The 43,979-nt window shown below is 43.4% G+C and carries 30 protein-coding genes and 2 pseudogenes; 28 read left to right on the top strand and 4 right to left on the bottom strand.

Annotation, left to right across the window (positions count from 1 at the left end; genetic code table 11):
* The 7 genes and pseudogenes from ODU55_RS06810 to ODU55_RS06780 all read left to right on the top strand — a co-directional run.
* Positions 1–722 (top strand): transposase (locus ODU55_RS06810; protein WP_398582355.1); only part of this gene is annotated, 722 nt, incomplete at its 5' end.
* Positions 723–1,434: 712 nt separating this feature from the next.
* Positions 1,435–1,674: pseudogene (locus ODU55_RS06805) on the top strand (accessory Sec-dependent serine-rich glycoprotein adhesin); the annotation flags it as partial.
* A gap of 5,421 nt (positions 1,675–7,095) precedes the next feature.
* Positions 7,096–9,657: pseudogene (locus ODU55_RS06800) on the top strand (hypothetical protein); the annotation flags it as partial.
* A gap of 1,263 nt (positions 9,658–10,920) precedes the next feature.
* Positions 10,921–11,088 carry an LPXTG cell wall anchor domain-containing protein gene (locus ODU55_RS06795; RefSeq protein WP_161944843.1) on the top strand — a complete coding sequence of 56 codons (168 nt, stop codon included), beginning with the start codon at positions 10,921–10,923 and terminating at the stop codon, positions 11,086–11,088.
* Positions 11,089–11,312: 224 nt separating this feature from the next.
* On the top strand, positions 11,313–13,211 hold the full coding sequence (locus tag ODU55_RS06790) for an ABC-F family ATP-binding cassette domain-containing protein (protein ID WP_398582354.1): 1,899 nt from the start codon (positions 11,313–11,315) through the stop codon (positions 13,209–13,211).
* A gap of 490 nt (positions 13,212–13,701) precedes the next feature.
* Positions 13,702–14,178, top strand: coding sequence for a DUF3955 domain-containing protein (locus ODU55_RS06785; RefSeq protein WP_398582353.1), 477 nt, complete (start codon positions 13,702–13,704; stop codon positions 14,176–14,178).
* 1 nt (position 14,179) lies between these two features.
* The gene (locus ODU55_RS06780) at positions 14,180–15,007 is read left to right on the top strand and encodes a putative RNA methyltransferase (protein WP_398582352.1); all 828 of its coding nucleotides are present in this window, start codon (positions 14,180–14,182) and stop codon (positions 15,005–15,007) included.
* A gap of 139 nt (positions 15,008–15,146) precedes the next feature.
* Here ODU55_RS06780 and gatD read toward each other — a convergent pair whose 3' ends face one another.
* Entirely contained in the window at positions 15,147–15,935 is a 789-nt protein-coding gene (gatD, locus tag ODU55_RS06775; RefSeq protein WP_398582351.1) for a lipid II isoglutaminyl synthase subunit GatD, read from the bottom strand.
* Positions 15,935–17,278, bottom strand: coding sequence for a lipid II isoglutaminyl synthase subunit MurT (gene murT, locus ODU55_RS06770; RefSeq protein WP_398582350.1), 1,344 nt, complete (start codon positions 17,276–17,278; stop codon positions 15,935–15,937). Before murT ends, gatD begins: the two co-directional genes overlap by 1 nt.
* Before the next feature lie 180 nt (positions 17,279–17,458).
* On the opposite strand from murT, the gene cdaA reads away from it, so the two are divergent.
* From cdaA to ODU55_RS06715, 11 genes are all read left to right on the top strand, one after another.
* Positions 17,459–18,313 carry a diadenylate cyclase CdaA gene (cdaA, locus tag ODU55_RS06765; RefSeq protein ID WP_398582349.1) on the top strand — a complete coding sequence of 285 codons (855 nt, stop codon included), beginning with the start codon at positions 17,459–17,461 and terminating at the stop codon, positions 18,311–18,313.
* Entirely contained in the window at positions 18,303–19,007 is a 705-nt protein-coding gene (locus tag ODU55_RS06760) for a YbbR-like domain-containing protein (protein WP_024399761.1), read from the top strand. Before cdaA ends, ODU55_RS06760 begins: the two co-directional genes overlap by 11 nt.
* Positions 19,008–19,019: 12 nt before the next feature.
* Positions 19,020–20,372: a phosphoglucosamine mutase gene (gene glmM / locus ODU55_RS06755; RefSeq protein ID WP_398582348.1), complete on the top strand. Its 1,353-nt coding sequence runs from the start codon at positions 19,020–19,022 to the stop codon at positions 20,370–20,372.
* A gap of 48 nt (positions 20,373–20,420) precedes the next feature.
* Positions 20,421–21,965: an ABC-F family ATP-binding cassette domain-containing protein gene (locus tag ODU55_RS06750; protein ID WP_009910410.1), complete on the top strand. Its 1,545-nt coding sequence runs from the start codon at positions 20,421–20,423 to the stop codon at positions 21,963–21,965.
* A gap of 162 nt (positions 21,966–22,127) precedes the next feature.
* Positions 22,128–23,333 (top strand): serine/threonine transporter SstT, encoded by a 1,206-nt coding sequence (sstT, locus tag ODU55_RS06745; protein WP_398582347.1) that lies wholly within the window; start codon positions 22,128–22,130, stop codon positions 23,331–23,333.
* 313 nt (positions 23,334–23,646) lie between these two features.
* Positions 23,647–25,047: a dipeptidase PepV gene (gene pepV / locus ODU55_RS06740; RefSeq protein ID WP_398582346.1), complete on the top strand. Its 1,401-nt coding sequence runs from the start codon at positions 23,647–23,649 to the stop codon at positions 25,045–25,047.
* A gap of 40 nt (positions 25,048–25,087) precedes the next feature.
* Positions 25,088–25,546 carry a GNAT family N-acetyltransferase gene (locus ODU55_RS06735; RefSeq protein ID WP_398582345.1) on the top strand — a complete coding sequence of 153 codons (459 nt, stop codon included), beginning with the start codon at positions 25,088–25,090 and terminating at the stop codon, positions 25,544–25,546.
* Positions 25,533–26,111 (top strand): uracil-DNA glycosylase family protein, encoded by a 579-nt coding sequence (locus ODU55_RS06730; RefSeq protein ID WP_398582344.1) that lies wholly within the window; start codon positions 25,533–25,535, stop codon positions 26,109–26,111. The genes ODU55_RS06735 and ODU55_RS06730 overlap by 14 nt, the downstream gene beginning before the upstream one ends.
* Positions 26,112–26,182: 71 nt before the next feature.
* Entirely contained in the window at positions 26,183–26,968 is a 786-nt protein-coding gene (locus ODU55_RS06725; protein WP_398582343.1) for a TPM domain-containing protein, read from the top strand.
* A gap of 15 nt (positions 26,969–26,983) precedes the next feature.
* A complete protein-coding gene (locus tag ODU55_RS06720) occupies positions 26,984–27,565 on the top strand; it encodes a LemA family protein (protein WP_398582342.1) in 582 nt (193 codons plus the stop codon).
* A gap of 11 nt (positions 27,566–27,576) precedes the next feature.
* Entirely contained in the window at positions 27,577–29,046 is a 1,470-nt protein-coding gene (locus ODU55_RS06715; RefSeq protein WP_024406895.1) for a flotillin family protein, read from the top strand.
* 501 nt (positions 29,047–29,547) lie between these two features.
* Here the strand turns inward: ODU55_RS06715 and ODU55_RS06710 are convergent.
* Positions 29,548–30,624, bottom strand: a complete 1,077-nt coding sequence (locus ODU55_RS06710) for a hypothetical protein (RefSeq protein ID WP_398582341.1) — start codon at positions 30,622–30,624, stop codon at positions 29,548–29,550.
* Between the two features lie 206 nt (positions 30,625–30,830).
* Positions 30,831–32,204 carry a tRNA uridine-5-carboxymethylaminomethyl(34) synthesis GTPase MnmE gene (mnmE, locus tag ODU55_RS06705; protein WP_024410302.1) on the bottom strand — a complete coding sequence of 458 codons (1,374 nt, stop codon included), beginning with the start codon at positions 32,202–32,204 and terminating at the stop codon, positions 30,831–30,833.
* 339 nt (positions 32,205–32,543) lie between these two features.
* Here mnmE and ODU55_RS06700 point away from each other — a divergent pair, with 339 nt between their 5' ends.
* The 10 genes from ODU55_RS06700 to ODU55_RS06655 all read left to right on the top strand — a co-directional run.
* Positions 32,544–34,478, top strand: coding sequence for a DNA methyltransferase (locus ODU55_RS06700; protein WP_398582340.1), 1,935 nt, complete (start codon positions 32,544–32,546; stop codon positions 34,476–34,478).
* Between the two features lie 3 nt (positions 34,479–34,481).
* Positions 34,482–37,118, top strand: coding sequence for a DEAD/DEAH box helicase family protein (locus ODU55_RS06695; protein WP_398582339.1), 2,637 nt, complete (start codon positions 34,482–34,484; stop codon positions 37,116–37,118).
* A gap of 14 nt (positions 37,119–37,132) precedes the next feature.
* On the top strand, positions 37,133–39,175 hold the full coding sequence (locus tag ODU55_RS06690) for a hypothetical protein (protein ID WP_398582338.1): 2,043 nt from the start codon (positions 37,133–37,135) through the stop codon (positions 39,173–39,175).
* Complete coding sequence (locus tag ODU55_RS06685) at positions 39,156–39,449, top strand: hypothetical protein (protein ID WP_029186752.1); 294 nt, start codon at positions 39,156–39,158, stop codon at positions 39,447–39,449. The genes ODU55_RS06690 and ODU55_RS06685 overlap by 20 nt, the downstream gene beginning before the upstream one ends.
* Positions 39,450–39,572: 123 nt before the next feature.
* The gene (rpiA, locus tag ODU55_RS06680) at positions 39,573–40,247 is read left to right on the top strand and encodes a ribose-5-phosphate isomerase RpiA (protein WP_398582337.1); all 675 of its coding nucleotides are present in this window, start codon (positions 39,573–39,575) and stop codon (positions 40,245–40,247) included.
* 327 nt (positions 40,248–40,574) lie between these two features.
* Complete coding sequence (locus tag ODU55_RS06675) at positions 40,575–41,786, top strand: phosphopentomutase (protein ID WP_398582336.1); 1,212 nt, start codon at positions 40,575–40,577, stop codon at positions 41,784–41,786.
* On the top strand, positions 41,786–42,142 hold the full coding sequence (locus ODU55_RS06670; protein ID WP_398582335.1) for an arsenate reductase family protein: 357 nt from the start codon (positions 41,786–41,788) through the stop codon (positions 42,140–42,142). The genes ODU55_RS06675 and ODU55_RS06670 overlap by 1 nt, the downstream gene beginning before the upstream one ends.
* Positions 42,143–42,153: 11 nt before the next feature.
* The gene (locus ODU55_RS06665; protein ID WP_099777167.1) at positions 42,154–42,963 is read left to right on the top strand and encodes a purine-nucleoside phosphorylase; all 810 of its coding nucleotides are present in this window, start codon (positions 42,154–42,156) and stop codon (positions 42,961–42,963) included.
* Between the two features lie 32 nt (positions 42,964–42,995).
* Entirely contained in the window at positions 42,996–43,709 is a 714-nt protein-coding gene (gene deoD / locus ODU55_RS06660) for a purine-nucleoside phosphorylase (RefSeq protein WP_014638302.1), read from the top strand.
* Positions 43,710–43,899: 190 nt separating this feature from the next.
* The coding region (locus ODU55_RS06655; RefSeq protein ID WP_226314317.1) for an IS630 transposase-related protein at positions 43,900–43,979 on the top strand (80 nt) is incomplete at its 3' end.

The raw sequence follows: 43,979 nt of genomic DNA, 5'->3' as shown, positions 1-43,979 counted from the left end.
AATATATCCGCATGAGAACAGACCACAAAGTGGCTCTGAAGAAAATCAAACAACAAATTCTTGCCTTCTGTCTCCGACATGATTTTCGCTATACCGAGGGAAGCAGTAATTGGACACAGAAACATGTTCGCTGGCTCCGTTCCCTAAATCCTGATGGACTTTATGCAGAGATTTTGACAGAATATCTATTGACCTATGAGAAATTAGTAGATCAAATAGAACGGTATGATGCACGAATTGAGCAACTGGCTCAAAGCGACAGTTATCAAGAGAAGGTCTCACGGCTTTCTTGCTTTATTGGCATTAAAACACTAACTGCTCTTTCCATTGTGACAGAAATCGGTGATTTTAATCGCTTTGCGACAGCTCAACAGTTTACTTCTTATCTTGGGCTGACTCCTAGCGAAAACTCTAGTGGCGACAAGGAGAGAAGAGGTGCTATTACCAAAGCTGGTAATAGCCATGTAAGACGACTTCTGATAGAAGCTGCACAATCATTGGCTAAGGGGACTGTTGGGTATAAATCCAAAGAATTGAAAAGGAGACAAAATGGAAACCGAGTGGAGGTAATTGCTTATGCGGATAAGGCTAATGAACGCTTAAGAAGACGTTATCGCACACTTGTTCTAGGAAAAAATAAGAAACAAAACGTTGCTAAAACAGCTATTGCACGGGAATTATCTGGTTTTATCTGGGGGATGATGACAGGAAGAATAGCTTGAAGTTAGCACTTGTTTTTATGTACACTTTTGACAATTACGTTTTATCATCGCAGAGCGATGAGGAATCCCTATTTCTATCCAAAATCACTGGGTGAATTTGGACAGAAATAAGGATTAAAATCATGTTTGAATGGAGAGTATCTTGAAGGAGTTTAGGACTTCAAGGTTTGAGTCATCTACGAAATGACTAAGTGGCACAATTGTGATCCACGCTTATAGAGAGTAGGACTCGCGGCAGAACCATTGACCTGTAGGTAACCAATCCACGAATATCAGAGTGGCCAATGCCCGAAGCTAAGAACTAGGCTCTTTCTAGATACTTTTCATTTTTTATCAGTTCGATTGTTTTTTACTTGACAAAGGGCTTTACATATCAGTTATTCAGTATATCTTTTGAATTTTTAGGCTTGCTTCTGCGATAGATGTATACTGTTTTCCTTATTTCTTTATAGGAAGTAAGTCGTTATTCTGCTTGAAATAGACATTAGCATATTTGGTGGGAATTAATATTTTTTAGAAGAAATTCAAGAGGTGTTTGACTATAATATTTTTGTGATTGTGTATAAAAACAAGAAAAGTTGTTCTTATTGATATAGCTTTTTACTTATGGTAAAATAATAATTGATTTTTATTTCATCCATATACATATATATATATATATATGTATGTATATGCACGTGTGAAGAAAAAAGAATATTTCTAGGGAGTTTTCATGAACAAAAAACGATTTAATAAGCATTTTGATGAAATTGGACGTAGAAGTAGGGTCAAAATGCATAAATCGGGTAAGAACTGGGTCCGGACGGTCTTGTCCCAAATCAGTCTTTTACGCGTGATTAGAGGGAAGGGGCAGGCCAAGGTTACTTTGCCGATTATTGAAACAAATGAGGAGCTGAGAAGTTCTCGTCTGGCTTACTTACAGGCCTTGTTAGCCTCGGGGGCGGTCATATCTGGGACGACCCTTGCACTGAATACTTTTGCAGAAGAGCAAGTCGCTGTAGTGGAGCAACAGGTTGATAGCAAGGCAGACACCCTTGTTGATAAAGATATAGTGGTTGTTGAAAGCGTTTTAACAGAAGTGGTTTCGGAAGAAAGTATTACATCAACAACAGGTTCTGCCACGGCTAGTGAATCAGGGTCAGTGAGTGCCAGCACCTCGGGTTCTTTTAGCGCCAGCCAGTCTGCTTCAGTTAGTCTATCTAGCTCAGAGAGTGCTAGTTTGTCTGTTTCTGTTTCTGCATCAACCTCTGCGAGTGTCTCCGTTTCGACATCAGCGTCAGAATCTGCTTCAACCAGTGTGTCTATGTCTGTTTCTAGCAGCCTAGTAGAGGGAAAGACGAGTTCGATAGGAGTAGTAGGTTCAGAAAATAGTAGTGAACCATCAGGAAGTAAGGTGTCTGAGTCCAGTCTGGTTGCTGTTGAGAGTAGAGGCGCCCTTTCTTATGCGCCTTCAACTGATTTGCTTGCTCCAACGGATGCTTTGGCGCAGCCCGATAGTACTATCGTTGCTATGGCTACTGCAAGTTCGGAAGTTGCAACAGGGTTAGTAGCTACTAGTTTGAACAGTAGTTCGTCTAGCCAGTCTGAGACAGCCCAAATGGCTAATAGTTTGGATTATACAAACTTGGACAATGCCATTGCTAGTTTGCAACATGCCCTTTCTTATCCAGAGGTGGATGCTACGACAACGACTGCTACTAGATATAAGAGGTATGAAACAGCCCTAAAGGTTGCTAAAGCGGCTTTGGACGAATCGTTGACTCTAAGAGAAGATAGTTCTGCTAGTCAGGATAAGGTCGATACCATGGCCTTGATTGCAGGTCAGGCAGCGATCTCCTTGACTGGTCGTATCAATCAGATTCAGGCCGCATCAGGTATGCTGCGCGCATCCGAAGGAACCAGCACACGTGCAACAGATACGACTAGACCAGTTATCTTGTCAATGCCTTCTGATGTCATTCTGTTTAACAACGTAGCTATGACGAAAGAATTAGTAGTTGCGACGATACAGGAAAATACACCAATTTCATCTTGGTTGATGTACGGTATAGCTTACTATGGTGATAGTAACGGGGAAAGCTATCTACGAACGACAGATACCAATATGGATAGGACATTGGGACTGCAAGTTGTTGCTAGAGCAACCTCTCAAGCTAATATTTATGAGTTTGTTATCAAAGGAACACCTGTTTATAATGGAACGGTTAACGGTGCTACCTACTATACTCGCTGGCCATATATTCTAGATGGTGGTTCGGCATCGACTCGTCAAGCGCTCGCTAATCATCTAGCTGGAACGAAATATACAATCGTCGAAGTCTCAGATGGTAACCACTTCATTAATATGAATTGGAACGAGCAGGTAACAGATGCAATTATCCAGAATAAGACACGAGTAATTACTAAGTCAGGCCAGCCTTGGCAGGGACAAAACAGCTTAAATTCATTGACAATTACGGTTAATGGTACGAAGCCAGCAGTCAACCAGTCAGGCAACGTCAGTGTCTCCTTGGCAACTCCTCAAGGGTTGACTACCAATGCAAATATCTATATTAACTACCCACCAAAAATTGAAAATGCTGTATCACAGATTTTCGTCTTTAACAATACAGCAACAACAGCTGCGACTCGTATTGCTACTGTATCTGATACAGCAGGACAAACAGTTACTACAACCATTGCAAATAGTGGTGGCTTGACACCTGATGCAACAGGTACTGTGTCAGCTGGTCAAAGTTTCACGACAGGATTGGGATACTATACACGTACTCTGACGGCAACAGATAACTATAACAATAGTTCAACTCATTCATTTACGATCCGCTCCTTTAATGTAAGCGGTGGTAGCATCTCTGCAGAAGCAGGTACAAAAGTTACTGAAGAAGCAATTAAAAACCTGGTTAAGGGAACGGTTGAAACGGGAACTGGAAACACTTTGGATGGTTCTGGCTTGGATAATATCGCGAACTATGCGATTGTTTCAGGTTACGACCATGAGCCAACTGTCGGTACAAAAACAGTCCGTGTTCGTGCGACGTTGACAGGCGGTAACTACAAAGAAGTAGACGTTACGATTAACTATACTGATACTCAAGCCCCATCTGTTCAACTATCAAGCCAACAGATTTATGTCTTTAATGGTGAATCGGTCAAAATTCTAAATCCGTCCAATCCAACCGCTACGACCAATCCTGTTTCCACGAAGATTCAGTTAGCGACCGTAACAGATGCGACAGGAGTTGCGACAACAGCAAGTAGTAATGGTGATGTTCAGAATTCGTCGGGTAACAGCAATAGTAGAGGAATGGCTGTTACTGTCGAGGGAAGTTCTACTACTTCAAAAACGGTTTACCTAAGCGGAACACCAACTGTGGGAAATCTCCCAAACAATGGAGGACCTGCCTATGGCTGGTATGGAAACTTCTTGAAGATTGCTGATACAGCCAATCCAGCTAATACAACAACCTATAACTCAACAGATGCGAGATACCATTTGGTCATTCTTGGAACGTCCGTAGCGACAATTGCTGATCGTGATATTCAGTCACCAACTTTCACGCGTGTTACAGAACAAAACATTTTGGATGCTGTTTCAGTTAACTTTGGGAATGCTAATGATTACAACAATGCAAACCAAGCAAACATCCGTAAAGTTTTACTGTCCAATACAGATACGGGGACAGTAACAGCAGGTCAAAAGACAGCCGTTGTTCGTGTCTATACCTCTACAAATACCTATAAAGATGTGCCAGTCACTTTCACTTATCGTGACATGACGGCACCAACGGCAACTCTGACTGCGACCAGTCTCTACGCCTTCGAAGGGCAAGCCCTACGTGCACCAATCCAACTTGCGACCCTAGCTGATGCGCCAAATGGCTCAGGTTTAACAGGTGGTCAAGCTACGACTCAGATTGTGATGGCAAGTTCTACGACAGAAAACGGCAAGGGTCTAACCATCAATAGTTCTGGTCAAGTCAGCGGTACGCCAATAGCTGGTAGTCAAGGTTCATATACCAACCGAGTCCTTGTTCGGGATAATGCCGGAAATACAGGCTATTCGAATAGCTTTAAAATGTATGTCCTGCGGGTGAATCCTGTCACAGCAACCAGAGAGTATACTGGAAATAATAAGTTTACAACGGATGAAATTACCAATCTTATCAAGAATAAGATTGCAGCAGATAGCGGTATTAGCGTTGCTGATTTGTCTGCTCTGACCTACACCATTCCAGACCATACCTATGCGGTAGGTAGCCAGACCATTCAGGCGACGGTGAGAACGCCTGCTGGTGATACTAAGACGGTTCCAGTCACTCTGAATTATACTGATACGACCAATCCAACTATTACTAATCGTAAGGACGTTACCGTATTCATTGGTAAGCAGATTGAGATGGTTGGCAATAGCACCCTTATCCCAGTTACAGCGACAGATGTTTCAGGCGTTCGTTATAGCTTGAATAATGCTGGTTTTGGTGTCACAGTCAATCAAACGACAGGTCAATTGCAAGGAACTGCGACAGGCAGTCCAGGTTATAATACTCGTACTGTTACAGTTACGGATGGTCAGGGTCGAACGACCACTTCAGAAAATTTCAAGATTTATTTGATTGAAGCAACCACAACTACGGTGACGAGAGAGTACGGTCAGACGATTTCAGTAGATGAGATTAAAAATGCCATCACATTGAATCGTGGGACAAACGGTTCTCCAGTAACAGTCAATATGGAGTTGCTAAATGCCATTCCGCAAAACGCAAACGGTACTGTTCGTGTGCGTTTGACAACCAGTGAGGGTGTGACAACTATAGTTGATGTTCCAGTTGTTTATACAAATGAGCGACCAACTATTCAGGCAAGTAATCAGACGATTACCAAAAACCGAGAAGGCACTCCTACCATGTACGATGTGACAACAGGAGTAACGGTTCGTGATAGGGAAGATGATCGCTCTGCAAGCGATAGCCTGGTCACTCGTAAACGCTATGAAATTGTTAATGCCAATAATGTAGTTGTCAAAACAGTGGCAGAAGGTGCGGCAACCAATATTGATATTAGGGATTTACCAGCTGGTAATTATACAGTTAAGATTTATGCGACAGATAGCGGTGCTACCAATCCAGTTGAGGGTTCCTATATCTTGACAGTCAATGCAGATACGCAGGCACCAACTATTCTCACAACACAGAATGTATCTGTCTTCTCGGGACGATTGATTGAAATGGTTTCGGGACGGACTTTGAAACCTGTTACTGCTGAGGATCCTTCAGGTCTTACTTATCGTTTGACAGGGAATTCCACACTAAATCTTTCAGTTGATTCAGCAACTGGACAACTTCAGGGGACGACTAGTCCGACTGCAGCAACTGGTTTTTACACCTATAACGTGACAGTTACCGATAGTAGTGTCAATGCTAATTCGAGGGTGTCCCCCAATTTCCGCATTTATGTTATGGGGATTAATGTCACCCCTATCGAGCGTCAATACGGTCAAAGCGTGACCATTGATGATGTAAAAAATGCCGTATCCGTCAACCTAGCAGGATCTACTGTAACAGTTGAAGAAGTGGTCGAAGGAACGGTTCCGCAAGCAACAGGAGTAGCCAAACTGCGTTTAACAACCAGTGAGGGTGTGACAACTGTAGTTGATGTTCCGATTACTTATACAAACGAATCGCCAGTTGTGACAGTGCCAGGAGCTAAGACTATTCTCAAACAACCGACAGGTCAGCCAACTTCAATCAATTTGGCAGAAGGTGTTACTGTCAGCGATAGAGAAGACGACCGTTCACCTACAGATAACCTGACAACGACTGTTACTTATGAGATTTTGGATGGCAATGGTCGTTCGGTTATGACTGTTCCAGCTGGTTCTTCTACGACTGTAGATGTTGGCAATCTTCCGGCAGGGGATTATATGGTACGTATTTCAGCCCTTGACAGTGGCGGTACACAGACAGTAACAGGAAATTACTCTCTACGTCTCAATGACAATACTCCACCTGTCATTACTGCGACGGACCGAACGGTTGATCGTAGCGATGGAAGTCATATTGATCTTTCTACTGGCGTAACAATTCGGGATACTGAAGATAATGCCTCTGGTACAGCATTGACGGTTACCTATAAGGTTGTTGATTCCAAGGGAGCTACGGTCTATGAAGGCAGAAATCCTAATGTTGCATCCAGTCTATTACAGGCAGGAGACTACACTGTAACTGTTTCTGCTACGGATTCGCATGGAGCTAAGACAGAAAAATCCTATAAGTTGACAGTAACAGATCGTGTTTCTGTTTCTGAATCTGCAAGTTTATCAGCAAGTGTTTCCGCCTCAACATCGGCAAGCACAAGTGCTTCCGAGTCTGCATCATTGAGCGCATCGACCAGCGCAAGTACGTCCGCATCGACGTCAGCCAGCACGTCTGCATCAACAAGTGCAAGTACCTCCGCTTCAACCAGCGCAAGTACGTCTGCGTCAACCAGCGCAAGCACGTCAGCATCGACTAGCGCAAGTACCTCAGCTTCAACGTCCGCATCGACTAGCGCAAGTACAAGTGCGTCGACCAGCGCGAGCACGTCTGCTTCAACGAGCGCAAGTACGTCCGCATCGACCAGCGCAAGTACGTCTGCATCAACCAGTGCAAGTACGTCCGCGTCAACGAGCGCAAGTACATCAGCATCAACCAGTGCAAGTACATCCGCATCGACGTCTGCAAGCACCAGTGCATCAACCAGTGCAAGCACTTCCGCATCAACGAGCGCAAGTACATCAGCATCAACCAGTGCAAGTACATCCGCATCGACTAGCGCAAGTACGTCCGCTTCAACAAGTGCAAGTACATCCGCATCGACTAGTGCAAGTACATCCGCATCGACTAGCGCAAGTACGTCCGCGTCAACGAGCGCAAGTACATCAGCTTCAACAAGTGCCAGCACGTCCGCTTCAACAAGTGCAAGCACGTCTGCCTCAACCAGCGCAAGTACAAGTGCGTCGACCAGCGCAAGTACGTCCGCCTCAACAAGTGCCAGCACGTCTGCTTCAACCAGCGCAAGTACAAGTGCTTCAACCAGCGCAAGTACGTCTGCATCGACAAGTGCCAGCACGTCCGCTTCAATGAGTGCAAGTACATCCGCCTCGACAAGTGCAAGCACAAGTGCTTCAACGTCAGCCAGCACGTCAGCATCAACCAGCGCAAGTACATCTGCCTCAACGTCGGCAAGTACAAGTGCTTCAACATCGGCAAGTACCTCCGCCTCAACATCGGCAAGTACCTCCGCCTCAACGTCAGCAAGTACGTCCGCCTCAACATCGGCAAGTACTTCTGCCTCAACATCGGCCAGCACGTCAGCTTCAATGAGTGCAAGTACGTCCGCATCAACGTCGGCAAGTACTTCTGCCTCGACAAGTGCAAGCACAAGTGCTTCAACAAGTGCAAGCACGTCAGCCTCGACAAGTGCAAGTACGTCCGCATCAACGAGTGCAAGTACGTCCGCATCGACTAGCGCAAGTACTTCAGCATCAACGAGTGCAAGTACGTCCGCATCGACTAGCGCAAGTACGTCCGCGTCAACGAGCGCAAGTACTTCAGCTTCAATAAGTGCAAGCACGTCCGCCTCAACAAGTGCAAGTACGTCTGCTTCAACGTCGGCAAGTACCAGTGCCTCAACAAGTGCCAGCACGTCTGCCTCAACAAGTGCAAGTACCTCCGCCTCAACAAGTGCAAGCACGTCTGCCTCAACCAGCGCAAGTACTTCAGCGTCAACCAGCGCAAGTACCTCAGCTTTAACCAGCGCAAGCACGTCAGCTTCGACAAGCGCAAGTACGTCCGCCTCAACAAGTGCAAGTACGTCTGCATCGACAAGTGCAAGCACAAGTGCTTCAACGTCAGCAAGTACTTCAGCTTCAACGTCAGCAAGTACGTCCGCTTCAACATCGGCAAGTACTTCTGCCTCAACGAGTGCAAGTACATCAGCGTCAACCAGCGCAAGTACTTCAGCTTCAACGTCAGCAAGTACTTCAGCTTCAACGTCAGCAAGTACGTCCGCTTCAACATCGGCAAGTACAAGTGCCTCAACAAGTGCAAGTACGTCTGCTTCAACCAGCGCCAGCACGTCTACCTCAACGAGTGCAAGCATGTCCGCCTCAACGTCGGCAAGCACGTCTGCCTCAACGTCGGCAAGTACGTCCGCATCAACGAGTGCAAGCACGTCTGCATCGACAAGCGCAAGCACAAGTGCTTCAACGTCGGCAAGTACATCAGCTTCAACGAGTGCAAGCACGTCTGCGTCAACGTCAGCAAGTACTTCCGCCTCAACATCGGCAAGTACGTCCGCGTCAACCAGCGCAAGTACAAGTGCCTCAACAAGTGCAAGTACGTCAGCATCGACAAGCGCAAGTATAAGTGCCTCAACATCGGCAAGCATGTCTGCTTCAACTAGTGCAAGTACGTCTGCCTCAACATCGGCAAGTACGTCTGCTTCAACAAGTGCAAGTACGTCCGCGTCAACCAGCGCGAGCACATCTGCGTCAACGTCGGCAAGTACGTCTGCCTCAACAAGTGCAAGCACATCTGCTTCAACGTCAGCCAGCACGTCCGCATCAACGTCAGCAAGTACGTCCGCCTCGACAAGTGCAAGTACCTCCGCTTCAATATCGGCAAGTACAAGTGCCTCAACCAGCGCAAGTACGTCCGCATCAACGTCAGCCAGCACGTCTGCATCGACAAGTGCAAGTACGTCCGCATCAACGTCAGCCAGCACGTCTGCATCGACAAGCGCAAGTACAAGTGCCTCAACGTCAGCAAGTACGTCCGCATCAACGTCAGCCAGCACATCCGCTTCAACATCGGCAAGTACAAGTGCCTCAATAAGTGCAAGCACGTCCGCATCGACCAGCGCAAGTACCTCCGCATCAACGTCAGCAAGTACGTCCGCGTCAACCAGCGCAAGTACAAGTGCCTCAACGTCAGCCAGCACGTCCGCATCAACGTCAGCAAGTACGTCTGCATCGACAAGTGCAAGTACGTCCGCTTCGACGTCAGCAAGTACAAGTGCTTCAACATCGGCAAGTACGTCCGCATCAACCAGCGCAAGCACAAGTGCTTCAACGTCAGCAAGTACCTCCGCATCGACCAGCGCAAGTACGTCCGCATCAACCAGCGCCAGCACGTCTGCATCGACAAGTGCAAGTACGTCCGCATCAACCAGCGCAAGTACAAGTGCTTCAACATCGGCAAGTACAAGTGCTTCAACATCGGCAAGTACAAGTGCTTCAACATCGGCAAGTACGTCCGCCTCGACAAGCGCAAGCACAAGTGCCTCAACGTCAGCAAGTACCTCCGCATCAACGTCAGCAAGTACGTCCGCTTCAACATCGGCAAGTACAAGTGCTTCAACATCGGCAAGCACGTCTGCCTCAACGTCGGCAAGTACGTCCGCATCAACGAGTGCAAGCACGTCTGCATCGACAAGCGCAAGCACAAGTGCTTCAACGTCGGCAAGTACCTCCGCATCAACGAGTGCAAGTACGTCTGCCTCGACAAGTGCAAGTACAAGTGCTTCAACCAGCGCGAGCACATCTGCCTCAACGTCGGCAAGTACGTCCGCCTCAACCAGTGCAAGCACGTCCGCTTCAACCAGCGCAAGTACATCTGCTTCAATGAGTGCAAGTACCTCCGCATCGACAAGTGCAAGTACAAGTGCTTCAACCAGCGCCAGCACGTCTGCCTCAACGTCGGCAAGTACGTCTGCATCGACAAGCGCAAGCACAAGTGCTTCAACGTCGGCAAGTACAAGTGCTTCAACATCGGCAAGCACGTCTGCATCGACAAGTGCAAGCACAAGTGCTTCAACGTCAGCAAGTACGTCCGCATCGACTAGCGCAAGTACGTCCGCCTCAACCAGTGCAAGCACAAGTGCTTCAACGTCAGCAAGTACGTCAGCGTCAACCAGCGCAAGTACGTCTGCCTCGACCTCTGCAAGCACGTCTGCTTCAACGTCAGCAAGTACATCCGCCTCGACAAGTGCGTCAGAGATTTGGATTGTATCAAATGCTGGTGGTACTTCCATGGAATTACCAAAAATTGATATTCAATCGGTATCTGAATCCATAAGTACCTCTCAATCGTTGTCAGCAAGCATAAGTGTCTCAACTAGCGCAAGTACATCGGCGTCCACGTCAGCAAGTATGTCTGCGATGACATCTGAAACTGCAAAACCGGCAAAACGGAATGCAACGAAGTTACCTAACACAGGTGAGACACAGTCTGGAACAGCAGGTGTGTTGAGTGCATCGATGTTACTCGGAGCCTTTGCGCTTCTAGCTAAACGTCGCCGGAAGGATCAAGAAGACGATGAAATCTAGTACGATGTGTTGTTCTGTAGTTGGAACTAGGATGATTGAAATAAGGTAGGCAAATTTTAGTCAGGACCAACTTAAAAAGAACATACAAAAATAGCTCTATAATTCGCTAGTGGTTTCAACCATTGACGACATTATAGAGCTTTTTTGGGTAGAAGGATTGGCTATCTATATTTTTGGTGAATAGCAGGTGTCATGGTTCGGCTAATTTATGGTACAATATTGCTATGATTATTCTAAGCGGAAACAAGATTGAACGCTCATTTGCGGGCGAAGTTTTATTTAACAATATCAACATTCAAGTCGATGAACGGGATCGGATTGCCCTTGTCGGAAAAAATGGGGCTGGCAAGTCAACTCTTCTTAAAATCCTTGTCGGAGAAGAAGCAGCGACTAGCGGCGAGATTTCTACCAAGCGAGATTTATCGCTTTCTTATCTGGCACAGGATAGCCGTTTTGAGTCGGAAAATACTATCTACGATGAAATGCTCCATGTCTTTGACGACCTGCGGACGACGGAAAAACGCCTGCGGTCTATGGAAGAGCAAATGGGCAGTCTTTCTGGTAATGAACTTGACCAGCTGATGAAAACCTACGATAGTCTGTCAGAGGAATTTCGTCTGGCAGGTGGATTTAGCTATGAGGCGGATATTCGTGCCATTTTGAACGGTTTTAAGTTTGACCGGACCATGTGGGACATGAAAATCTCCGAACTCTCTGGCGGTCAAAATACTCGACTTGCTCTGGCAAAGATGCTTCTTGAAAGCCCAGAGTTATTGGTGCTGGACGAGCCGACCAACCACCTGGATATTGACACGATTGCTTGGCTGGAAAACTACCTAGTGCATTACAAGGGAGCCTTGATTATCGTCAGTCACGACCGCTATTTCTTGGACAAGGTAGCGACACTGACACTGGACCTGACCAAGCATTCCTTAGATCGTTATGTGGGCAATTATTCTCAGTTTGTCGAGCTCAAAGAGCAGAAGTTACAGACTGAGTTACAAAACTATGAAAAGCAGCAGAAGGAAATTGCTAAGTTAGAAGATTTTGTCCAGAAAAATATTGTCCGTGCTTCGACCACCAAGCGTGCTCAGGCTAGACGCAAGCAGTTGGAAAAGATGGAGCGACTGGACAAGCCAACAACTGGTCAGAAGTCTGCCAACATGACTTTCCAGTCGGACAAGACTTCTGGCAATATCGTCTTGACAGTGGAAAATGTTGCGGTGGGCTACGATGGAGAAATACTCTCTCAGCCCATTTCCATTGACCAAAGAAAGCTGGATGCCATTGCCATTGTCGGTCCGAATGGAATCGGAAAAACTACCCTGCTCAAATCCATCATCGGAGCTCTGCCATTTATAAAAGGGGAAACCAAGCTAGGAGCCAACGTGGAAGTGGGCTACTACGACCAGACCCAGTCGGCCCTGACGCCTTCCAACACCGTCTTGGAGGAGCTCTGGTCCGCCTTTCCAACCACGCCTGAAGTGGAAATCCGCAACCGTCTTGGAGCCTTCCTCTTCTCAGGCGATGATGTCAAAAAGTCCGTTTCCATGCTATCTGGTGGGGAAAAGGCCCGCCTGCTCCTTGCTAAGCTATCTATGGAAAATAACAACTTCCTCATCCTTGACGAGCCGACCAACCACCTGGACATCGACAGCAAGGAGGTTCTGGAAAATGCCCTTATCGACTTTGACGGCACCCTGCTCTTTGTCAGCCACGACCGTTATTTCATCAACCGCGTCGCCACCAAGGTCCTGGAAATCTCGGAAACTGGCTCCACGCTCTACTTGGGCGACTATGACTATTATCTGGAGAAAAAGGCAGAGCTGGAAGCAGAAGCCCAGCCTGACCAGCTAGAAAGTACCAGCCAATCAGCCGGAGCCATGGACTACCAAGCCCAAAAGGAAAACCAAAAAGAGCAACGCAAACTGGCCCGCCGCATCGAGCAAATCGAGGCAGAAATTGAGAACATCGAAAACCGCCTCAGCGAGCTCAACCAAGCCATGCTAGAAACCAACGACATCGGCCAGCTGACCGATTATCAAAAAGAAATCGACCAACTAACTGCCCAACAAGAAAGCCTCATGGAAGAATGGGAAGAATTATCTGAGCAGATGGGCTAGGTTGACAGCAAGTTGACAAGAGGCTCAAGCCCTTGATAGAACAAGCTTGCAAGCCAGTCTTGCGGAGTTAGCAAGACCACCTTTCGCTAAAAAAGTCCAGAGCAAGCCAGTCTTTCTTGGCAAACATCTACCGACAGGCTAAGATGAGTATAGAGATTAGCATCACTTCTCGAAGGTGGTGTCAACATCTCAGCGCAGTGGTTGATTGGGTTTAACAGTCCAGTGGACTGTTAAAGGTTGGAGATAAGATTTGCGAAGCAAATCTCAGCAATTCGTGTTGCACACTTCAAATCTGGCCTAACGAATGTTGCGAACTTTGTTCGCTTTATTCCCAACCTTAAACTGTCCCCCAGACAGTTTAAGCTGTGCGGGGGTGGGAGTGAAACAGTCTGGGGATAGACTGTTTCAGCTCAACAACTTAAAACGAAAAATTGTTGACGAACGCTTTTTCATTTTTCGAGTTCTGTCCCGCTCACCGAAAGGAGAAGAAATGAACTTTGGACAGCAAATCAAAGACTTACGTAAGAAGGAAGGCTTGACCCAGGAGCAGTTTGCCCTCAGACTCAATGTGACCAGGCAGGCTGTTTCAAACTGGGAAAATGACAAGAATCTACCTGATTTGGAGCTCTTGATTCTCATGTCCTCTGTCTTTTCGATCTCCTTAGATCACCTTATCTTAGGAGGAACTGACATGAACAACATGACAGAAAAACTTGTAAAAGACGGTCGTGAAGGCCGCCGTACCCAGATGCACCTGACCATTACCATTATTGGTAGTTTTCTCATGCTTCTCGGCTTCGTCTGCTTTGTCATCAAGGCCAACTCCGTCGAGTATGTCGATGCCAACGGTATCCTGCATGAAAATTTTTATCTCATTCCAGTCGGCTACTTGCTAGTTTTTACAGGAGTCCTTGCCACGCTCCTATCAGGACTAGCTCTACACCGCTTTAGAAAAGAAAATAAGTAAGATGACCAAACACCCACGTTTCCTAAATAGCGACCAATTTTTTGCCTGTCCCCATTGTGGGCAGGCCCTTGGTCTTGACCTCAACAGCCTCCGCTGTCCCAACCGCCACACCTTCGACATCGCCAAGCAGGGCTACGTCAATCTGGCACCCCAGGTCAAGCAGTCCGCCAACTACCACAAGTCTAGTTTTGAAAACCGCCAGGCCTTTTTAGAGGCGGGCTATTACGACCATCTCTATGCGGCTTTGGAGGGGAAAATAGCAGAGCTGGGCTTGCGGTCTGTCTTGGATATCGGTTGTGGGGAAGGCTTTTATTCCCGCAAATTATCCGAGAAAATGGACTTGGACATTCTTGCCTTTGATATTTCCAAGGATTCTATACTCCTAGCAGCGAAAACAGACAGTACCAAGTCGGTCAAATGGTTTGTCGGTGACTTAACCAAGTTGCCTATTCAAGACAAGACCATTGACGGCATCTTGGACATCTTTTCCCCAGCTAATTATCAGGAGTTTGCCAGAGTGCTGAAAGCTTGTGGGGCTATTCTCAAACTGGTCCCAGGTCCCAATCACCTCAAGGAGCTCCGCCATTTAGCCAAAGACCAACTCCGCAAGGAATCCTATGACAACAGTGAGATTGTGGATCATTTCAGGTCTTACCTGGGGCAGGTGGAGCAGGTGCTGGTCAGCAGGACCTTGCCGATTACAGCCGCCCATGCTCAAGTCTTGGCAGACATGACGCCCCTCTTTTTCCAAGTGGACCAGTCCAAGCTGGATTTGAGCCAGTTGACTGAGATTACAGTCGAGGGAGTGTTCTTGGTTGGAACGATATAAAAATGAAACCGCCTCTGGATTCAGAAGCGGTTTTGCTTTATTTCTCATACTCTTCGAAAATCAAAGTCAGACGTTGTTGACTTGATTTGATGAACTTCAGTTCTATCTGCACCTGCGTCGCCTAGTCTGATTCTGATTTTCATTGAGTATCAAATTCTGCCTTACTTTTTACATCGCCGTATTCTTCAGCGACTTCTTTGCTGAGGATGTCAGCGTAGCTGGCAAGTTGGATGTCTTGTCCGTATTTTTTACGGAGGGCAGTTGTGACCAAGCGGTAGGCTAGGTTGGCATTGCGGGACAGGATTGGTCCGTGGAAGTAGCTGCCGAAGGTATTTTTGTAGTGCAGGCCTTCGCCGCCGTCTTCCTTGTTGTTGCCATTACCATAGACAACCTTGCCCAGCGGTTTTTGGTTGTCAGCTAGGAAGGTACGGCCTTGGTGGTTTTCAAAACCATAGTAGGTTTCGTTGAATTCATCATTGTGAATTTTGATGTCACCGATGTAGCGGTTATTGGTCTGGTTGAGGGTGTAGTGGCCCATGATACCCAATCCATCAATCTTGCGGCCGCCAGCTTCTATGTAGTATTGACCGAGCAATTGGAAGCCACCACAGATAGCCAGCATGACACCGTCGTTTTCGATAAAGTCTGCTAGGCTGTCTTTTTTAGTTGGTAAATCCTTAGCCAGAATGGATTGTTCATAGTCCTGACCACCGCCGAAAAAGGCGATGTCGTAGAAATCCTTGTCAAATTCATCTGTCAGTGAGACGATGTCCACCTGAACATGAGCCCCCAGCTTTTCAGCCACATACTTGAGCATGAGGATATTGCCATTGTCACCGTAGGTATTCATCAAATCACCGTAGAGGTGAGCGATGTGGAGATCATAAGTGTAGTCTTTTTCAGGACTTTTTAATGACGTATAGACCATTATTTCATCTCCTTTCCAACGGCTTGGCGTTGAGCCAGCAAGTCACGGAATTCCAGCATCGCCGTATAGGTTGCGAGGATATAGGCATGCTGACTGCTAGATTGCTCAATCAAGGTCATGATGTCTTCTAGTTTTGGCGTTTCAGTAATCTGGTCCTCTGGATAGCCAGTCACACGGAGGCGACGGGCAATTTCAGACGAGCGAACACCGCCTGCAAAGACTTGTGGAATGTCCATTTGAGTGATTTGTTCAAAGTCGGCGTCCCAAATCCAGCTGGTATCAATTCCATCAGCGTAGTTGGCATTGAGAAGGACAGACAGGCTAAAATCGTAAGGAGCCAGTTTCATCATTTCAATAGCCTGGGTTGCACCGACAGGATTTTTAATCAAGACCAGAGTACAATCTTTATCGCCCAATTTAAAGGTTTCTTGGCGACCAAATACTGCCTTGGACTTGTCAAAACCTGCCTTGATTTTCTCAGGAGATACGCCGAAAAATTCTGCCACGCTGACAGCTGCTAGGGCATTGTAGATGTTGTAGAGGCCTCCGATGTTGATTTTGTAATCCTGACCGTCAATGGCAAAGGTAGAAGAAGTATTGGTGATTTCTTTCAAGTCTGTCAACTTATAGTCCAGCTCTGGTCGGCTAAAGCCACAGTTGGTACAGATGTAGCTGCCCAAGTTCGCATAGGTATTGAGCTTGTACTGGATAATCTGGTGGCAATGAGGACAGAGAACGCCTTCGGTATTGTAATGGGCCAGACGTGGCTCATGCTCTTCCGTCGCAAAACCGTAGTATTTTACTGGATTGATAACGTTCGTTGAGTTGAAAAGCGGGCTGTCACCGTTAGCGAGAATGGTCGCCTCTGGTGCCTTGGCAGCCCCGTCCAAAATCATCTGGTAGGTGGTATAAATCTCACCGTAGCGGTCCATTTGGTCGCGGAAAATATTGGTGAAGACAATCAGGCTAGGCTTGATAAAGTCGGTCACACGGACCAGGCTGGCCTCATCAATCTCCAGGACGGCAATCTTCTTGCCATTTTTATTTTTCTTGGCAGACAGGAAAGTAGCCGTAATGCCTGTAATCATATTGGCACCGCTGGTATTGGTCGTGATTTCGCCAAAGGCTTCTTGGAGGATGCCAACTGTCAGGGCGGTGGTCAGGGTCTTACCGTTAGTACCTGTCACAACAACGACTTCATAATCCTTAGCCAAACTATCTAAAATATGTTTATCGAATTTGAGGGCAATTTTTCCAGGCAGGGTAGTACCACGTCCTAGTTTTTTCAAAATGAACTGGGAACTTTTTCCTGCTAGAATACCCAAAGCTGTATTTATTTTCATGGGACTATTTTATCATAAAGGTCACTGATTTTCTAGAATGGAGTGTGTTGGAATGTGATATATTCCTGCAGTAAATCTGTAATATTTTTAACAGGAAGGTCACTATTTTCTAAAGAAAAGGGGAAAAATATGGTATAATGAGTACATTACTATGTATGAGTTAGAAAGTATGAGAATGATATGTTAAACCTAAACCAGTTACTGGATACAGGGTATTGGTCGAGTTTGATAGCCAGTCCTTGGACCGCACTGTTGCACCTAATTGATATTAGTATAGTTGTTTATTTGATTTATAATTTTAGTAAGGCCATTGCAGGTACTAAAATTATGACATTGATTCGAGGGGTTTTTCTCTTCATTATTGTCCAGATTATAGCTAGTTTATTCGGTCTGCAGACGATTGCTTGGCTGATTAATCAAGTAATCACGTATGGAGTTATTGCAGCAGTAGTTATTTTTGCACCAGAGTTGCGTGCCATGCTTGAAAAACTCGGCAGGACAACTCAAATTTTTGGGGCAAATACTGTGAGTGCAGAAGAAAAGCTGATTGTTGCTTTTCTCAAATCTGTTGCTTATATGTCTCCGCGTAAAATTGGTGCACTTGTGGCAGTAGAACAAGCCCAAACATTACAAGAATATAGAGCAACGGGGATTCCTCTCAATGCGGATATATCTCAGGAATTGTTAATAAATATTTTCATCCCGAATACACCGTTACACGATGGGGCCGTAATTGTCAAGGAAGACAAAGTAGCGGTTGCTTGTGCTTATTTGCCCCTGTCAGAGAGCGCAGGAATTTCAAAGGAATTTGGAACACGACATCGTGCAGCCATTGGCTTATCGGAGGTATCTGATGCGTTTGTATTTATTGTTTCTGAAGAAACTGGCAGTATCTCTATTGCACGAAACGGGATATTTAAACATGATTTGACTTTGGATGAGTTTGAAGTAGAGTTGCGAGCGACTTTTATTTCTGAAAATGTAGAGAAAAAGTCCATCTGGAAGCGATTAGGAGGTGGCAAACATGAACGATAAGTTTAAAGCTGTAGGTCACTTAGCCCTATCTATTTTTCTAGCATTGTTGCTCTTTTTCTATGCAACAACCACCAACTATAAAAATTCAGAATCAGCTGCACAGAACACGGAGTCAGAAACCTATGTTCACACACTGAACAATGTACCGATTGAGATTGAATATGATACAAACAAGTATTTTATTTCCGGATTTTCTTCGACGGTGGCAGTTGAATTAAGGGGCTCTAATCGTGTTCTCCTACAGAGAGAATCAGATGAGTCAACTCGGACTTTTCAAGTGACTGCGGATTTGAGAGAGTTGAGTGATGGGACACAAACTGTCAAGCTACAATTGACCAATTTGCCGGCAGGAGTGAGTGCGACACTGGCACCTGATGCGATTACCGTCAAGATTGGTAAAAAAGTTAGCAAGGCATTCCCAGTAGCAGGTCGAGTCTATAGTAATCAATTGGCAGAAGGTTACAGTCTGTCTAAGGTTTCAGTCAACGTAGATACCGTTAAAGTGACAACGGATGAAGAAACAATGGCTAAGATTGATCGGGTCGAAGCTGTTGCGATGGATGTGAGCAATCTGTCTGAGAATTATAGTGGCACAGCTAAATTACAGGCTGTAGACAGCGATGGCAATGTCTTGCCAGTTGTACTGTCTCAGACGGAAGCAAATATGCAAATTATACTTACAAAAACAAAATAAGAGGTTATGAAAATGGGTAAATATTTTGGGACAGATGGTGTCCGTGGAGAAGCAAACGTAGAATTAACGCCAGAATTAGCATTCAAATTGGGTCGTTTTGGTGGTTATGTCCTTAGCCAGCATGAGACGGATGTTCCTCGTGTCTTTGTGGCGCGTGACACACGTATCTCAGGTCAAATGTTAGAGGCTGCCTTGATTGCAGGACTTCTATCAGTAGGGATTCATGTGTATAAATTGGGAGTTTTGGCGACACCGGGTGTTGCCCACCTAGTCAAAACTGAAAAAGCAAGTGCAGGTGTCATGATTTCTGCAAGTCATAACCCAGCGCAAGATAACGGTATCAAATTCTTTGCAGGTGACGGCTTCAAGTTGGATGATGCTTTGGAAGCAGAGATTGAAGCTCTCTTGGATGCTGAAGAAGATACACTTCCTCGTCCATCTGCACATGGTTTGGGTGATGTGGTAGATTATCCAGAAGGCTTGCGTAAATACGAATCCTTCCTTGTTTCAACAGGTATTCAGCTAGAAGGTATGAAAGTTGCCTTGGATACTGCCAATGGCGCTGCCTCAACCTCTGCTCGTCAAATTTTTGCGGATTTGGGAGCTGATTTAACCGTTATGGCTGAACATCCAGACGGATTGAATATTAATGAAGGCGTTGGCTCAACTCATCCTGAAAAATTGCAAGAACTGGTCAAGGAAACAGGTAGTCAAATTGGACTTGCCTTTGACGGAGACAGTGACCGCTTGATTGCTGTCGATGAAAATGGTGACTTGGTTGATGGCGACCGTATCATGTATATCCTTGGTAAGTACTTGGCAGACAAGGGATTGCTGGCTAAGAACACAATTGTGACAACTGTTATGTCTAACCTTGGTTTCCATAAGGCTTTGGATCGTGAAGGTATTGAAAAAGCTGTGACCGCAGTTGGTGACCGTTATGTGGTTGAAGAAATGCGTAAAGGTGGCTACAATGTCGGTGGTGAGCAGTCAGGACATGTGATTCTGATGGATTATAATACCACAGGCGACGGCCAGTTGACCGCTGTGCAATTGACCAAAATCATGAAAGAAACTGGTAAGAAGTTGTCAGAATTGGCAGCAGAAGTGACCATTTACCCACAAAAATTGGTCAATATCCGTGTGGAAAACAGCATGAAAGACAAGGCTATGGAAGTACCTGCTATTGCAGCTATCATTGAAAAAATGGAAGCAGAAATGGCTGGTAATGGTCGCATCTTGGTTCGCCCAAGTGGTACTGAGCCCCTCTTGCGTGTCATGGCAGAAGCGCCGACTGACGCAGAGGTAGATTACTATGTCGATACCATCGCAGATGTGGTGCGTGCGGAAATTGGTTTGGATTAAGAAAAAGACAGAGACTGGAAGGATTTCCAGCCTCTTTTGTGAGGAAATATGAGTATTTTAGAAGTAAAGAATTTAAGTCATGGGTTTGGTGACCGCGCAATTTTTGAGAATGTCTCCTTCCGTCTCTTGAAAGGGGAACATATCGGACTTGTCGGTGCCAATGGTGAAGGGAAATCAACCTTCATGTCCATAGTGACAGGTCAATTGCAGCCAGATGAAGGTAAGGTTGAATGGTCACGTTATGTAACGGCAGGTTATTTAGATCAGCATGCTAAACTAGAAAAGGGTCAATCAGTCCGTGATGTCTTGCGGACAGCATTCGATGAACTTTTCAAGACAGAAGCTCGTATCAATGACATTTACATGTCTATGGCAGAAGAGGGTGCCGATATGGATGCCCTCATGGAAGAGGTTGGTGAGCTGCAAGACCGTCTGGAAAGCCGTGATTTCTATACGCTTGATGCCAAGATTGACGAAGTAGCGCGTGCGCTTGGTGTCATGGACTATGGCATGGACAAGGATGTGACGGAGTTATCGGGTGGCCAACGGACTAAAGTTCTTTTGGCAAAATTGCTCTTGGAAAAGCCTGACATCTTGCTTCTGGATGAGCCGACCAACTACTTGGATGCAGAGCATATTGACTGGCTCAAACGCTACTTGCAGAACTATGAAAATGCCTTTGTCTTGATTTCGCATGACATTCCTTTCTTGAATGATGTGATTAACATTGTCTACCATGTGGAAAATCAGCTCTTGACTCGCTACACAGGTGATTACTACCAATTCCAAGAAGTCCATGCTATGAAGCGGGCTCAGTTGGAGGCAGCCTATGAGCGCCAGCAGAAGGAAATTGCAGACTTGCAGGATTTCGTTAACCGTAATAAGGCCCGAGTTGCGACTCGAAACATGGCCATGTCTCGTCAGAAGAAATTGGACAAGATGGAGATTATTGAGCTTCAAGCAGAGAAGCCAAAGCCATCATTTGATTTCAAAATGGCTCGGACACCAAGTCGTTTTATCTTCCAAACGACTGATTTGGAAATTGGTTATGACCGTGTATTGACACGTAAACCGCTCAATTTGACCTTTGAACGCAACCAGAAGATTGCCATTGTCGGTGCCAACGGTATCGGTAAATCTACTCTTCTTAAAAGTTTGCTGGGGATTATTCCACCGCTGGGCGGTTCTGTGGAGCGTGGAGAGTATTTGGAACTAGGCTATTTTGAGCAAGAAGTAGCTGGTGGCAATCGTCAGACCCCGCTGGAAGCCGTTTGGGATGCCTTTCCAGCCCTTAACCAGGCAGAAGTGCGGGCTGCCTTGGCTCGTTGTGGTCTGACTTCCAAGCATATCGAAAGCCAAATTCAAGTTCTTTCAGGTGGTGAGCAGGCCAAAGTTCGTTTCTGTTTGCTTATGAACCGTGAAAACAATGTCTTAGTTCTCGACGAGCCGACTAACCATTTGGATGTGGATGCCAAGGATGAACTCAAACGTGCCCTTCAAGCCTATAAGGGCTCAATTCTCATGGTCTGCCACGAGCCTGATTTCTACGAGGGCTGGGTTGACGATGTATGGGATTTTAATGAATTGACATAAGGAAAGAAGCTACCGAAAGGTGGCTTTTTGGTTCAGTTTGCAAAGACGAAAATGTTATTGCATGCTTTTCAAATTTTCACTACCTGATACTCATTTTTTATTCTATTGACCAAGCCTCGTTTTTCTGCTAATATGGAAAAATGTTTGTTTGGAGGTAAATGAGTGAATAAAATAATATCTGTATGGAAAAAAATGAATTTAATCCGAAAAATTGGAATTGGTGTTGTTTTGGGAGTGTTACTAGGCTTAATTGCTCCAAAAATAACAGTCATTGCTCTCTTTGGTAGTCTATTTGTAGGAGCATTGAAAGCTATAGCTCCTCTTTTGGTTCTGACACTAGTTGCGCATGCTCTATCACAAGCTCCTGCTGGTCAAAAATCGAATATGAGGACAGTTATCTGCTTGTATCTATTTGGCACTTTTGCTGCGGCCTTCATTGCTGTAGGAGCAAGCTATTTATTCCCTATTAAACTGGTTCTCTCTACTACAACGACTACGGACATTACTCCTCCACAAGGGATTGCTGAAGTATTCCAAGATTTGTTATTGAAAATAGTCGACAATCCGATTAATGCTCTTGCAACGGCTAATTATATTGGTGTTTTGACATGGGCGGCAGTGTTTGGCTTGGCCTTTCGTCATGCAAGCAAGACAACCAAAGATTTATTGCAATCTGCTGCGGAAGTGACTTCTAAAGTTGTAGGCTGGGTTATTGGTCTGGCACCATTTGGTATTATGGGCTTGGTTTTCGATACCATTGCAAATAATGGTCTGACAGCTTTAAAAGACTATGGTTTACTGCTCTTACTCTTGGTTGGAAGCATGATTTTTGTCGCGCTTGTTGTCAATCCCTTGATTGCTTTTCTTGTAATGAAGAAAAATCCTTACCCGCTGGTATTTGAATGTCTTCGAGTTAGTGGGGTTACGGCATTTTTTACAAGAAGTTCAGCAGCTAATATCCCTGTCAACATGCAGCTCTGCAAACGTTTAGGAGTGGATCCAGATTCATACTCAGTATCCATTCCGCTCGGTGCCACAATTAATATGGCTGGCGCGGCTATTACGATTAATATTTTAACAATGGCAGCTGTTCATACACTTGGCATCAGTGTTGATTTCAGCTCAGCTCTTCTTTTATCCGTTGTTGCATCACTATCAGCAGCAGGAGCATCTGGGGTAGCAGGTGGCTCGCTTCTCCTCATCCCAGTAGCATGTAGTCTTTTTGGTATTCCAAATGAGTTAGCCATGCAAGTAGTTGGAGTCGGATTTGTGGTCGGAGTGATTCAGGACTCTTGTGAAACAGCCCTCAACTCATCAACCGATGTTTTGTTTACAGTTGTAGCAGAACGATCTGCTTGGAAAAAATAGAAAGAAGTTGGGAGACCAACTTTTTTCTTCGCTTTACTTCTGAAATCTCTTTCATTTTGTGATAAAATAGACTTACTTTAATCTAGTCTTTTGGTTTACTTTTATTACTAGCTTCAAAGGTTCGGGGAACCTTTGAAGGTCGGAGATGAAACAAACGAAGTTTGTGTCAACAGCCACAGGTATAACTGAAGTACGGCAAAACGAGTTCAAATAATGATGAAATTATTTGAAGTTGGAAATAGGGAAACGAAGTTTCCACTTGCGTCGACGTAATAAAAGATAAACCAAATGACGATACTGAAAAGGAGAACATATGACAATCAATTTTAGAGCAGAGTTTGACAAACGCAAAGATGAGTTTCTAGCGGACCTCTTTGACCTCCTCCGCATCAATTCTGAGCGTGACGACAGCCAGGCAGATGCCCAGCATCCATTTGGACCTGGTCCAGTGCGTGCCTTGGACAAGTTCCTGGAAATCGCTCAGCGTGATGGCTATCCAACCAAGAACGTTGACAACTACGCAGGTCACTTTGAATTTGGCGAGGGCGAAGAAGTCCTCGGTATCTTCGGTCACTTGGACGTGGTGCCAGCAGGAAGTGGTTGGAACACCGCCCCATACGAGCCGCAAATCATCGACGGCAAGCTCTTTGCCCGCGGATCCTCTGACGACAAGGGACCGACCATGGCTTGCTACTATGGCTTGAAAATCATCAAGGAGTTGGGCCTTCCGACCTCTAAAAAAGTTCGCTTCATCGTCGGTACCGACGAAGAGTCAGGCTGGGCGGACATGGATTACTACTTCGAGCACGTCGGCCTTCCCCTGCCAGATTTCGGATTTTCTCCAGATGCTGAGTTCCCGATTATCAACGGCGAAAAGGGCAATATCACAGCTTATCTTCATTTTACGGAGGAAAATAGCGGAGCTGCTAAACTGCATTCCTTCGCAGGCGGTTTGCGTGAGAACATGGTGCCTGAGTCTGCGACAGCTATTGTTTCTGGTGACCTGGCAGACCTAGACAGCAAGTTGGCAGACTTCGCAGCCACTTACGGCCTAAAAGCTGACGCGGAAAACCTTGAAAACGGTCAAGTTCAAGTCACCGTCATCGGAAAATCAGCCCACGGTTCAACCCCAGAAGAAGGTGTCAACGGAGCTACCTACTTGGCTAAATTCCTCAGCCAATTCGCCTTTGACGGAGCAGCCAAAGCCTATCTTGACTTGGCAGGCCAAGTCCTTCTAGAAGACCATGACGCTAAGAAACTCGGCGTAGCCATTTACGATGAGCAAATGGGTGCCCTTTCTATGAACGCTGGTGTCTTTAAGTTTGATGAAAACTCATCTGACAACACTATTGCCCTCAACTTCCGTTATCCAAAAAATACTAACCCTGAAGCTATCAAGGCTGATTTGGAAAAACTGGGTGTGGAAGCTGTCAGTTTGTCTGAGCATGGTCATACCCCGCACTACTGCCCAATCGATGACCCAATGGTTGCGACCCTCTTGTCTGTTTACGAAAAACACACAGGCTTGAAAGGTCACGAACAAGTAATCGGTGGTGGTACATTCGGACGCTTGCTCAAACGTGGTGTTGCCTACGGAGCCATGTTCCCAGGCGATGTCAACACCATGCACCAAGCTAACGAATTTATCGAAGTGGAGCAACTCTACCGTGCCGCTGCCATTTACGCAGAAGCTATCTATGAACTAATTAAGTAATACATGAAGACGGGTTTGCCCGTCTTTTTTAGGAGGAAATATGGAACTAAAAGAACTCACACTTGCAGATATAGAAATGGTCAAAAAGCTCTTTTTGTCTGTATTTAGTCAGGAGCCATGGAATGACGATTGGTCTGACGAGGAACAACTGGACCGCTATCTAGGCGATTTGCTGTCACACCCCAGAGCACTTTGCTTTGGATTGCTTGACCAAGGTAGCCTCATTGCCCTTTCTCTAGGGCACATTCGCTACTGGTATGAGGGGACCGAATACCGTATTGAAGAGCTCTGTATTGCTCGCAACTACCAAGGACGAGGAATTGGTAAGGACTTTCTAAAAAGAATTGAGGAGCAGCTGGTCGAGAGAAAGATTGTTCATATTCTCCTGCAAACAGAACGCACTCTTCCAGCCTTTTTCTTTTATAAAAAATGCGGTTTTCGTGCCTTAGAAGAAGATGTGACCATGGTCAAGAAAGTAGGACATCATGGAACTTGCTGATATTCGTCAGGCGATTATGGAGGATTTAACCAATCAAGCTTTTACGAATCAGGGAATAGTTCCGCTTTTCCAAGCACCGTCTACTGCAAAAATCCTCATTATTGGACAGGCGCCGGGATTAAAAACACAAGAAAAAGGTCGCCTCTTTGATGATACTAGTGGAGAGAATCTGCGGAAATGGTTGGGAGTAGATAGGGAATTCTTCTATGAATCTGGCTATTTTGCTATTCTTCCCATGGATTTCTATTATCCAGGAAAGGGGAAGTCTGGAGATTTGCCGCCTCGCAAGGATTTTGCGCCCAAATGGCACCCACTCATTATGAAGCAACTACCCCAGATTGAGCTGACCTTGTTGATTGGTAAGTATGCCCAGGACTATTATTTAGGAGAATCCCATAGGACTGTGACCGAGAGAGTGGAGAATGCAGGTGATTACCTACCCACCTATTTTCCCCTACCTCATCCATCGCCAAGGAACAATATCTGGCAAGCTAAACATCCTTGGTTTGTTGAACAGACTCTACCGTTACTGAAAAACAACATAAATATATTGTTGGGAAAATGATAATATGATATAATTGTATATATATACCTAATAAATTTTTCTTATCTTTGTTCATCGAAGGAGGTGTTCTGATGAGAAAATGGAAAAAAATTGTCATTGGCTGTTTCGCTATTCTAACGGTTTGCTTGCTATTTGCACCCACACTAGCTAGAGCAAATCAGATTCCAGACCGACCCACAGGTACAACGGTAGTGGATGAGACGCAGTTACTCTCGAGTGAAACCATCGCCAGCATTGACCAGCTCAATCAGACTTGGGCAGTTAGTGAGCAACAACTGCAGGTCGGGGTCTATGTGACTGAAAGTCTTTCAAGGGATATTGAAAGTCTGGCAAATGAAACCTTTCGTCACTGGCAGGTTGGCTTTGCAGGGACAGACAATGGTATCCTCTTGGTGATTGCCATAGCCGACAGGGAATTTCGGATAGAAACATCAGACAATGCTGCCACGGTGTTGACGGATGTGGAAGCCAAGGACATTCTGGAAAATGCCAGAGAATTTTTCCGCCAAGAAGACTATGACGGAGGAGTAACCTATATTGTCCAATCCATAGGAGATCGTTTCTACGGGACAAGTCTGGGTCAGGAACAACTGGCAGCTATGGAAGAAAGAACCAGTGCAGAAAGTGATAGTTTTGTCTGGTTAATGATTGTCATTCTCGTGATAATCATCTTTATGATTATTGATAAATCCAGCCGTGGTGGAGGTGGTCCAGGAAATCTTCTTTGGATGCTGGTGGATGACCGCCATCATTATCATGACAACCATTCCTCTCATTCTTCCTCTTCTTCATCATTCGGAGGAGGTGGCTGGTCTGGTGGCGGTGGTGGAGGCGGCGGAGCCTCGTCTGGTTGGTAAGAAAGGAACAAGTATATGAAAAAGAAATGGTTAATCATACTAATCCCGATTCTCGCTCTGCTATTTTTAGGAATAGGGGCAGTCGGTCAATACAATGGGCTGGTCGATAGCCATGCGGAAGTGGAAAATGCCCAGGCCAATGTGGATACCCAGCTCCAACGCAGATATGACCTGATTCCAAATGTGGTTGCGGCGGTCAAGGGAGCTATGGAACACGAAGAAGAAATATTTACTGCTATTGCAGATGCGCGTGCGAAAATTGGCTCCAGTCAAGCGGGAACTAGTGACTACAATCAGGCCCAAAGTCAGTTGGATTCGGCTGTTTCTCGCTTACTGATGGTGGCGGAAAATTATCCGCAACTGACAGCCAATCAACAGGTATCAGACCTGATTACCGAGCTGGAAGGGACTGAAAATCGGATACTGGTTGCCCGCAAGGATTATAATGCGGTGGCAACAGTCTACAATAAAAAAATCAAGCGATTTCCGACCTCCATCTATGCCAGCCTGTTTGGCTATGAAAAAGTCGAGCTTTTCCAAGCCAGCACAGATGCGGCAACAACCGTGCCAAGTGTGGATTTGAGTGATAAGGAATAAAGGAGATAAATATGGACTTTGGATTTGATATATTGGCAATTATGATACCAATTATTGTTGTTGTACTATTTGTTTTATTGTTTGTATGTGGTTATGTGTCTGCTAAGCCTAACGAAGCGATTGTCATTACCGGCTTGGGCAAACCTCGGACCTTAATTGGGCGTTCTGGTTTTATGATTCCCTTTATCGAAAAACGCTCCTATATCTCTATTGAGCAGTTTTCAACAGATGTGCAGACCACAGATTTTGTACCGACTCTTGATTTTATCAACGTAAAAGCTGATGCGGTCGTAAAAGTAAAGGTTGGGGTATCTGATGAATTGCTCAATGCGGCAGCTCAAAACTTCCTTAACTGGAAAACTGCAGATATTTCTGCCTCTATTCAAGATGTCTTGGAAGGAAATCTGCGTGAAATCATTGGTCAGATGGAACTGCGTGACATGGTTAATAACCGCCAGGCTTTTGCAGAAAAAGTCCAATCCAACGCGGCTCCTGACTTGGCTAAAATGGGGCTGGAAATCATCGCCTTCACGGTTCAATCCTTCACAGATGACAACGATGTCATTAAAAACCTGGGTATTGACAATATTGTGACCATCCAGAAGGATGCCGCAAATGCTCGTGCCAAAGCAGAGCGGGAACAAGCAGAAGTCCGTGCCCGTGAGGATAAGGCGGCTAATGATGCGCGTGTTGCTGCAGACTTAGAAATCGCCAAGAAACAGAATGAACTAGCTATTGAGCAAGCTAATCTAAAACGTCAGTCAGATGTCCAACTGGCACAGGCAAACGCAGCCTATGGCATTGAGGAGCAAGCTCAACGGAAAGAAATCGAGCGTGCAACTGCTGAAGCCAATATTGTCAAGCAACAAAAAGAAGCAGAAGTAAAAGCAGAGGAAGTTAAGGTCCGTGAACAAGAGCTCTCAGCTACTATCCGCAAACAGGCAGAGGCAGAAAAATATGCTCGCCAGCAAGCTGCAGAAGCAGATTTGATTGAACGTCAACGCAAGGCAGAAGCAGAACTCTACGAAACGCAGCGTGAAGCGGAAGCTCAAAAAGCGCGTGCAGAAGCTGCTAAGTATGCTGCGGAGCAAGAAGCGGCAGGTATTGAGGCCAAAGGACGTGCCGAAGCAGAAGCCATCCGTTTGAAACTCGAAGCAGAGGCAGAAGGTCTTAGCAAGAAAGCGGATGCCATGGCCAAGTTCAACGATGCAGCCGTGACAGAAATGGTGGTTAATGTTCTTCCAGAAATCGCCAAGAATATTGCAGCGCCACTTGGAAATGTTGATAAGATTACCATGTACGGCGAAGGGAATGCCTCAAAAATGGTGGGAGACCTGATGACGACCATGGACAAGACAACAGAAGGTCTAGGCCTCAATGTCCGTGATTTAATCAGTGCAACCCTAACTGGTCGTGCCATGTCAACAGGTTTACTGACTGCACAAGAAACAAAAGAAGCGGAAGAGGACAAAGAAAAATAATAAGCAGTTGGAAGAGATGGGTGACTGAGTAGGTTTACACCATCATTTCCATCGCATGATTGTCTTTAAAAATGAAAATGTTTAGAAACAGTAAAAAAAGTAAGTTGTTTATACAAAAAATAAATGAACTATTATCTGATTCAGAATTAAAGTTGAGCAAAGCATTGAAATTCCAGTTGTTGGAAGCAATGGAGTTGTGTGAAAAAGGTAGTAAGATTAGCTATCTTTCCTATAAAACTTATCCATAGGTATTGGAAGAACTAGCTTTGAATAGGATTCAATCGGATAAATTAAAGATGTTTAAGCGCTATTTAGAGCAAGAAAGGTGGAAATATTATTTTGGTTCTGCTTTGGGAATGGCGTTTACTTCGATTAGATAGTGGTTCTGAGGATTTGTAAGTACATTGATTGTGCTGTGCAACTTCGATAGAATATGAGAAAGTCCCAAGAAAGAGCAATCTTGGGACTTTTACAATCTTTATTGAGATTCGTTTTTGTTTATCAGTTATTTACCCACACCCCGCTGACATAATCCTCAGATAGAATGGTTTGACTTAAAACTTTTTTTGTTTGCCAGTCATAGATGAGTGCCTTACCAGCCAGAATCAATAATAATCTGTTACCGTCTAGTTGGCGGACATGGTCAATATAATAAGGACGAGGATTAAGCTCGTCTAGACGATGGTAGCTCTCTTGACCTGTTTGGGTATTATAAATGGTGAAAGAGATTGCGGATAGCCAATCGCTTTCGTGCTCAATGAATAATAGGTTATCTTCCTTGAGTGGTTGGATGCTTCCTGGTGCAGGCTGTGATAAGGTTATGGAGGAAAATGTACGTGTCTTTGTATTAAAGGTCAAAATATCATAGGAAGTCTCAATATCCTTGTAATCTAAAGCATGGTGGCTAGTGATTGGAAGATAGAGTGTATCCTTTGCAAGGAGTCCTTCATGAGTTACTAGATTTTTGTCATATTCGACTATATCTGATGTTGTAAAGCTTGTTTTATCGATGATATAGAGAACATTTTTTTGAGAATCTGATTGACCAGTGGTTATTTGATTGCCTTTTAAATAAATGAATGTATCATCTGCATAGACATATGGAAGTGGGAAAAAATCATCATCTAGTTTTAATTGATTTTTTAATTTGAACGTATTATCAAACTGCGATAAGGCATGGAAAGGACCTGCTGTATAAAAATGTTGTCCATCAGTTCCGCTGATGTAGGTAGCGTATTTGCTTGGCTTACGAAGAATTTCTCCTGTTTTGAAATCAATAGAAACCAAATTGTCATTGGTAAATTTCAGCTGGTCATTGGCAAAAACTAAAGATTGATTGTCTAGAATGTGGTTTTTTCCAGAGCCGAAATAGTTGTCCGAATTCATTTTTTGAGTGTGAATGAGCTTGGGCTGGTCATTAGATAATTGAAAGGCTTCGATTTTACCTGGATAAACGAGATAGAAGTCAGCATTTGAATCGAGTTCTACTTTGGCGTGCTGATAGGTTTCCAATTTCCAAGCGATAAAGGAAAAAATAAGGCAAAAAGCGGCAAGTAAAGCGATTATCATTTTTTTCATAGGGTAAGCCTCCTTTCTATCCATAGTATAGTTTATTTTTTAGAGAAGGACAAGTTTTAATCTGTTAATATACAAAAAGTGTGCAAAAACTGAACCTTTCATCTTCAATCACAATTTGAATCATTAAAAATAGCTTAGAATCACGGTTTCTTACGACGTAATTCTAAGCTATTTTCTATTTTTAAGACTTACTACTTAGCATCTTCTTATTTTCCAAGACAGAATTGGCTAAAGAGTTGGGTAATGAGTTCATCTGGAGCAGCATCACCTGTGATTTCTCCTAAAATCTGCCAACAGCGTGTCAGGTCAACCTGTAGCAAGTCTACTGGCATGCCCATTTCCAGACCGTCATTGACAGCTTGTAGGCTTTGGACGGCTTGCTCAATCAGGGAAATATGACGAGAATTGGAGAGGTAGGTGGCATCTTGCTCTACCAAACCTGCATTTTCAAAGAAGAGCTGGTTGATTTTTTCTTCGATTTGGTCGATGTTCTGGTTTTTCAAGACGGAAATGCGAATGACATCCTCAGGCAGTTGGTCTGCTTCAATCTGTTCTTCCAGGTCGGTCTTGTTGAGCAGGACGATACGGTTGGCCATATCGGAAATAGCTAGGAGATTGCGGTCTTGCTCGGTCAGGGGCTCGGATGCGTTGAGGACTAGCAGGATCAGGTCGGCCTCCTCAAGTGCTTTTTTAGACCGTTCCACACCGATTTTTTCAACGATGTCATCTGTTTCACGAATACCTGCTGTATCAATCAGCTTGAGGGGGACACCTTTGATGTTGACGTATTCTTCGATAACGTCGCGGGTTGTTCCTGCGATGTCTGTAACGATGGCTTTTTCCTCGCGGAGGAGGTTATTGAGCAGGCTGGATTTTCCCACATTTGGACGACCGATAATGGCGGTTGCGATGCCTTCACGCAGGATTTTTCCACGGCGGGCAGTGCGGAGGAGATTTTCCAAAAGGGCTTGGAACTGGAGGGTCTTTTCACGGACCAGCTCTGTCGTCGCTTCCTCGACGTCGTCGTACTCAGGGTAGTCGATGTTGACCTCGACCTGTGCCAGTGTGTTGAGAATCTCCTGACGGGTGTCGTTGATGAGCTGGGAAAGGGAGCCGTCAAGCTGGCGGACGGCATTGTGCATGGCCTTGTCGGTCTTGGCACGGATAACATCCATGACGGCCTCTGCCTGGGTCAAATCCACACGGCCGTTGAGAAAGGCACGCTTGGTAAACTCGCCTGGCTCAGCCATTCGAGCACCCTGGCGAATCAGGAGCTGGAGAATTTCGTTGGTAACGGCGATGCCTCCGTGGGTGTTAATCTCGATGACATCTTCGCGCGTGAAGGTCTTTGGAGAACGCATAGCTCCAATCATGACCTCGTCCAGCACTTGCCCTGTCGCAGGGTCAATAATGTGGCCGTAGTTGAGGCTGTGGCTGGGAACAGTCGCTAAATCCTTGCCCTTGAAAACCTTGCTAGCAATGGCAAAAGCATCCGTCCCAGACAGGCGGACAATCCCAATGGCCCCCTCACCGAGAGGAGTGGAAATGGCAGTTATTGTATCGAATTCTTTGGTGATCATAATAATGTGCTTTCTAACTAAAAAATCTTACTTATAAGTGTATCATGGAATGATAAAAAAAGCACAGATGAGGGATGGGGAGTGCAGAAATGTATTGAGAGGGCAATAAATATAGTAATTAATTTGAGAAGATAATTTGATAGAAATACAAAAAGTGTTGCTATTAATTTAGGTTGACTATGTTATAATAGAAACATAAAAATTTAAGAAAACCGAAGGGTATACCCTTCATTTATTATGAATATAATAAATGAAGGGTATACCCTTCATTTATTATGAATATAATAAATGAATCCTATCAGCCCTTTAGGAATTTTCAGCTGAAAGGTAGATCTAATAATGAAGCAAGAACTGGAGCAACTTTTGGCACAAAATGAAACTTTTATGGTGGAAGGTGTGCTCAATAAAAATAAACTGGCCGAGCTGGCGAGACAATACAATCCTGAACTCCTTAATATATTGATGAGTAATGGTAAAATTTCTAAGCATTTCTTTTCTACTCTAGATACTGGTGTTCTTATTTTCAAGAAAGACGTCTTTTTACAGTTTTTGAACAATAAGGAGTTTCTCCCCGACAGTTTTACCGCCTACAAGACTAAAATTGGTTTGGCGACTGGTGACAAGTATTTATCAGAAAATCAGGAAGTTGTCCTGAATTTTCCATACAAAGATTGTGTGCTAGAGGGTGGACAGACTAAGGATGATGCCAAACGTCAGGAGATTTTCTTTAACGAGACACTCACACCGACTGAAATCAATCGTCTTTTGGATGATAAGGTCTTGACCAACTTCAGGCGCTATGATGAAACTGGAGAGCATGAAGTAGAAGAACTCAGTGATACCGATAACCTCATCATCAAAGGTAATAACCTCATTGCCCTTCATAGCCTCAAGAAACGCTTTGCAGGGAAGGTCAAACTCATTTATATTGACCCGCCCTATAATACAGGTAGCGACTCTTTTGGATATAATGATAGTTTTAACAGAAGTACGTGGCTAACTTTTATGAAAAACCGTCTATCTATTGCCAAGGATTTACTAGAAAATGATGGAATACTGATTGTCCAAATTAGCTTCCATGAATTTCCATATCTCCGAGTAATGATGGATGAGCTTTTTGCTGAAGAAAATCATAAAATGGATGTTAATGTTCTCGTACGCCATCCGCAAAGAAGCTTAACAAGTGACAAAGAATTTAATGACGTTTTGGAATATGCGTTGATATATAGTAAATCTGAAAATTTCAAGTTACCAAAACAAAAAGTAGTTAAAACAATCGACGATTATCAATATGACTTTGATTTTCCTGAAATTCCTCATGACAGTTTTCAAGTTGGAGACAAAACTATAAATGTTTACTTACCTGATGACGTTACTATTGTTAGAGGTCAAGGTCATATTGGTGGTTTGAAATCAATGTCAATTCGAGGTAGTATTCGAGAAAAAAATTCTAGTGGGCGATTCTATGTTGCTCATCTAGAAAAATTAATTGCTAAGTATCCTGAAGGAACCATTTTTACTGTCCCAGATATGGGGGATGATGGACGAGATTTTAGAATTTTTGAACTTCCAAAAAATGGGAATAAAAATGGCTTTTACTATCCTGGAAAACCACTTGGAAGCGAATATACATTAAAGCCTTATCCTAACTTTGTGGATTTTGTTCAGCAATATAACTTAGTGAACTCTGAGGGCGATGTATCTTTTAGAAATGGAAAAAAACCAGAAGAATATATTAAATACTATATTGAAATGTTTACGGAGGATGGAGATATTGTCCTTGACTACCACCTTGGTTCAGGAACAACAGCAGCCGTCGCTCATAAGATGAAACGTCAATATATCGGGATCGAGCAGATGGATTATATTGAGACGGTTTCGGTGGAGCGACTGAAGAAGGTTATCGCTGGTGAACAAGGTGGTATCTCAAAAGATGTCAACTGGTCTGGCGGTGGTAGCTTTGTCTACGCTGAATTGAAAAACGATGCTCAAGATTTCAAAAATGCGATTTTTGAGGCGGCAACAACGGAAGAATTATTAGAACTGTTTGAGCTTGCGAAAAAATCTTCCTTCTTGTCCTACCGCATTGACCCTAAAAAATTGAAAAAGAATGAGTTTAGTCATCTTTCTTTGGCAGAACAAAAGCAAATCTTGTCTGAAATCATTGATAACAATAACCTCTATGTGAATTATTCTGATATTGATGATAGTGATTATCAGATTTCTGCTGAGGATAAGAAGCTCAATCACGCTTTCTACGGAAAGGAAAAGTAAGCCATGACATTCATTTACGAAACCTATGATACAGTCAGTCGGTCTGGCTTTAAGGATTTTCGGACAGATTTGCCAGATTACCTCACGAAAAATTTGAAGCACCCCTTACGACCTTATCAGCAGGAGGCTATCGGACGTTATCTTCACTACAAAACAGACAAAAATCGTCTCATTCCAGAGCAAGTTCTTTACAATATGGCAACTGGTTCTGGTAAAACGCTCTTGATGGCGACGATTATCTTGGAGAAGTACCAGCAAGGTGAGCGGAATTTTATTTTCTTTGTGAACAACGATAATATCCTGACGAAAACAAAGGATAACTTCTTAGAAAGTGCTTCTGGTAAGTATCTTTTTGCGGAAAAGATTGTCATGGACGGACAAATTGTGACCGTTCGTGAAGTGACAGACTTTTCAGATAGTCGTGATGATAGTATCAATATTGTTTTTACGACAATTCAAAAACTCCACCAAGACTTGAATACACCAAGAGAAAATCGTCTCTCTTATGAGCAGTTTAAGGACATTTCGGTAGTCATGCTGGCAGATGAAGCTCACCACTTGAATGCTGGTTTGAGTAAGTCGGAGAAAGATGACAATACCAGTTGGACTAGTACGATTGAAATGATTCAAAAGACCGCTAAAAAGTCCAGTATCTTTGAGTTTACTGCAACAATTGACCTGACCAATCCAACCTTAGCACAAAAGTACGAAAAGTCCTTACTTTTTAAGTATGATTTGAAAGAGTTTCGCTTAGATAAATATTCCAAAGATGTACTCTTTCACTTGGTGGATGGTGATGTCAATCATCGCATGCTTCAGGCAATCATCATCAGTCAGTACCGCAAGAAAATCGCTTTGAAAAACGGAATTATCTTAAAACCCTTGGTCATGTTTAAGTCGCAGAAAATTGCAGAAAGTCAAGAAAATTTGGATGCGTTTTTGGGGTTGCTAGACAACCTTTCTCCAGAAGATATTCAAGCACAGCGAGAGCTGGTCATTGAAATGGATGAAAAGTTCAGTATCCTGAAAAAGGCGTTTTCTTATTTCGAGACAGTTGGCATTTCAGATTCGGATTTGATAGCAGAGCTTCAAGAAGATTTTCGCAAAGAGCGCTTACTCTTAGTTGACGGTAAAAATAAGAACAAGGATAGCCTAAACCTCCTCAACACCTTGGAACAGCTAAGTAATGAAATCCGAGCGATTTTTGCCGTCGATATGCTAAATGAAGGCTGGGACGTTCTTAATCTTTTCGATATTGTACGCCTCTACGATACCCGTGATGGAAAAACAACGAAAAACGGATTTGTTCCTGGAAAAACGACCAACACAGAGAAACAGCTGATTGGTCGCGGTGCTCGTTATTTTCCATTTGTGATTGGTGATAATCTGGAAGAGAAGTATATTCGGAAGTTTGATGATAATGAAAATAAAGAGCTTCGTGTCATTGAGCAACTGCATTATCACTCTGCGAATAACCCTCGTTATATTTCAGAACTAAAGCAGGTTTTGCGTGAATCTGGGATTTTCGATGACCAAAATCTTGAGGAACGAGAACTTAAACTCAAGGAATCTTTCAAGAAGACGCGGACTTATACTGATGGTGTTGTTTGGATGAATAGGCGTCTCTCGTACGAACAACTTCTTGAACAGCGTCAAGGAAGTCTATTTGATACCAATTTTATTCCCAAATCGTTCGAGGTCAAACTCCCAACACATGGTGTGCGAGATATTGAAGCGTTTGATGAATCGATGTACATTTCAGAATCTTTAGAAGTACTTACTTTCAAATTTGGCAAAGTTATCGGTAAAAATATTGTTCGAACAGCTATCAATCGGAACAAAAAATTTACATTTGAAAATCTCAAAAATGCCTTTGTAGCACTTGGAAGTGTATCTGCCTTTATTGGTATGCTCGCAGATATTGATATTCGAGTTGAATCTCAATATCAAATGATGTCTGATTTGACGCCAGATGATAAACTTTATATCACGGAAAAACTTCTCCACCATATTGAAAAAGATTTGATTGCGACCGAGGAGCGCTTCTTCGGTTCAGAAAAATTCGAACAATACAAAATAAAGGACTTGTTTGAAGATAATATCTTGCGAAAATATACCATCAATCATCAAAGTCAGGCAGAGTTTGGTTTATCACAGAAAAATCCAGCTGAGACGCAATATTTTGAAGACTTAGACAATCTAAACTGGTACGCTTACGATGACAACTTCGGCACAAGTGAGGAAAAACTTCTCGTTCGCCTGATTAAAGATTTAATGGTTGAACTTGAAGAAAAATGGACGGATATTTACCTGCTTCGAAATGAAAAAGCTGTAAAGATTTATAGTTTTGACAAGGGGCAAGCCTTTGAACCAGACTTTCTCATGTTTGCTAACGACAAAAATACAGGAAATGTTTCTTGGCAGATTTTCATTGAACCGAAAGGAAGTCAGTTCTTGGATGCTGATAACACCTTCAAGAATAGCAAGGAAAGCTGGAAACAAGAGTTCTTGCGTCAGATTTCCGAGCGAGACGAGGTGAGAACACTGGTTGATGATGATCGCTATCGTATTGTCGGATTGCCGTTCTTTAATGAGGTGGTAAGCAAGGATGAGGTTAGGGAGGAGTTACGTAAATTGTAATGTAGGAGGATATTATGGTAAAAAGGATTGATTTTCATATTCATACAGTTCCAAGTATAAAAGATTCGTACTTTAACTTTTCGATTGAGTGGCTTAAAGCATATGTAGATAAGACAAAATTGGATGCTATTGCTATAACGAATCATGACTTATTCGATAAAAACAATTTTGAGGAAATTTCAGAATATCTACCTAATGTAAAAGTTTATCCAGGAATTGAACTTGCTTTGGATATAGGACATGTTAACATAGTTTTTCCTTGTGATTGCATTGATGTATTATCACAATTTTCTGAGTGGTTATCTAACATTCATCAAACCCAATCAGATAGTATAACAAGCGAACAGTTACGCGAACAATTGCCTTGTTGGGATCAAGGGATTTATATTTTTGAACTCGGAAAAAGTAAGGGAGTAAAAGAAATTCCCAATATTTTTAGCAACTTGGTGTGTGTTGGCGGTGTTCCTAATCAATTAAGATTTAATATTGCAAAAAATAACCCAGAGAGTTTAGTGCCCTGTTTATTCAGTGATGCACATGCAACAAATCAAGATTCAGATAATCGAAATGATATAGCTAAATTACAAAATAAGCAAACTTATTTACAGATTGATTCTTGCGAATTTGAAGATATAAAAAAATGTTTGAGAGATAAGAGTAAAGTTAGCATAAATAAAGAAAATTTAAAAGATGTTGTCGACATTGATGGTGTAAATATATCATCTGGACTTAATTTGGTAGTTGGAAAACGAGGAACTGGAAAGACTTATTTTCTCAATAAAATAAAGGAATTTAGTGATGATGAATACTACGAAATAAAGCAATTTGAAACCGCTAAAGCTGATGAGTATATTGAGAAGCAAAGAAAAGACCAAGGTTCGATTGAATTTTCAAAATGGCAGGAAAAATATACAAATGAATTCTCGAAAATTAAATCATATTTGCAAGATACCTATACGGAAACTGATGATATTGAAAATTTTTTGGTAGATGTTAAAAGATTTGCTACTGAAATGGCAAGAAGTAAATCTAGCCAAAAATATTTGTTATTTCAAGAAACAGAATTTGAACTGTCTAATATTAATTACATAAGAAGTGCGCTTACAAATATTAAAGAGGTAATTGAGAATGAAGAAATCTGGAACCTCCTAAACAAAAACTCTCAGAAGAAAAGTGACTTTATTGAAGTTTATTCAGAACTTAGGGATATTTACCTAAAATATAGAAAGGATAATGAACTTAAGCAAAAAATAAATGAGATAATGAAGGATGTAAAATCTACAGTTACAGCTAGAACTGGAATTTCGAATGTTCAGGAATGCAGTATTAATAATATTATCCATAAGCTGCAACTAGAGAAAAAAATTGATAGCTTTTTAAATCAAATCATAGTTGAGACTCCGCTTAAAAATGAGCGTCTGCATGGTTATCAAATATGTGTAAATCTTATTCCATACAAGAATGCTAGTCAGTTTCAGAAAGAAATTGGAACGCAAGAGGCTGTAAATAATGATTTAATAAAAGTCTATAGAGAAAAGGATTTTATAACGTTTTTAAAAAGGTTGAAACAGAAAAAATTCTATAATGAAGCTAACTTTGCTGAATATTTACTTCAAAAAGAAGTTAAACTTCTTGACTCCGAAGGAGTACCGGCTTCAGGTGGTCAAGCTGTAGGCTTTGCTCTGATGTTAAGATTAAATGAAGCTAAAAATAAACCAATTATTCTAATTGATGAGCCAGAATCATCATTAGATAATGCTTATATAAAAAACGAGTTGAATAAAGAATTGAAGCAACTTGCAAGAAATAGTATGGTTGTTGTTATTACACATAATTCTACGTTGGGTACATTATTAGAACCAGATTATTTGATAATCACTTCAAAAGATAATAGCGGAAATTACTCTATCATGTCAGGGGAGTTTAGTTCCAGTAAAATCAAAGATTCAATAAATGGTACTGAGGAAAAAAGTTACGAAAAATTTATTGAAGCAATGGAATCCGGAATGGATTCTTATACTAAGAAAGGAGAAATATATGCAAATCTTAACGAATGATTCGGGATGTTATTTTATAATTAACGAGAGGAAGGTCAGACCTGAAGCTCTTTCTAAGAATGACCTATTGGATTTGTTTAATGCCATTTATCAGATAGAAGATATTACCACTCTTCAAATTCCAGAAGATACTGAAATTGAGAATATCAAAAATCCAGTAGAAAAAGAAATTGTCATTCAAATTATTCAAAAAGTAAAAGAGTTTGTTGATAATCTTGACCAGATAAAACATGATATTGACTCCTCTTTCCCAAGTCTTATGATTGAAAAATAATTTCAGCATTAGTCACTATGCCACATATTGTAGTCTTTGCCGTCTGAAGTTGGAGTTGTTATTTTGAACAGCTGTCTTAGCTGTGGTATAATTATTTCATGAATGACTTCAAAGGAGAGAAAGATGACAAACCTAAAAGAGCAGGTTGGGATTAAGGCGGCGGAATTTGTGGCTGACGGGATGATTGTTGGGCTGGGAACTGGTTCGACGGCATACTATTTCGTGCAGGAGATTGGCCGCCGGGTTGCAGAAGAAGGGCTACAGATCACAGGCGTAACGACCTCTCATGCTACGGCAGAACATGCTGCGTCCCTTGGGATTCCCCTAAAAAATATCGACGAAGTCGAATATGTGGACTTGACGGTGGATGGAGCAGATGAGGTTGATGGAGACTTCAATGGGATTAAAGGCGGTGGTGCAGCGCTTCTCATGGAGAAAGTGGTCGCAGTCAATAGTAAGGACTGCATCTGGATTGTCGATGAGTCTAAGGTGGTAGATACCCTAGGTGCCTTTAAGTTGCCAGTGGAAGTCGTGCAGTACGGTGCGGAAAATCTTTTCCGATTATTTGAGAAAAAAGGGTATCGTCCAAGTTTCCGTATGCGTAATGGAGAAAAACTTATCACGGATATGCAGAACTTTATCATTGACCTTGATTTGCGCAGAATAGACGACACATATGCATTGGCGGAAGAATTGGATCGGACCGTCGGTGTTGTAGAACACGGTCTCTTTATTGGATTGATTTCCAAGGTAATTGTCGGTACACCAGAAGGACCGAACATCATCGAAAAGAAATAAATTGAAAACGCTTCTCATTTTGGTACAATGAGAGGCTTTTTTATGGTATAATGAAAACACGAACGTTTAGACTCTTCAAAAATCTATCCCCTTACCTCGTAGCAGTCAGACGATAGGTACTGAAAAAGCGATAGCTGAACAGCAGGCAGTGAAGCGAGTAACAGTATCTAGTTTTGATGGTTAGGAAGTTTGATACCGAGAGCTGTGACTGTATAAGTATTGCACCCCATTAAAATGTTTAGATGTGGTAACGATAATTTCCAGTCTAGCAACTTGGTTGGACGTTGATTTTGGTTGAATCTAACTATTCAAATAAAGGAGACAATTATGCCTAAATTTAAACGTGTTCACTTGGTAGTTATGGACTCTGTCGGAATCGGCGCAGCACCAGACTCAGATAAATTTTTCAATGCGGGTGTAGCAGATACAGAATCTGATACTCTCGGCCACATCTCTGAAAAAGCTGGTTTGGCTGTGCCAAACATGGCCAAAATCGGTCTTGGCAATATCCCTCGTGACACAGCCCTTGCGACTGTTGCTGCTGAAGAAAATCCAACTGGATACGTGACCAAATTGGAAGAAGTATCACTCGGAAAAGACACCATGACAGGTCACTGGGAAATCATGGGGCTCAACATCACTGAGCCATTCGATACTTTCTGGGACGGTTTCCCAGAGGAGATTTTAACAAAAATCGAAGAATTCTCAGGCCGTAAAATCATCCGCGAGGCGAACAAGCCTTATTCTGGCACAGCTGTTATTGATGACTTTGGTCCTCGCCAAATGGAAACAGGGGAGTTAATCGTCTATACTTCCGCAGACCCTGTGCTTCAGATTGCAGCCCACGAAGACATTATTCCACTGGATGAATTGTATCGTATCTGTGAGTACGCTCGTTCCATCACCCTTGAACGTCCAGCATTGCTCGGTCGTATCATCGCCCGTCCATACGTTGGTGAGCCAGGTAATTTCTCACGGACTGCCAACCGTCATGACTATGCGGTGTCGCCATTTGAAGCAACAGTACTCAACAAACTGGCAGATGCGGGTGTACCAACTTACTCAGTTGGTAAAATCAGTGATATTTTCAATGGTTCAGGTATTACAAATGATATGGGTCACACCAAGTCCAACATGCACGGTGTCGATGTGTTGATTGATACTCTGAAGTTATCAGACTTCGAGGAAGGTTTCTCCTTCACAAACTTAGTTGACTTTGATGCTGTGTATGGTCACCGTCGCAATATCGAAGGCTACCGCGATTGTTTGCAAGAGTTTGATGCACGTATTCCAGAGATTATTGACAATATGCGTGAAGATGACCTGCTCTTGATTACTGCAGACCACGGCAATGATCCATCCTATGCTGGAACAGACCACACACGCGAATATGTGCCACTCTTGGCATACAGCAAGGCTTTCAAAGGTAGTGGTGTCTTGCCAGTAGGTCATTTTGCGGACATTTCAGCAACCGTTGCGGAAAACTTCGGTGTTGAAAAAGCCATGATTGGCGAGAGCTTCTTATCACAATTGGTTTAATGGAGAAGCTAACGGTCTATTACAATCCTGACTGTAGTAAGTGTAAAAAATTAAGAATATTGCTGTCCAGTCAGGATATGGAAGTCAAGTGGGTTAATTATCTAGAAAATCCACTGACAGCAGAGGAATTGGCAGCACTCTTGGAAAAAATGGGCAGTCAGCCTTCAGCAGTTATTCGGTTGACAGAAGAAGAGCGAGCAGGTTTGTCAGAAGAAGAACTTTTTCAGCGTTTAGTGGAAGATTCTGCTCTTCTCAACCGTCCCATTATCGAGCGAGGACAGACAGCCTTTCTCTGTCGTCCCCTCGACATCATCAAGGAAAAAATGCCAGAATATGACTGGTCAGCTTATTTGTAAAAGGAGAAAATATGAGTTTACTTGCAAAAATCAATGAAACAAAAGCTTTCTTAGAAGAAAAAGGCTTGGTCAAGCCTGAATTTGGTTTGATTTTGGGCTCAGGTTTGGGCGAATTAGCGGAAGAAGTAGAAAATGCTATCGTAATCGATTATGCAGACATTCCAAACTGGGGCAAGTCAACAGTTGTAGGTCACGCTGGTAAGTTGGTTTACGGTGATTTGGCAGGTCGCAAGGTTTTGGCTTTACAAGGTCGTTTCCATTTCTATGAAGGTAATCCAATGGAAGTCGTGACCTTCCCAGTCCGTGTTATGAAAGCTCTTGGTTGTGAAGGCGTGATTGTAACAAATGCCGCAGGTGGTATCGGCTACGGTCCAGGTACCCTTATGGCCATTACAGACCACATCAACATGACTGGCCAAAATCCATTGATTGGCGAAAACTTGGAAGAATTTGGTCCACGTTTCCCAGATATGTCAAATGCTTACACTAAAGAATACCGTGAAAAAGCCCATGCCATTGCGGAAAAATTGGGTATCAAGTTGGACGATGGTGTCTATCTCGGTGTGACAGGTCCTACCTATGAAACACCTGCAGAAATCTTGGCCTTCAAGACCATGGGTGCCCATGCAGTCGGTATGTCAACTGTGCCAGAAGTTATCGTGGCAGCTCACTCAGGTATGAAAGTCTTGGGTATTTCTGCTATCACAAACTTTGCGGCTGGTTTCCAATCTGAACTCAACCACGAAGAAGTCGTAGAAGTAACCGAGCAAATCAAGGGCAACTTCAAGGGCTTGGTCAAAGCTATCTTGGCTGAATTGTAAGCAATTGAAAATAGAACAAAGAGGTATATTACATGTCTATTCATATTTCTGCAAAACCAGGCGAAATCGCTGATAAGATTTTGCTTCCGGGTGATCCACTTCGTGCTAAATTTATCGCTGAAAACTTCCTTGAAGATGCTGTTTGCTTCAACGAAGTTCGCAATATGTTCGGCTACACAGGTACCTACAAGGGTCATCGTGTCTCTGTCATGGGAACAGGTATGGGAATGCCATCCATCTCTATCTATGCCCATGAATTGATTAACGAATATGGTGTGAAAAAACTAATTCGTGTGGGAACAGCAGGTTCTTTGAACGAGGATGTCCATGTCCGTGAATTGGTCTTGGCTCAGGCAGCTGCAACCAACTCTCGTATGATCAATATTGACTGGCCAGAGTACGATTTGCCACAAATTGCTGATTTTGATCTTTTAGATAAGGCTTATCATATCGCCAAAGAACTCAACATGACAACGCATGTTGGCAATGTTTTATCATCAGATAGTTTCTATTCTCCAAAATTGTTTAGTCGCAACTTAGAATTAGGTCAACTAGGTGTCAAGGCTGTAGAAATGGAAGCAGCTGCACTTTATTACCTAGGTGCTAAGTTTGGCGTTCAAACGCTTGCCATTATGACGATTTCAGATAGCTTGGTTAATCCAGAGGAAGACACCACAGCAGAAGAGCGTCAAAATACTTTCACGGATATGATGAAAGTTGGTTTGGAAACCCTCATTGCTGAATAAGTAATTTTAGATTCTGAAATCGTTTGAAAGACGAACTAAGTTCTATTTGTACGGAACTTAGCTTGTCTTTTTTTTGTAAATAAGGTATAATTAAGAAAACGTTTACAAATTCGTAACGAAACGTTTCTTGATAATTACATTAATATAGTAAAATGAAACAAAAACAGTACATTTGTGGTATAATGTATTTATGGCATATTCATTAGATTTTCGTAAAAAAGTTCTCGCATACTGTGAGAAAACGGGCAGTATTACTGAAGCATCTGTTAT

The sequence above is a fragment of the Streptococcus sp. 2022WUSS037 genome (assembly GCF_044427225.1).
Classification (GTDB): domain Bacteria; phylum Bacillota; class Bacilli; order Lactobacillales; family Streptococcaceae; genus Streptococcus.
The sequence above is the reverse complement of the archived record's forward strand: the minus strand, read 5'-3'. Positions and strand labels throughout refer to the sequence as shown.

Bases quoted from the DNA above. Each gene is read 5' to 3' on its own strand.
- ODU55_RS06795 (WP_161944843.1), top strand. From the start codon at position 10,921: ATGACATCTGAAACTGCAAAACCGGCAAAACGGAATGCAACGAAGTTA.
- ODU55_RS06790 (WP_398582354.1), top strand. From the start codon at position 11,313: ATGATTATTCTAAGCGGAAACAAGATTGAACGCTCATTTGCGGGCGAA.
- ODU55_RS06785 (WP_398582353.1), top strand. From the start codon at position 13,702: ATGAACTTTGGACAGCAAATCAAAGACTTACGTAAGAAGGAAGGCTTG.
- ODU55_RS06780 (WP_398582352.1), top strand. From the start codon at position 14,180: ATGACCAAACACCCACGTTTCCTAAATAGCGACCAATTTTTTGCCTGT.
- gatD (WP_398582351.1), bottom strand. From the start codon at position 15,935: ATGGTCTATACGTCATTAAAAAGTCCTGAAAAAGACTACACTTATGAT.
- murT (WP_398582350.1), bottom strand. From the start codon at position 17,278: ATGAAAATAAATACAGCTTTGGGTATTCTAGCAGGAAAAAGTTCCCAG.
- cdaA (WP_398582349.1), top strand. From the start codon at position 17,459: ATGTTAAACCTAAACCAGTTACTGGATACAGGGTATTGGTCGAGTTTG.
- ODU55_RS06760 (WP_024399761.1), top strand. From the start codon at position 18,303: ATGAACGATAAGTTTAAAGCTGTAGGTCACTTAGCCCTATCTATTTTT.
- glmM (WP_398582348.1), top strand. From the start codon at position 19,020: ATGGGTAAATATTTTGGGACAGATGGTGTCCGTGGAGAAGCAAACGTA.
- ODU55_RS06750 (WP_009910410.1), top strand. From the start codon at position 20,421: ATGAGTATTTTAGAAGTAAAGAATTTAAGTCATGGGTTTGGTGACCGC.
- pepV (WP_398582346.1), top strand. From the start codon at position 23,647: ATGACAATCAATTTTAGAGCAGAGTTTGACAAACGCAAAGATGAGTTT.
- ODU55_RS06735 (WP_398582345.1), top strand. From the start codon at position 25,088: ATGGAACTAAAAGAACTCACACTTGCAGATATAGAAATGGTCAAAAAG.
- ODU55_RS06730 (WP_398582344.1), top strand. From the start codon at position 25,533: ATGGAACTTGCTGATATTCGTCAGGCGATTATGGAGGATTTAACCAAT.
- ODU55_RS06725 (WP_398582343.1), top strand. From the start codon at position 26,183: ATGAGAAAATGGAAAAAAATTGTCATTGGCTGTTTCGCTATTCTAACG.
- ODU55_RS06720 (WP_398582342.1), top strand. From the start codon at position 26,984: ATGAAAAAGAAATGGTTAATCATACTAATCCCGATTCTCGCTCTGCTA.
- ODU55_RS06715 (WP_024406895.1), top strand. From the start codon at position 27,577: ATGGACTTTGGATTTGATATATTGGCAATTATGATACCAATTATTGTT.
- ODU55_RS06710 (WP_398582341.1), bottom strand. From the start codon at position 30,624: ATGAAAAAAATGATAATCGCTTTACTTGCCGCTTTTTGCCTTATTTTT.
- mnmE (WP_024410302.1), bottom strand. From the start codon at position 32,204: ATGATCACCAAAGAATTCGATACAATAACTGCCATTTCCACTCCTCTC.
- ODU55_RS06700 (WP_398582340.1), top strand. From the start codon at position 32,544: ATGAAGCAAGAACTGGAGCAACTTTTGGCACAAAATGAAACTTTTATG.
- ODU55_RS06695 (WP_398582339.1), top strand. From the start codon at position 34,482: ATGACATTCATTTACGAAACCTATGATACAGTCAGTCGGTCTGGCTTT.
- ODU55_RS06690 (WP_398582338.1), top strand. From the start codon at position 37,133: ATGGTAAAAAGGATTGATTTTCATATTCATACAGTTCCAAGTATAAAA.
- ODU55_RS06685 (WP_029186752.1), top strand. From the start codon at position 39,156: ATGCAAATCTTAACGAATGATTCGGGATGTTATTTTATAATTAACGAG.
- rpiA (WP_398582337.1), top strand. From the start codon at position 39,573: ATGACAAACCTAAAAGAGCAGGTTGGGATTAAGGCGGCGGAATTTGTG.
- ODU55_RS06675 (WP_398582336.1), top strand. From the start codon at position 40,575: ATGCCTAAATTTAAACGTGTTCACTTGGTAGTTATGGACTCTGTCGGA.
- ODU55_RS06670 (WP_398582335.1), top strand. From the start codon at position 41,786: ATGGAGAAGCTAACGGTCTATTACAATCCTGACTGTAGTAAGTGTAAA.
- ODU55_RS06665 (WP_099777167.1), top strand. From the start codon at position 42,154: ATGAGTTTACTTGCAAAAATCAATGAAACAAAAGCTTTCTTAGAAGAA.
- deoD (WP_014638302.1), top strand. From the start codon at position 42,996: ATGTCTATTCATATTTCTGCAAAACCAGGCGAAATCGCTGATAAGATT.